Source organism: Flavobacterium difficile (assembly GCF_011392115.1).
GTDB lineage: Bacteria > Bacteroidota > Bacteroidia > Flavobacteriales > Flavobacteriaceae > Flavobacterium > Flavobacterium difficile.
This window is the reverse complement of the sequence record NZ_JAAJBT010000003.1, coordinates 173,015-230,685: the sequence shown is the minus strand read 5'-3', so window position 1 is coordinate 230,685 and position 57,671 is coordinate 173,015. Positions and strand designations below refer to the sequence as shown.

The following is a 57,671-nucleotide window of genomic DNA, read 5'->3' as shown; positions in this document are numbered from 1 at the left end:
CATTTCTTTCACAAAAAAGCGAGTCATTATTTTGTTTCTATTGCCTTTACTAGCTAAATCTTTGTGTGAGGAAAAAGCGCCTTCGGTAATAATTCCGTCTACTTCATTTTGCATTTTTGCTGCTACACATAAAGCTAAATTTCCTCCGTAAGACATTCCATGAATAAATACAGGTTTACCTGAAATATCGGTTCTTGATTTTACATAACGAATCGCATCTTCACCATCCATTAACAATTGATTTCTATTGACTTTTCCTTCTGAAAAACCAAAGCCAGAATAATCAAAAATGAATACTTGATACCCTTTTTTCACTAATGGAATTACAAATTTCATTTGATACAGCAAGTTGCTTCCATTTCCATGAAAATGAATTAAAGTGGCTTTAACTGCTTCTTTTTTTGGTTTTAGCATCCAGCCATTAAGTTGGTAATCTCCAGAAGCCTTAAACATGGTACTTTCTATTGAATACTCTAAAGCTACAGGTTCTAAATTTTTATCCAAAAAAGTAGGTTGATGCTGAGTTCCAGAAAATAAAATGGTCATCGAATCGGTTGCGGTTTTGTTTACTACTAATTTTTGAAGATCTTTTTTAAAGACAATTGGATTTAGAAAACTTTTATTAAAAGCACATGAAGTAGTTAATAAAACTAAAGCTAAAACTGCGAAGAAATGTATATTTTTCATAATGGTTTGAATTTATATTACTATTTTTAAAAATTGATTTATTTGTTAGAATTGTTGTAATGATTTGATTTTGTTATTGACAATTTTGTTTGAAAGTGGGATGATTACTAAACCTGGTAAAATCCATAAGATCCAACTCTGATTCATTTGAACATTTACTACAATAAAAGCAGTAACAGTTGCCACATAAGCTCCAGACATTCTTATGGCGTGTTGTCGCATCCAAAAAAACGTATCGGTATTTTTGATGTAAAATTTCCTTAAATCTTTATATCCTAAGAACAAGGAAACTACACCAAAAAATAAGCACACAAATCCAAAATTATTTTGTTGATTAAACAAGTAAGCAGAAAGAAATAAAATGGCAACTCCTGAAATAATTCCGATGAAAGAAATTAAATAATCAATAAAAGTAGGTGGAAGTTGGTACTTATATATATTTTTTAATTGTAAGATTCTGTAACCCGTACAAGTTAAATAGAAACTGAAAAAACCAACTAATAAAAGAAAGACATTTGGTTTTAGAAAACACATGATGGTACTCGTTAAAAAGACAAAAACCATGGCATAAAAAAATACTTTTCCTACTTTTTTGTGTGTACGAATGTTGTTCGTTTTTAACATGGCAATTGTTCCAGAAACCAAACCTAAAAATCCACTACAGATGTGAAGGATTAAAACGAATGTATAAAATGTTGTTTGCATAATAATTAATTTTTGTTGTGATTAGACAGGACAAAATTGCAACAAAAATGAATTGATTATTTTAAAAAGGGATGAACCGCAAGAAAACAACCTATCTTGTGATGAATGGCACGGATTGGGGCGAAAAACAAATTATTTTGTGACGAATGGTAAAGGAAATTTTACCAATAAAAAGAATTATACAGCTATTTTTTGTTTGATTATGGCATTCAAACTTCTACTTACTGGAACTGTAAATGGAAGGTTTTCAAAATGCAATTTGTAGCCTTGTGCATTTCCTGATAATTGAATAACCTGATTTAAATTCACATAAAAAGATTTATGACAGCGGTAAAAAAAAGCACAATCTTTATTTAACATTTCGATTTTTTTTAAGGTAATTCGAAATAAAATTTTTTTGATTTGATTTTCTTCTAAATAATACAAAGTAGTATAATTTTCATCTGATTCGGCACACAAAAAAGAAGTGGCAGGAATTTCTAATTGCTCTGAAACATTATCGCCAACAAAAACCGCAAGTTGAGAAGTCTCTTTTTGGCTAGCTACTTTTTCGGCACTACCAATAGTTTGGTTAATTACATGTGCTTCATTTTTATATTTTTTTACCAAAATTTGTTGTTTCAACAAAACTGAAAACAAAACAGGAAAAATACCAAAACTAAAAGTATATTTTAATATCGTAAGAAATCCTTGTAAAGAAATAGTGGTCTGGTAAAAAAGTGTAGTGGCCAAATGATTCACAACAGCAATTACAGATATAATTACAATTAAAAAAATAATTTCTTTTAAAACAGTCCACTTTTTCTCTTCAAAAAGAGCAGGAAAAAAAACAGGTAACCCAATAGAAAGAAAAATCGACACAAAAAATGTAACTGTACTATATAAAGCAGCAATTTTGAAAAGCTCTAATGAAGAAACAACCTGTAGATTAAAAGGTTTGAAAAAAACAAAAATAGAGAAAATAATAGCGGCTGCACTAGAACAAACAAGCAAAGCCGTTTTTTTATTACTCTGAAAAGGATAAGGCTGTAAAAATATATTTAACATAAATTGAATACTTCAATAAAAAAAATTACATAGAAGGTTTTTCTCCCAAATAACTTTTCTTTTTATTGAGCACTAAAGTAATAAAATAAAACGTGTTGCTTATAAATTATTTAAAAGGATGACGTTGTTGCCAAACAGTTTCTGGTTCTAACTTTTTAAATATTTTGTCCATAAAACGATTTGCAAGAGGAATTTTATGGTAAATAAAACCCGACATCATAATTGGAGTAGCGCCAATAGAACTTTTTATTTCTAAAGCGGTTCTTCCGAAAATAATTTTTTTAAATTGGTGAGTGATTCCGAATTCGGTCATGTTGTACAACATATTCAAATACAACATTTTTTCTTTTTGCACCTGATCGTCGTAGCCTAGAAAATAGGTTTCTAAAACCGAGTCATTTATTAAAACAGAGTGAAAACCAATTAATTTTTCATCTAAAAAATACCCAAAAATTTTAAAGCCATCGCCACATTGCTTTTTAAAGGTAGAAAAATGATTATCGGCTAAGAAAAAAGTATTGAAAGGTGCATTTTTTGCCACATAATGGTACAATTCATTGATTCGATTTTCATGAAAAAACACCTCATCATAGGTTAATTCTTTCAGCTCGACACCTTCCATTTTTTTGTGAGATCTTTTATATTGGTCTCTATACTTTTTAGAAAAAGCATTGAAATAATCGTCTTTGGATGACCAATTGGAAGGCAATTCAAAAATCATGTTCGGTTGAGTTTTGAATTCATACACTTTAGCAAAAGCATGCTTTTTAAATTCTAAAGCACAATCTTGATAAAAATCTTTAAACGAAACTAAATGAATACTAATATTTTTCTTTTTAAAATAGGCGACTAATTCTTGAGACGCTTGCATTAAAATTTCACTGACTTCTTTAAAACTAATTTCCTTATTAAACACATAACTATTTTGTCCGGTAATCATGTTGTTACCAATAAACAAAGTATGAGAGGCAAAGTTTCTGAAAATAAAATTTCTTATATAGGTTTTGAAACAGTTGTCTCTTTCTCCAAAAGATTCCAATTTATTTAAATCTAAATATTGTGCTAATGAAACACCAATTAATTCGGAATTTTCATAAAATCCGATATAAAAACATTGCATGTTAGTAGGTGCAGAAAGCGCTAACACCTTTAAATAAGGAATTTGCAGAAAATGATTTTCAGTAGCCACTTCGTTCCAATTTTCTGGCAAATCAGAAATTGAATTATATATATGTATCGTAATTTTTTTCAAAAGTTTAAAAAAGACATAAAAAAGTCCTACAAATGTAGGACTTCTATATTATAATAAAATGTTAATTATTTCCATCCACAAATAATGGCCCCCATAATTGTTAATGATACAATCCAGTAACCCGATGTAACTAAGATATATTTAGCTGATTTTTGTTCGAATAACCCATTAATGGCTGTCAATGGCAAAACAAAGAAAACACCTAAAATCGCACCATGTAAAGCCCCATGTTGAAAACTTCTAAACTTTTCACCACAAGCTTCTAAATAAGTTAAATAAGCTGGATCAGTGGCATTGCCTCCATTTAGTTGCATGGCTCCAATTTCATGAATTACCACTCCAGGAAGAGAAAAAGCAATCATAAATGAAAACAAAATAGTTAAAGCAAAAACTTTTACCATGTTACTTTGCTTGGCTTTTTCTTCAGTCATTCCTGTTTCGTTCATCCAAATAGTTCCAAATACTTTTGAATTGTACCAAACAAAACCTACAACAAGTGAAACTAAAGAAGCTGCTAAAATTGCATACACATTCATAATAAATAATTTAGTTGGTTAATATACCAAATATAATAAATTATTTTAACTTTTGTTTATTAATGCGTTTCGTCAGTTCTGTACTTACAACAACCGTGAATTTTATCATATTCTGCATCACTTGCTTTTACGTCTTGAGTATCATGTCCTACTTTTGCAATGGCTTTTTCTACATCTAAAATTTTACATTTCGTTTCATCGATAATCAAATGTAAATCTTGGTGTTCGGCATTCCAAATGGCGCTTTTTACACCTTTTACAGAATAGGCTGCTTTCTCAATACGTTTTTTACACATATCGCAATTTCCATTAACTTCAATTTCTACTTTTTTGTTTTTGTTTGGTTTATCCTGAGCGTTTGCATGGATTCCAACAAATAAGAACACTAGTATGGCTATTAATTTTTTCATGATTTTATATATTTTAATGATTACTATAATTTTCAATTTCTATATTTCTCTGACAACTTCTTTTTTTGTTTTTATTTTAAAACGCAATCCTGCATAAAACATGTTACCAAAAACTGGACCATAAATCATGGTACTGTCAAAAAACGGTCCGTTTGGATTGTCTGATGCGACAATAGCATTTTTTTGTTTGAAATTACCCAAATTTTCTGCACCCAAATACATTTCAAATGTACTTGAAAAAGTTCTGGTTACTTGTGCATTAATCAATTGGTAATTTGGCGAATATGTTGGTAACTGATATTCAATCGGATTGGCTAAAGTATTAGGCAAACGTTGTGCACCAATCCAATTAAAAGTAGCATCAAACTTCCACTGTTGCCCTTTTTCTAAGATATGCGTTTCGTAGGCTATATTGGCAAAAAATCTGTTTTTAGCTTGCAATGGTTTTTCTAATAATCCAGTGGCATAATCGGTTTTTACATTCAAATATTTGTAAGCTGTTCTCAGATTTAAATGTCTCATTAAACTGATATTCCACTCAATTTGAAAAGATTCTGCAAAACTTTTACCCTTTAAATTGGAAAACGTAACTTGTCTCGGATTTTCTAAATCTACTACAATTTGATTGTCAAAATCTGTTTTATAATAATCTACAACAATTTCGTTTTCTTTTCCAAAAATAAAAAATTTCTGAATCAAACTAGCACCATAATTCCATGCAATTTCTGGATTTAATCCGTATAATTTTCCGTTTTCGTCGTTAATAACAATATCTCTTGAACTAGCCAAAACATTGATGTTCTCTACAAACATATTCGAAGCACGTTTTCCTCTTCCTGCTGAAAAACGTAAGGTTGTTTTCTCAAACGGATTGTATTTTACGTGTGCACGTGGTGTAAAAAATAAACCTAGTCGGTTATGATTGTCTGCTCTAGCGCCTAAAACAAAACTAAAATTATTTAAATTATCGTACGAATACTCAAAAAACGAACCAATTGAAGTATCAATTCTATCGTAGTTTTTAGTGAAATTAACTTGTAAATCTTCTTGAAAACTATCATAATTAAAGTTAATACCCGTAATAAACTTATGTTTGGTATTGTTTATAATGGAGTTAAATAATAAATTAGAGAAATAGCTTTTGTGATTTATTTGATGTTCTTTTAAACCGAACTGCGAATTCATTTTATTGTACTGAAACGCCTGTTGAAAACCAATACTTTGAAAAGGCATGTCTGGAAATAGATATCCAAGTTTATTAGATACTTCCATTTTTTCAGTAGTAACATTACTTTTCCAAGATAGTGGATTTACAGCATCTTGATTGAAAGTCCCGCCTGTTTTTTCATCTTTAAAGTATTTGATGTTTAAGAAAGAAACAATGCCTTTTTCCACATCATTATATTGCCAACGATTTAAAACATTGACTTGTTTTCCTAAAGGGTTATCTAAAAATCCATCATCATTCATATCATTTTTCATGTTTCTAGTATTGCCATGAAGTAAAACTAATGAACTTAATTTATCTGAATATTTTTTCGCAAAATGAGTATTTAATTCATATCGCCCATCATTTGAAGCATACACATTAGCAAAAAAAGGATCTTCTTTTTGAGGTTTAAGCAATTCGTAATTAATTTGTCCCGAAATACTTTCATAACCATTCGTTACGCTCCCTGCACCTTTAGTAATTTGAATACTTTCTGCCCAAGTTCCAGGAATAAAATTTAAACCCGTTGCTTGTAAAGCACCTCGAATAGCTGGAATATTTTCTTCACTCATTAAAATATAAGGGCTAGTTAAACCTAACATTTTAATTTGCTTGTTACCTGTTACCGCATCTGAAAAATTTACATCTATAGAAGGATTAGTTTCAAAACTTTCAGATAAATTACAACAAGCTGCCTTTTGCAATTCACCTTGAGTAAGATTTTGAGTATTGGTAACTGCTTTTTGTTTTCTACCTAAAGTACTTAATTTTTTTTCTACTTTAACGACTTCAATTGCGTTTTCAGAATCCATTTTTTGCAATTGAATTGAAAAATCAATAGTACAACTTTGTGAAATTTCTAACTTTTGAAATCCTTCTTTTTCCAAAATAAGTACTAAATTTCTATTCCCTTGAACAAGAGAGAAAAGACCACTTTCATCAGTAGTTAACGTGGTATTTAATTCTGGAATAGTTATTTTAACTTTTGCGATAGGATTGTTTTCCTTATCGGTTATTTTTCCTTGTACGCTAGTTTGCGCCAGAGAAAATATTGGCACTAGCACCAATAATAATAGTTTATACATATAATTATTTAATAAAGTTTATAAATTTAAAATCTAAAAACAATACTAAATTATGCGTAAAAAACTAATTGAGAATAAAGTTTATATAAAGGTGGTGCGTTGGAATCGCAATAGTAATCGGTGATTTTTTGAACTAGTGCATTACCTTCAACAGGAGTGATTGCTGAAGGTGTCTTAATTTCAAAAGGTACAGCTGTAAAATCGAACTGAAAAGCTTTCAAAATAGAATAATCAATTTTTTTATCTACTTTTATTTCTTCGTTAGAACAACAACTTTTTTCTTCAGAAACAACCGCAGTGGCACAACAAGAATCTTCTTCAGCAGTGTCAACTAACTTATTGTCTTGGTATACTAATGAAATATAAGCTATTTGATCATGACAAAAATGCATCACCAAGCTAGCACTACTATTTGCTAATAAAAGAAATAGTGCTAAAAAAAAGCTGATGTGTTTTTTGAAATTCATACTGCAAATTTACACATAATATTAATAACTTACTTATTATTAACACTTTTTTGATAAAAAAGCGCTGGAACAAACAAAATTAAAAATAAGGGTTGAATTAAAAATCTTCTTATGTAAAAAACAAATAAATAATCTGGTTGAGAAGAAAAGTTCAAAATTAGAAACAAAATTCCCATTAAAATTATAAAAAATACGATTAATAAAAAAGTCGTTAATTTTACAATTGAAACTTCTCCAAACAAAAAATAAAGTATTGCAACTGTAAGCATACTATTGATTAAATACCTGAAAAACAATCCAAAAAACAATTTAAAACCTTCATAGTCTGGCAAAGGTTTGTTTTGAATTTCACTCTGAAAAAACGCTATAAAGGGATCATAAAAAAGGCGGCTTTCGAAAGCTCTAATTAAAATTAAAGCCAGGATCAAAACACTAATTACGAGCCATCTCTTTTTGGATTTAATTACGCTTTGCATAGGCTGAAAATTTAATTACCCAAACGATCCACAATATAAAAACGACTCCGTAAATGACTAAAGGAAATACTATATTATGAAAAAATTCTTCATATTCGGGGTAGTAATATAAACCAACTGTTAGTAATGCAATTCTGAAAATATTTAAAATAAAAACTAAAACCGAACCAAATAAAATAAATAGAAAGGTAGTTTTAAAATTCGATGAAAAGGCAAATACAAAGGAAGCAAACAGAATGATTACACTAATTGCATTACAACCTTCAATAATTCTTGCCAAATAAGAATTGTAATAAATCACTTTATAGGAAGCTTGAGTATCATGTTTTACAACTTTACAATCTTTCCCAAAAAATTGTAAGGTATTTTCAGTTTGATGAGCAACAAATTCTGTTATTGCATCCACTTCATTACTTTCTACTTCAAACTGATTCAAATAAAATTTATACAAAAATGTAAAAATCATGTAGAATACTACGAACTTTAGTAAAAAAAGAAAAAATGGTTTGTACTGTTGGATGGTATTTTTCAAAACATTCGATTTTTAACAAAAATATAATTTTTACTAACGTATTAATACATAAATTTGTAAAAAAAATAAAAATGCAATTTGAAGACTTAAAACCTAAAGTAATTTCTATCGTAAACAGTGAAATTACAAGAGATGAAAAACTATTAGAAATTTGTAAATTATTAAATGCATCTATTGAATATTACAATTGGGTAGGCTTTTATTTCGCCAACCATGAAGCCAAAACCTTACATCTTGGTCCGTATGTTGGTGCAGAAACAGATCATACCGTTATTCCGTTTGGAAAAGGAATTTGCGGACAAGTTGCTGAAAGTAATTCCAATTTCGTTGTGCCAGATGTATCAGCTCAAGACAATTATATCGCTTGTAGTTTTACGGTAAAATCGGAAATCGTTGTGCCATTATTTGTAAATGGTGTAAATATTGGTCAGATTGATATTGACAGTCATGTAATCGATCCGTTCACCGAAAAAGACGAACGTTTTTTAGAATTTGTAAACAAACAAATCGCTACACTTTTTTAAAAACTACTGCTTTTACATACTAATCCGTAACTTAATTTTAGGTTACGGATTTTTTTATTTTAAAAACTTCTAATAATTCAAATAAAATTTATAATTTTGTTTAACTTTATTACAATTTAATTAAACAGAAAATGCCAGTTGCTCAAAAAACCGAATTAGACGACATTGCCATTGATAGAATTATCGAAATGGCATGGGAAGACAGAACGCCTTTTGATGCTATTAAATTTCAATTTGGATTAGCAGAAGCAGATGTTAAAGCTTTAATGAAAAAAGAATTAAAATTTTCAAGTTACAAATTGTGGCGTAAACGTGTGGAAAATTGCAAAACCAAACACGCGGCAAAACGCGTAGAAGGTATCGACCGATTCAAATGTAAGATGCAAAGAGCTATTTCTAATAATAAAATATCGAAAAGATAACCTAACATAATGAAAAAAAATATTCCTGATAATATTGTTTATTCTGAAAACGAAGGATACAATGCCAGCTTTTTACCTTATTCTACAAGTGTTGGCGCACCAATTATTAAAGTAGATGATGTAGCAGCCTGGAAAGGTCGTGGCGTAAGAAACGTAAACAAAGAATTTGAAAATAAATTTCAAGAATTGAAGTTAGAATATGATAAACTCATGGAAGAATTTCAATGGAATGAAATCATTTATAATGCTAAGTTTTCATTTGAACCTGTAATAGGCGAAATATACCATTTATATTCACATGAAAAAGGACATAATTTTTTATCATTAATTCCACCACACGAATGGAACAAAGAACATTTAGGAACTTTTCATTTAAACAGCGATAAAAAATGGGTGAAAATAGACTAATAAAAATTTCATTGGCAGAAATAAATGAAATGGAAAAACAACAACGTGTTCATTTTGCCAACAGTTTAGGAGGTTTTAAAAGTGTAGGTTTAATAGGAACTCAAAATAAATCAGCACAAACCAATTTAGCTATAATCGATTCTATTTTACACATTGGAAGCAATCCACCTTTATTTGGAATCATCTTTCGACCTGGAGTTGTGCCGCGTCATACTTTAGAAAATATTTTAGAAACTGGTTTTTATACCATCAATCACATCAACGAAAACATTTACAAACAAGCCCATCAAACTTCTGCGAGATACGACAGAGAAATTTCTGAATTTGAAGTTACCCAATTAACACCCAACTTCAAAAACAATTTTTTCGCTCCTTTTGTTGGAGAAAGCCATTTGCAATTGGCTATGGAATTTAAAGAAAAGATAGAACTCACCATTAACAATACGGTTTTAGTGATTGGTGAGGTGAAAGAAGTTTATTTTCCAGAAGCTTGTTTACAAAATGACGGTTTCTTAGATATTGAAAAAGCTGCAAGCATTACCTGTTCCGGATTAGATAGCTATCATAAAACCACAAGAATAGATCGCTTAAGTTATGCTAAGCCGAATAAAACAATTACATCACTACTATAAATTTTGTCAAAAAAAAAGGTAAATATTGTCTGGTTCAAACGCGACTTACGTATTCTAGATAACGAAGCGTTGTTTCATGCGAATCTATCAGGTTTACCGCTGTTGTTAGTATATATTTTTGAACCCTCAGTAATGAATTATGACGATTCAGATGTGCGACACTGGCGTTTCATTTATCAATCTATTCAAGAATTACAGCAGAAGTTACATACTTCTAACCAAAATTTTTATTTTTTTCATAACGAAGCGGAAGTAGTTTTTTCAGAAATCATTAAAAAATTTGAGGTCCAAACCATTTTTTCTCATCAAGAAATTGGGAATAAAGTAACGTTTGATAGAGACGTCGCCATGCAAGAACTTTTCAAAAAAAACAATATTATTTGGAAAGAATATCAAATGCATGGAGTCATCAGAAAATTAAAGTCGAGACAAAATTGGGACAAACGCTGGGAACAAGTCATGCGTGCCACACCAAAAATACTGAAAGAATCCGATGTAAAGACCGTTGAATTAGAAGCTGATTTTTATGATTCGATCAAAGGTAAAACCTTATCAGAGGAAATTACAACTCCAAATAAAAACTTTCAACTGGGTGGCGAAACACTCGCTTGGCGTTATTTAGACAGTTTTGTAAAAGAGCGTTATGTTAATTACAGTAAACACATTTCTAAACCAGCTTTAAGCAGAAAAGGCTGTAGCCGATTATCGCCGTATTTAACTTACGGAAATATCAGTATGCGAATGGTGTATCAATACACCAACCAGCATTATGAATCGGCAACAAATAAACGTGCGATTTTAAATTTTGTATCGCGATTGCACTGGCATTGTCATTTCATACAAAAATTTGAAGACGAATGCGAAATGGAATTTCAAAATGCGAACCGAGCTTATGATACTTTAATCAAACCAAAAAATGAAGTATACATAAAAGCTTGGCAAGAAGGAAAAACAGGCGTTCCGATTGTAGATGCTTGCATGCGCTGTTTAGTCGCAACAGGTTATATCAATTTTAGAATGCGTGCGATGGTGGTGTCGTTTTTCACGTTTAATTTATGGCAAGATTGGCGCGAATTGCATTTTTTAGCCCGACAATTTTTAGATTACGAACCTGGCATTCATTATCCGCAAATCCAAATGCAATCAGGAACCACCGGAATTAATACGATTCGAATTTACAATCCGATTAAAAACTCGGAAGAACACGATTCGGATGGCGTTTTCATCAAACAATGGATTCCCGAATTAGCAGAAGTTCCCGTTCATTTGCTTCACGAACCTTGGAAAATGAACGAAATGGAACAACAGTTTTACAATTGCAAAATCGGAAAAGACTATCCTGCTCCGATCGTTAACATCGAAGAAACCAGAAAATATGCCAGTGATATCGTTTGGAGTTTCAGAAAAAAAGACGAAGTCAAACAAGAAGGAAAACGCATTTTACAAAAACACGTGAGCAATCCAAATCGGAAAACAAAAAGGAAAACATAAATGGCATTATTTTTAAAAGCAAATTGGGAAGACATCATTATGGCAAATTATGAAATTGATCCAGCAATTTTATTGCCCTTTTTACCCAAAGGAGTGGAGTTAGATTTATTCAACAACAAATGTTACATAAGCTTAGTGGGATTCATGTTCAAAAACACAAAAATTTTTAACATTCCCATTCCGAAATTTGGCACATTTGAAGAAATCAATTTGCGATTTTATGTGAAGAAAACAGAAAATAACACCATTAAAAGAGGTGTAGTTTTTATAAACGAAACCATTCCTTATCCTGTTGTAGCTTGGGTGGCCAATAAATTATATAAAGAACATTATACGGTAGTACCAACGAAACACAAAAAAATAAAAGATAAAGAAAACCAAAGCATCACGTTCGAATGGGAAGTTGAAAAAAAATGGCAAAGCATAGCAGTAACTTCTTTATACCATACTGAAAACATGGAGAATGAAAGTTTAGAACAATTCATTTACGAACATTATTATGGTTATACTAAAGTGAATGAGTACAAAACAGAGGAATACAAACTGCAACATCCTAGCTGGAAAACCAGAAAAGTACTCCAGTATAAAATTGATTGTGATTTTGAAGCGATGTACGGAAAATCATTTGCTGTTTTAAACCACACGGAACCAGAAGCCGTATTCATTGCAGAAGGTTCGGCAGTTGGAATCGAATGGAAAAGAAACAAACTAAAATTTGAATAATGCGTGGAGTTAAAAAAGAAAATCTGCCAAGTAAAATCTGCGTTGTTTGTCAGAAACCATTCACTTGGCGAAAAAAATGGGAAAAAGTTTGGGAAGAAGTGAAATATTGCAGCGACAGATGTAGAACATCTAAGTAATTGGTAAAAGTGAATGACTTTTAAATTTCGATAATTCGCTACAAAAATAAAAATCAAAAAAATGTCAAAAACAATACGATTAATTTTAGGTGATCAATTAAATATTAATCATTCTTGGTTTCAAACCTGCGATGCATCCGTTACTTATGTTTTAATGGAAATTCGTTCTGAAACGGATTATGCTACACATCACATTCAGAAAATTGTAGGTTTCTTTTCTGCCATGCGAAATTTTGCTTCGGAATTACAATCGAAAAACCATCAGGTGATTTATATTCATTTAAACGACACCTCTAATTTACAAGCATTTGATAAAAATATATTGCATCTTATTAATGAAAATAACTTCACCCATTTCGAATACCAACTTCCTGACGAATACCGTGTGGATGAACATTTGAAAAACTTTTGTCAAACACTTGCAATTACTTCTTCTGTTGTGGATTCCGAGCATTTTATGAGTTCTAGAGCAGAATTAGGCACTTTCTTCGAAGGCAAAAAAACCTTTTTGATGGAAAGTTTTTATCACATGATGCGAAAAAAGCACCATGTTTTAATGCAAGGCGACAAACCATTAACAGGAAAATGGAATTACGACGGCGACAACAGAAAAAAATTACCGAAAGACCACAAGCCTACTCCACCACTTGTTTTTAACACCGATGTATCTGATGTGCTCTCAGAAATTCAAAAAAATGACATAAAAACTATTGGAACTATCGATGCGAAAAATTTCGTTTGGCCCACAACAAGAGCACAATCTTTACAATTATTAGATTTTTTTGTTACGGAATGTTTGGCGCTTTTTGGAAGCTATCAAGATGCAATGACACCCAACGAATGGTCGTTATATCATTCTAGGATTTCGTTTTCTATGAATATTAAACTGATTGCTCCTCTAGAAGTTATCAATCGCGCGATTGAAGAATGGAAAAAAAGACCTAATGAAATTGAATACAATCAATTAGAAGGTTTTGTCCGACAAATTATCGGTTGGCGCGAATACATGCGTGGCATCTACTGGAATAAAATGCCAGAATATGCTACAATGAATTATTTCAACCATGAAAATAAATTACCCGATTGGTTTTGGACAGGCCAAACAAAAATGAATTGTTTGAAAGATGCCATCCATCAATCTTTAAATTACGCTTACGCGCATCACATCCAAAGATTAATGGTTACTGGAAATTTTGCCCTTTTAGCAGGAGTACATCCTGATGAAGTAGACGCTTGGTATTTAGGTATTTATATTGATGCTATTGAATGGGTTGAAATAACTAATACTCGCGGCATGAGTCAGTTTGCAGATGGTGGAATTGTTGGCACAAAACCTTATGTAAGTTCCGCTTCGTATATGGATAAAATGAGTCATTATTGTGGCAGTTGTTTTTATAAAAAAGCAATTAAAACTGGTGAAAAAGCATGTCCATTTAACAGTTTATATTGGAATTTTTACGACAAAAACGAAGATAAACTAGGAACAAATCCAAGAATTGGCATGATGTACAACGTGTGGCGAAAAATGAAACCCGATGACAAAGCCGCATTATTACAACAAGCCGATTATTATTTAAAAAACATCAATAAATTATAACCTCAAAGGAGGAATAATTGGATGGAAACTATTAACAATAAAATCCTATTTACCCCTAATAGGAATTCCCCCTTTGGGGGTTAGGGGGCTAACATGATAAAAACAGCATTAGTTTGGTTTAAAACCGATTTACGATTAGAAGACAATGAAAGCTTAGTGAAAGCCATTGCAAACAGCAAAGAAATTGTACCGGTGTATTGTTTTGACGATTCTCATTTTGAAACTACCCCTTATGGTTTTAAAAAAACAGGTGGTTATAGAGCACAATTTTTACTGGAATCGTTACAAGATTTAGATGCGAATTTAAGAAAATTAGGTTCTGGATTACTGATTGTTAAAGGTAAACCAGAAGTGGAGCTTCCTAAAATCGTTCAAGAATACAAAATTCAAAAAGTATATGCAAAACGCGAAGTCGCCTTTGAAGAAAAACGAACTGAGAAAATGGTGCAAGATGAATTATTCAAATTGCGATGCGAACTAGAAACTTGCAGTACAAGTACGTTATATCATGCTGAGGATTTACCGTTTTCAATTAAAAACATTCCAGATGTGTTTACCAATTTCAGAAAGAAAACGGAAAAAGACGCAATCATAAGAAAATCGTTCGAAAAACCAACCGAAATCCATTCTCCGGAAATTCCAGCGTTGCAACTTCCTTCATTAGATGCTTTAGGCTTAAAAAAAGTAACCATCGATAAACGTGCCGCTATTCAATTTAAAGGCGGAGAATCTGAAGCTATTAAAAGATTGAACCATTATTTTTACGAAACAAAATGCTTATCCAAATACAAAGAAACCAGAAACGGAATGGTGGGTGCAGATTATTCGTCTAAATTTTCTGCTTGGTTAGCCATGGGTTGCATCTCGCCACGTTACATTCATACTGAAGTTAAAAAATATGAAAAAGAATTTGGCGCGAATGATTCTACTTATTGGTTAGTTTTCGAATTGCTTTGGAGAGATTTTTTCCGTTTTATGTTTAAAAAACACCAAACTAAATTTTTCTTGTATTCAGGTATTCAATCTGAAAAAGTCAATTCCAAATCATTGAACGAAAAATTGCTATCACAATGGAGTAACGGAGCAACACAATCCGATTTCATCAATGCTAATATGATTGAATTAAAAAATACCGGATTTATGAGTAATCGAGGCCGACAAAATGTAGCCAGTTATTTTTGCAATGAATTGAATATGGATTGGCGTGTAGGAGCTGCTTATTTCGAAGAACAATTAATTGATTATGATGTATGTAGCAATTGGGGCAATTGGGCTTATTTAGCTGGAGTTGGTAATGACCCAAGAGATCACAGATGGTTTAACATAGAAAAACAAGCTAATGATTACGACAAAAAAATGGAGTACCGAAACTTGTGGTTAAAATAAAAAAACAGTAGAAACTTGTAACTTCAGAAATTAATTGTACATTTGCACCCGTATTGAGACAAACTCAATCTACATAATAATCATTTAAATAATATTAGCATGTATTTGACTAAAGAAACAAAAGCAGAAATCTTCGCTAAACACGGAGGAAAAGCAGAAAACACAGGTTCAGCAGAAGGACAAATTGCGTTATTCACATTCAGAATTTCACACTTAACGGAGCACTTGAAAAAAAATCGTCACGATTATAATACTGAAAGATCATTAGTACTTTTAGTAGGTAAAAGAAGAGCTTTACTTGATTACTTAAAAAAGAAAGATATCTTAAGATACCGTGAGATTATTAAAGAATTAGGAATTAGAAAATAATATACTAAAGGGGCTTTGTGCCCCTTTTTGTTTACAAAAAAAGCACAAAAAGTTTGGTTTTTCATTGGGTTAGACACAACTACAACAACTACACAACAACAACACAACTAACCCTTTGTATAACCTTTGAGAATTAAATTTATGATTCCACAATTATTTGTAGAAAAAATCGATTTAGGTGATGGCAGAAGCATCACAATCGAGACAGGTCGTCTAGCCAAACAAGCTGACGGTTCTGTAGTAGTAAGAATGGGTGATACGATGATCCTTGCCACAGCGGTAGCCTCTCGTAACATCAATCCAAGTGTAGATTTTTTACCTTTAACAGTAGATTATCGCGAAAAATTTGCAGCCGCAGGTCGTTTTCCAGGTGGTTTCTTCAAAAGAGAAGCACGTCCAAGTGATAGCGAAGTATTAACAATGAGATTAGTTGACCGTGTTTTACGCCCACTTTTCCCAGATGATTACCACGCGGAAGTACAAGTTATGATTCAATTAATGTCGCACGACGAAGAAGTAATGCCTGATTCATTAGCAGGTTTAGCCGCTTCAGCAGCATTAGCGGTTTCAGACATTCCTTTTCACAACTTAATTTCTGAAGTACGTGTGGCGCGTATCGACGGGAAATTTGTGATCAACCCAAGTAGAGAAGACTTAGCAAAATCTGATATCGACATGATGATTGGAGCTTCAATGGATTCTGTTGCGATGGTTGAAGGAGAAATGAAAGAAATTTCAGAAGCAGAAATGGTAGAAGCTATCAAATTTGCTCATGAAGCTATCAAAGTTCAAATTCAAGCGCAATTGCGTTTACAAGCTGCTTTTGGTAAAAAAGAAATTCGTACTTACGAAGGTGAGAAAGAAAACGAAGAAATTTACAAAAAAGTAAAAGCTGCAGCTTACGATAAAATTTACAATATCGCTAAAGTGGGTTCTGCTAAGCATGAAAGAAGTGCAGCATTCGCTGAAGTAAAAGAAGAAGTAAAAGCTTTATTTACAGAGGAAGAATTAGCAGAAGACGGAGATTTAGTGTCTAAATATTTCTACAAAACAAACAAAGAAGCCGTTCGTAATGTAGTATTAGAATTAGGTGTTCGTTTAGATGGTAGAAAAACAACTGATATCAGACCAATTTGGTGTGAAATTGATTATTTACCAAGAGTTCATGGTTCTTCTTTATTTACACGTGGAGAAACACAAGCTTTAGCTACAGTAACTTTAGGAACTTCAAGAGAAGCAAATCAAATAGATTCTCCATCTGAACAAGGTGAAGAAAAATTCTATTTACATTATAATTTCCCACCTTTCTCAACAGGTGAAGCAAAACCTTTAAGAGGAACTTCAAGAAGAGAAGTAGGTCACGGAAACTTAGCGCAAAGAGCGTTAAAAAACATGATTCCTGCAGATTGTCCTTACACCATTCGTGTTGTGTCTGAAGTATTAGAATCTAACGGTTCTTCTTCAATGGCTACAGTTTGTGCTGGTACGATGGCGTTAATGGATGCTGGAGTTCAAATGGTAAAACCAGTTTCTGGTATTGCAATGGGATTAATTACTGACGGTGAAAAATTCGCAGTATTATCTGATATTTTAGGTGATGAAGATCACTTAGGAGATATGGACTTCAAAGTAACTGGTACTGCTGACGGTATTACTGCCTGTCAAATGGATATTAAAATTGATGGTTTGCGTTACGACATTATGGAGCAAGCTTTAGATCAAGCTCGTGAAGGACGTTTACATATTTTAGGAAAATTAACTGAAACAATAGCTACACCAAGAGCTGATGTTAAGAAACATGCTCCAAAAATTATTACCAGAACGATTCCTGGAAACTTTATTGGTGCATTAATTGGACCTGGTGGAAAAGTAATTCAAGAATTACAAAAAGCTACTGGAACAACAATTGTAATCAACGAAGTGGACGAACAAGGAGTAGTTGAAATCTTAGGAACTGACCCAGACGGAATCGCTACAGTATTAGCTAAAATTGACTCTATTATCTTCAAACCAGCGATGGGTGAAGCTTACGAAGTGAAAGTTATTAAAATGTTAGATTTCGGTGCGGTTGTGGAATATACAGCAGCTCCTGGAAACGAAGTTTTATTACACGTATCTGAATTAGCTTGGGAAAGAACTGAAAATGTGACTGATGTAGTAAACATGGGTGATGTATTTATGGTGAAATACTTAGGTGTTGATCCTAAAACTAAAAAAGAGAAAGTATCTAGAAAAGCTCTTTTACCAAGACCTCCAAGAGAAGAGAAAAAAGACGACGCTCCAAAAGCCTAATCTTTTCAAATTCATATATAAAAAACCCGATAAAATAATTTATCGGGTTTTTTTTGTATAATTACTTAAAATTAAAAATTCCAACTTCCTGAAATTCCGAAATTAATAGATTCTCCGCCAAAATGGTCTTCAATTTTTGAATTAAACAAATCATATGGTGCATACTGATAATTGCAAAACACACCAAAACCACCGTACATAATTTTTAATCCTTGAGAAATAGCCACAGTATTAAGTGTGGGTGATAAATCTATTTCTTTATACTTTTCGTCTTCTGGTTTACTGTAATGCAAATACCTCCAACCTAAACCTGAATTAGATTCAATATGGAAAACTTCATTCTTAGATTGATATAAAAATCGGGTATATCGTAACCCTAATAAAAAAGCAGATTTACTTCCATCTAAAATTACATTTTCTCCATTAAATGTATAATTAATCGCATTCCCTTGCACCACTCCACTTACTTCCAATCCGAAATCTATAAACTGTTTTTTACCAATTTTTGTTCTAAAATATATTCCGGAATTTATAGTGCTTTCATATTTATTAGCTAAATCACCTAAAGGAATTCCGTAACTCACCTCAACAATATTTCTTTTAAAAACATCAATTTTAGGAAAAACAATTGTGTCTTGCGCTTGTAATTTTATAGCAAACAAAACAAAAAATAATACTTTTCTCATCTTAAAGAATTTTAAATCGATATAAATTTTCATAAGAATTACCCGCTCCAAAACACAACATCATTCCTTCATTCACGTTATATTTTTCAATTAACAATTCATTGTTTTCTGAAAGTTGAATTTTAAATCGTTCCATTTGCTTACTCAGTAACAAAACTGGAAAATTTATGGTTTTATAATTGGTATAAAAAACAAACTTCTGTTTATGTAGTTTACCATAAAATTGCAATACAAATTCTTTCTTTTGCGCATCACTGAAATGCAAATACATTTTATTTTCAGTCATTTTTATAGCCATAGGTTTTGTATAATCCACATCATTTTTATCTGTAAATAATTTAACAAAACTTCTGGTTGAAATACTAGCATCATATTGATTTCTAAGGGTATCCAACTTATCATAAAACCTCACATTTAAATTGGGTCCTAAAGACTTATAATAATCTGTGCTCGTTTGATTCTGAACACTACAGGATATTGTGGTTATCAAAACCAAAAAAACTACTATTTTATTTAATTTTAAAAGTCGCATATTTATTTATTTTTAAAAACATATTGTTTATGATCCGAATTTCCTGCGGCAAAAAGTAAAACCATTCCAGAATAATTATAATGTCTGTTAATCACTAATTCTTGGTTTTTCGACAAGCCAATTCGCAATCTGTTGATGTTAGTTTTACAATAAATGGGTGGAAAAAAAATGCGCTTTTTACGCAAATACACTTCAAAATAATTTTTCTTAAACTTTCCCTTAAAAGCAGCCATCTCATTACCGCCTAACACATTTTTGTAATGAATTTCTATTTCCTCATTTTTAGAAATAGTAAGCTTTACTACTTCATCTAAATTTCTAATCTCAAATAATTCTTGAATAGAAATTTGATAGTCTGTTTTCTTCTTTTGATTGGATAAAGACTGAAACTTCCCTAAAGGTTTGGCTGAAATCATTACCAAATCTTTGTCTTTAATTACTTGATAAGATTTGCATGAAAATAAACAGAACAACAACATTATAGCTATTTTTTTCATACAGAAGAATTTACAAACGAAACAAAATGAAGACTATTTTTCATTTGAATTCTATTAATCACTTCCGAATAGTGAACCAAATCTTTAGCCGTAACTTTTTCTAAACTATCGGTAATTTTTGCGATTTTAAGTTTTAATTTTTCCATAATTTTATTTGTTTTAAAATTGTCTTCGATGTGAATTTTTTTGTTTCAACTTGCCACGAATTCACAAATTAAATTTTTAAAATTTCAGATAAAATTTGTTCATCTTAGATGAAAATTCGAATTAAATCGAATATTTACAACCATCAATTAGTGAATTCGTAGCTAAAATTGATGAATTACAAATCTTAATCTAAATTTTAATTACAGTTCAAAAGTATTATACTAATCACAAAATAATTTGCAGTAAATAATAATATGTATCTTTGAATTTGCGAAAATCACAAATATGAACCCTCAAGAAATTCTTTTAAAAGAAATCAGACAAATTATTGGAAATGAAACCTCCATAAACGAAGCCATTTCTACAGTTTTACAAATCAGTTATGACGCAGCACACCGAAGAATTTCGATGAAAAGTAAATTTTCCATTGAAGAAACCGTAACATTGTGCCAAGAATATGGCATTTCCATGGATCAATTGTTTCAACAAAAAGAAAGTTTGATTGTAGAAAAAACAAAAAACATTAAAACACAAGCCGATTTTAAAGCCTATTTCGAAAAATCGAAAGAATTTTTATCCGATTTCCATCCCGCCACAACTACCTTATATTATTCGGCAAAAGACATTCCGATGAATTACGCTGTAGCGGGCACTCTGTTTTCTAAATTTAAGTTTTTCATTTGGTTTCAATTATTAACGAATAAGAAAGCTACGGCCTTTGAAGATTTTATTTTTGATACTAGCATTCTGAACGAAACTTCCGCATTAAAACAATTTTTCGAACATTCTAAACGTGTAGAAATTTGGAACGACACCACTATAAACAGTTCGTTACAACAAATTTATTATTTCTTTGAATCGGGCTTATTACACTATTCAAACGCCAAATTATTATTAGAAGATTTAACAAATATCGTAGCCGATTTAGAATTGAAATGCCAAACCAACACACCCGATTTTCAGTTATATCATAACGAATTACTGATTTTAAACAATTCGGTTTTATTTACTTCAGAACAAAAACTAAAGTTCTTTTTACCTTATAATGCCTTAGGCTATTATGTAACTTCCGACAAAAAAGCCTGTTCAGAACAAAAAGAATACATTGCCAATCAGCTTTCCAATTCCAAATCGTTAAACCAATCAGGCAAAAAAGATCAAAAAATATTTTTCAATAAAATGCGTCAGAAAATTGATTTTTACAAAACGAAAATTGAGAATTATGTGGTGGAGTAAATTATTCTTTATGTACATCTTTAAACTGAATCATATCTAATAGGCGTTCTTCTTTTTCCGGATCGAAACCACAAGTAGAATTAAATTCTTTTGGATTCTCGTAGGTTCCGAACAACATATCCCACCATACGATATCTCCATAATTATTGGTATGTTTGTCGTATTCGTGATGAATTCTGTGCATTTCTGGTCGTTGAAAAATATAGCCAATCCATCGTGGTGTTTTCACATTGGTGTGATAGAAAAATTCTCCTAAAGCTGTAAACAAAGTATACACAGCGCCTGCTTCCATACTTAATCCTAAAGTTGAAAACACTAAAAGACTACCAATTATAGAATTCACAGTCATTTCTAACGGATGTTTGTAAAACGAAGTAATGACTTCCAAACGTTGTGCACTATGGTGAATTTGATGAAAACGCGTCCAAAGAAAATCGAATTGATGACGCCATCTGTGCCACCAATAAAAAATAAATGTGGCAATAAAATACGCAATTAATCCTCCAAAAAACGGATTCACATGCTCTGACACATTAAATAAAGAATACTGAGAAAGCCAAATTTCCCATGTAAAGCCAGCAAGTGTTACCACTCCAAGTTGAATAAAATTTACGGCTAAAACTCTAATAGTCCAAGTTGGGACTTCAGGTAATTTCCAACCTGGAATTAAACGTTCTAGCAAAAAACAAAATCCAAAAACGATAAAAATAATAGTAAGTGTCATTTCAATTTAGTGTTACAATTAATACTAAATCAAAAGTACTAGTAAGCGAAATTAAAATTGATGCACCTAAGTTAACAAATGACTAAACGATTCGTTTTCTAATTCGACTTAACGATTGCGGTTTTACACCTACATAAGAAGCAATTAAATATTGAGGTATGCGTTGCACTAAATCTTTATATTTTTCTAAAAAGTAACGATATCTATCTTCTGGACTGAATTGATGCACGGTTAAAAGTTGATTCACCATGATGATAAAACGATGTTCAATTATTATTCTTTCCAATAAATTGGAGTTTTTAGAAATCTTATATAGCTTTTGTAACTCGTCATAATCAATTACTAAAAATTCACAATCTTCTAATGCTTGAATATTTTGTATGGAAGGTTGTTTCGAAATAAAACTTCCATAATCTGCTACGAACTCTCCTTCTTTGGTGAATTCTAAAGTTGCTTCTTCTTCGTTTTTAAACACAAAATAACGCACCAAACCTTTACACAAAAATCCAAGCTTGGTGTTAACTTCCGTAGCTTGCAAAAAATATTCGTTTTTTTGTAATGAATAGGATTTAAAAGCCTTTTGAAACAATACTTCCTCTTCTTGTTCTAAAGTGGTAATTTGTTGTAAGGTTTGTAATAAAATTTTAAATGAGTTCATATCATTCAATTATATTTCTTTATTATATTTCTCCAAACTCTTCTGTAAAATAGCTTTCATTCGATTTCTCAATCGGGTTGGCTGAAGCACTTCTAAACCATCACCAAAACCTAGCAATAATCTTTCTAACTCATAATTTTCTATCAGAAACAAATGAATTTTTATACTGCCATCTACATAGGTTTCAATTAGTCGCTGCGAACTGTGTAACGGTTTTGTAATGACATATGGCGCGTTGATTTTATCAATCCACAGTTCAATTTTTCTGGGTTGCATTCTAGTATTTACGGTAACGCCTACTACATTTTTATAAAATTTTTCAGAATCAAATTCTTCTTCAATGTAAGGTGTTTGAAAATCGTAATCGATACTAATAATTCTATCTAAAGCTAAATTAGAAACGGGTGCTTGCGATCTTTTTTTTCCTACTAAAAACCATCGGTTATTAAACTCTTTCAGAATAAAAGGATAAAACTGAAACGTATTTTCTTCCTTAGACTTAAAGGATTTATAAGTTATTTTCAATACCACTTTTTTCACAATCGCCTGATAAATTTCATCTAAAAAATGCAACCCTTTTAATTTTTCATTTTTATCCAAATGAATTACAGGTTGTGTGTGCGATTTCTCGGCATAGATTTTATCTTCTAAACGTTGTAAAATATCGGACACATCATTAAACAGCGAAAAATCTTTAAACTGTTTCAACATCGAAACCGTTTCTGTTAATACATTAATATCCGTTTCTGTTAAAGGAATATCTGTGATGGTAAAGTCTTCGTCTTCGTATTTGTAAAATTTTTTATCGTACACTACAATTGGCGCATTATAACCTAACTTTTCACTACGCATCATTTGTATATCCAATTGCAACGTGCGTTTACTAACCGAATTTTCTTTGCCTTCGTATTCAAATAAAGCTTCGCTAACAGCTTCAATCAAATCTTCTAACGTCCATTGACGGTAGTTGTTTTGCAGACATTTATCAATGGTTTTATATCGGATAAGAGCGTTTTTGGTTTGTGCCATATTTTAAGAGTCTTCAGGAAATATAATTTAGAAATCTTAACCTATTTTCATCAAATGTAAAATTTCTTTTTTACTACGCAAAATAATTGCGCACTAGTTTTGAAATCTTTGTAAAGAAATAAAAACCAACCTGATGGCTTCAGCGGAAAGGCATCAGGTTCACGAAAGAAAAAAATTATGAAAACACCCATAAACGGAAACGACTTAAAAGAACTTGGTTATCCAGAAGGAACTTTAGTTGGCATAGCCTTACGAATTAACAAAAAAAGAAACGGATACAACAGAGAGGAAATGTTTATGCATTATGCAGCGGTTTTAGCACATCCAGAAAAGTATATTGACGATACAATATTCGGTAAACTAGCCCGTGCTATTATTGAAAAAGCCAATGAAAAACCAGATGATTTTATTCAATTAAACGAAAATCCAAATGCGTTTTCTGCGTATGGATTGGAACACATTGAGGAAGGTGCTAGAAAGCAGATGGAAGTAGCCATGCAATTGCCGGTTACGGTTGCTGGCGCCTTAATGCCCGATGCACATCAAGGTTATGGTTTGCCGATTGGTGGAGTTTTAGCCACAAAAAATGCCGTAATTCCTTATGGAGTTGGAGTGGATATTGGTTGCAGAATGGCCTTATCGGTGTACGATATTCCTGAATTCTTCTATTACGAAAACGAAGACAAATTTAAAAGAGAATTACTTGCGCATTCGAAATTTGGAGCGGGACATGGATTTACAGGACAACAAAAAAGTGATCACCCCGTTTTAGAAAGCAACGTGTTTAACGAAAATGCGTTTGTGAAAAATTTAAAAGACAAAGCTTGGTCGCAATTGGGTTCGTCAGGTGGTGGAAATCACTTTGTGGAATTCGGAATTATGGAATTTGAACAAGACGATACCATTTTAACCATTCCAAAAGGAAAATATGTGGCACTTTTGACACACTCGGGTTCCAGAGGAATGGGCGCTACAATTGCTGGACATTATACCAAGTTGGCAAAAGACACTTGTAAATTACCTGAAGTAGCAAAAAACTTAGCGTATTTAGATATGAACTCGCAATTGGGTCAAGAATATTGGCTAGCCATGAACTTGTCGGGTGATTATGCTTCGGCTTGTCATGAAATTATTCATACCAAAATGGAAAAAGCATTAGGCGCTACGGTTTTAGCGAAAGTGGAAAACCATCATAATTTTGCTTGGAAAGAAATGCATAATAACGAAGAAGTAATTGTGCATAGAAAAGGTGCGACACCAGCAGGAAAAGGCGTGATGGGAATTATACCAGGAAGTATGACCGCACCCGGATTTTTAGTGAGAGGAAAAGGCGAAGCCAACGCCATTAACTCGGCATCACACGGTGCAGGGCGACAAATGAGCCGAACGCAAGCTATTAAATCCATTACAAAAACCGACATGCAAACGCTATTAAATGACCACGGCGTGACGTTAATTGGTGCAGGTTTAGACGAAGCTCCAATGGCGTACAAAGACATCCATCAAGTGATGGCCGCACAACAAGATTTAGTAGATGTTGTAGCAAAGTTTACTCCAAAAATGGTACGAATGGCAGAAGATGGTAGTCGTGAGGATTAAAAACCAATTTTCAAACCTGACAGGTATATAAATATTTTTGCCACGAATTATCGAATGAAACAGATTTACTATTCGAATTCATTCGTCCCGATATATCGGGATAATTTTAAGGAGCTAAATTTAATGTTAGTTTTTAAAATTCGAGAATTCGTGGCAAACCTGTCAGGTTTATTCATAAACCCAACCCATTCAAAACATGTGATTTTTTTTTAATCTCAATTAAAAAATCTCAGAATCTGAAACAAAAAATATTTTTAAAAATTTGTCGGATTCACAATTCATAAAATAACTTCAATTTTTTTCTAAATTTGTCAAAAAACCAACCAAATGAAATTCATCACCAATCGTACTATAATTATAAAATCTATTCTTGCCGCCTTACTTATTTTAAGCATCAAGAATTTCATTTTCAAACACTTGTCGTTATACGGTCAAGATTTTCACGATTTGATTGAATTGTCTGATATTACTATCATTTTTACAGGTGCGTTTTTTGTTTTCGGATTGTTATTAGCCGCAACGATGTCTGATTTTAAAGAAAGCGAACGTATTCCTGGTGAAGTAGCTTCCAATTTAGAAGCCATAAAAGATTGGATTTACTTAGCCCTAAGAGCACCAAGAACCGGTACAACCGATTTATGTAAAGAAGCATTAAACCAGCCCAAATTAAGAAATGAATTACTTGAAATTACGGACGGAATTATCGCATGGATTTATTCTAAAGAAAAAGATTCAAACGTTATTTTTCCTTTAATTCGAAATTCTAACGAAATTGCCTATTACTTTGCAGAACGTGGTGTGGATAAAGAAGCTATAAAAGGTATTCAAGAAAATACGAATGCGATGCGAAAACAACTCACTCGCGCCTACTCTATTTCCAGAAATAACTTTATCAAACCTGCCTATATTTTATTAAAAAGCATTTTGTTTATTGTAATGTCGCTTTTGTTAATTACCAAATTTAAATCGAACCCAGCTGATTATTTTGTAACAGCTGCAATTACCTTTTTGTTTTGCTATTTGTATTTATTAATTCGAGGTTTAGATGATCCATTTGACATTTCAAACGATGAAATTGATGTCGATTTAAAACCAATTGACCGATTCAGACAACGATTAGATACTGATTTTTTGGTGTGATTTTTAGAACTTTTAATAGAAATAAAATGAGTCCGAAAATACATCGGACTCATTCATTTCTTCAATTTTGTAAAAGTTTTGAGTGGTTTTCTAAATACTATTTTACTAATTTTTATTCCGATCCTCAACAATTGCCATAGCTGAATTTGGAGCAGGCAATCCTCTTAACAAAGCATTAAACACATGACTTAAATCGCCCGGTTTCAGTCCTTTATTATTAGAATGACAAGAAAAACAGGTTCCATATGTATTGTATTGGTCACCATTCTGCGCATACGTTTCCATGGTAGAATTCGCCAATTGACTGGTTCCAATGGCAACACCCGCAACTTTTAAAGAATCTACAGTAGAATTATAACTGTATCCGTTTGGTCCGGCTCCATTCGCCGTCCATGTAGCTCCTATAAAAATATAATTTTTACGCACATCTTTTCCTTTTAACTTAGAAATTACAGCATTGTTTATGGCAATAATTTCACTGTTAGCAGCAGCTGGAGAAGCATCTTCTGCATTTGGTGTTACATCTACAGCACTTCCCCAAGGTTTAGTTCTTAGTGTATTACTCGGAGAAATTTCACACAACTCTTTAGCCACAATGGAATCTCCTGAAAAAGTCATGTGCGATTGATTATTTATGCCTCTTGGTTCATTATTTAACAACCAGTCTTTTTCTCCATCAGCTAAAACGGTTTCTGTAATTCCATCTTTGTTTACAAATTGATACGCTTGATTTGGAGCATTACGTTGGTGCTCAAATGTGGCCCAAATCATTTCTGGATGGCCGCTTGTACTTCCAACAATATGCATCCCAACTAATGCTAATTTTATTTTACGTTCGCCATTTATGACCCATAATTTGTTGCTTTTTTTCTTGTAAACGGGAACTGTTGCATCAATAGTTACAAATTCGTTCACATTTTTTAAAGAAGTAGCATCTACCCAAGACGTTTTAATTTCAATTGCTAATGCATTTGGATTTTTTAAAACCACACCGTTTTGTTGAGCAAAAGTAAAAATGCTATCTTTTTCAGCTTTTGTAGTAGGAAATTTATTTCCAGACATTTTCTTTTGATTTACGGCATTTAAAAATTCAGCATACACATCATTTACCATTGAAATGTAATACACTAAATTTCCATTAGCATCCATCAACACATCATCTGTGGCTTGACCTTCTTCACTTACAATTTTTCCAGTTTTGTCTACATTAGCCATAGCTCTTAATAGTTGTCCTGGTTTATTCTGAATTAAATCTCGGTGTCCATCTGTTTTCGGAGAAACCGTATAGAATTCTGGAGATTCAAACACCACATCGTCACCAATATTACTTTTAGAAGTCATCCAAAGAAACATGCGCTCCGACCATTTGTAAAAATCACAATTGTTTTCATGCTTAAAATCGACACTATTTGCTGGAGTCACTTCTCCGTTTTCTGTTACCTCACCAGTTTTAAACCAAGTAGCAAAATCCTTATCTGACAAATCACATAAGGGTTTAACATTTTGAGGTAGTTTTCCGTTTTCAACAACACAAGAAACCATTAGTGCTCCTATAATTGTTACAGAAAACATTTTACTAAAAATACTTTTTTTCATATTTCAAATATTAAATTATCAAGATATCAGTAGAACTATTAAAGAGGTGTCTGAAAAAACAACCCCTTTAACTAGCTTTTCATAACCAAAAGCAATTAGATATTGACCTTTATAATTAACTTTTGGATGAACTATTTTACTTTTCTGCTACTACTGGAACATTTTCAACATGTGTATTCGCGTAAGCAAATCCTCCAGTTCCATTCCATGACCCGTCAAGTGCTAAATGTGCCTCAAATGGAATTTCAATTGGAGTAACTCTATCTGAATGAACATTTCCTCTTAACGAGACAACTTGGGTAGTTGTACCAAAACCAGTTGCGAAAATTTTACCAGAAACTTGTCCTTGATAATTACCATTCTGAGTAGCTTGTGTAATTTGTACTGCTCCATTCACTGAGTTTTGAGAAGGCACTACAACTAATGAAAAATGTACAATTTGCGCACCAGGCATTCCTACATTTCCGATTGTTCCTTTTGCTAAATAAGCACCTGCTAAATTAGATTGTGTTGACATAATTTTTAGTTTTTAGTTTTTTTTCCTACTCTATTGGCTTTTCGGTTCCGCCTTAATTTGAATAAAGAATTGTAGTAATTAATTCTGATGTGAAATTAATAGGAATTGAAAAACGAAATTTAAATATTGTGACGAAATGGGTTTTTTAATGTATGAACTAAGGTTTTATTGGTAATAAATTGTAATTAAAAACATATAAATATTCTTTTTTTTTGCAATCTTAAAATAGAACAACACCTGCTATGTAAGAACATCATAGATTTTTTTTGAAAGTTTTGTAACTTTTTTGAAACATGTTACGTATAACTAATAGAACTTTTAAAGTCAGGAGAAAACCCCATGAGACAACTTAAAATCACCAAGCAGGTTACTAACCGTGAAACTGCATCCCTAGACAAATATTTACAAGAAATTGGTAAAGTAGATTTAATTACTGCCGATGAAGAAGTTGAATTAGCACAACGAATTAAAGCCGGAGACCAACGTGCCTTAGAAAAATTAACCAAAGCGAATTTACGTTTCGTAGTTTCGGTAGCGAAACAATATCAAAACCAAGGTTTAACTTTACCCGATTTAATTAATGAAGGAAATTTAGGTTTGATTAAAGCGGCACAACGTTTTGATGAAACACGTGGTTTCAAATTCATTTCTTACGCGGTTTGGTGGATTCGTCAATCGATTCTTCAAGCATTAGCGGAACAATCTCGTATTGTACGTTTACCTTTAAACAAAATTGGCTCTATCAATAAAATCAACAAGATGTACGCTTTATTAGAGCAATCTAACGAACGTCCACCAAGTGCTGAGGAAATTGCCAAAGAACTAGACATGACGGTAAATGATGTAAAAGAGTCTATGAAAAACTCTGGTCGTCACTTATCAATGGATGCGCCTTTAGTAGAAGGTGAAGATTCTAACTTATACGATGTATTGCGTTCAGGTGAATCTCCAAATCCAGACAGAGAATTAATCCACGAATCACTACAAACAGAAATTGAAAGAGCGTTAGAAACATTAACTCCAAGAGAAGCAGATGTAGTGCGTTTATACTTCGGATTAAGCGACCAACACCCAATGACATTAGAAGAAATTGGAGAAACTTTCGATTTAACTCGTGAGCGTGTGCGTCAAATTAAAGAAAAAGCCATTAGAAGATTGAAACACACTTCTAGAAGTAAAATATTAAAAACTTACTTAGGATAAGTTTTAAATTCCAATAAAAAAATTCCAAATCTCAATTTAGACTTTATCCGTCAATATTGGAATTTGGAATTTGGAATTTTACGATGAACAACCGAGCAATCGGTTCGTTTTTTGATTGATGATTGAAACTCCGGCTGATTACCGGAGTTTTGTTTTTAAGCCCCCAACCCAAAAGGGGAGTTTATTACAATAAATTACTTTGCGAACTTTGCGAAAAACCTTGCGAACTTTGCGGTTAAATTTTACCTTTGCCCAACAACATAACTACAATATAACAACATGACTAAAAACACACTTATTGCTCCATCAGTTTTAGCTGCTGATTTTGCCAACTTACAACGCGACATCGAAATGATTAACAACAGTGAAGCCGATTGGTTTCATATTGATATTATGGATGGCGTTTTTGTTCCTAATATTTCATTTGGAATGCCTGTTTTACAAGCTATATCAAAACATGCCACTAAAACAATCGACGTACATTTAATGATTGTGGATCCTGACAGATACATTTCAACTTTCGCACAATTAGGGGCAAATATTTTAACCGTGCATTATGAAGCTTGCAACCATTTACACAGAACATTACAAGCGATCAAAGCTGAAGGCATGAAAGCAGGTGTAGCAATCAATCCACATACCAATGTTAGAGTTTTAGAAGACATCATTCAAGATATCGACTTAGTTTGTATCATGAGTGTGAATCCAGGTTTTGGTGGACAAAGTTTTATTGAAAAAACGTACGACAAAGTTTTTCAATTGAAAGAAATGATCCAAAGATGCAAATCAAACACTTTGATTGAAATTGATGGCGGTGTTACCAATAAAAATGCCAAACAGTTAGCAGATGCTGGCGCCGATGTATTAGTTGCAGGAAGCTATGTTTTTGGAGCAGAAAACCCAACTGCAACTATTTCAGATTTAAAAAAGATTACGCAATAAAAATCGCTTCATTATAATTCAACATTTCCTTCACTTTTTTATAAATTGAAGGAAATTTTTGTTTTAATTCTTCAGGAGATTCGAAAAAATGTTCCAATAAAACCGCAACGAATTCATATTGATTTTCAAAAGCATAGGTTCTTAAGTAACCAGAATTTAACACCTCATTCCTTAAGTCTACATTAGAAAATGAAGAAAATAAATTTTGTAAAGATTCTCTAAATAATACATGAGCAGATTTATTGCTCTTTAAAGTTTGAAAATGCAAAGCATGGGTAAATTCATGTAATCCTAAATTTAAATTGTCATTTTTAATGTCGATTCCACTTTTAAAATCAGACCAAGAAAAAACAATTGTTTTCATTTTCGGATTAAATTCTCCTTTATAATATTCATTTGTGTGTGTTGATAAATAAATATCAGGATAAATAATAATTCGTTGAATGAGTGTATTTAAATAGTTTTTCATTCCAAAAGTCAACTGAATATAAACCGCTGCAATCGATAATTTTATTTCCGAACTTAAAGGAATATCACGAGTAGAAAATTCTGTTTTCCCTATAAAAACAGCTACACGATGTTCAAAATAACTTTTATATTTTGGTTTTAACTTTTGATAAAAATGATTGTTTTCACGTAAAATACTTTTATCAGATTCCGATAATTTTTTATTGAAAAAATGATTGAAAACAACTAATGGTTTTTTAAAATTTCGTTGATAAATGATTTCAACAACATAAAAAATAAAATAACAATAAGCTATGACTATTGGAAAAACCAAAATAAACATAGCAAAAAATTCAGCAAAAGTATATTCTCTTTCAGGCATAAAGTTCATTGATTCACAAAGAAACTCTTTACAAAGAATTTCTCAAAATTAATTGACTTTTATTTTCGATGTTTTCTTTAGAATTTGTCAAAATCATCTGTGCCAAAAGTTGTCCCATTTCACTAAAATCAGTAGAAATGGTTGTAATTCCGTTGGCGACAACTTTTTTTAATGGGGTATCATTATAAGAAATTAGCCCAATGTCTTTTCCAATATGAAACTGAAAATCAGAAGCACTTTCAATAATCTGAACTAAATCTCTATCATTTGGCAAAACATAAACATTCCCTTTTTGAAAAGTATTCGTATCAAATTCGGAATTTATTTCAAATTCGAAATGATACGTTTTACAAAAATTTTCAAATCCGATTACCATTCCAATGGGTTCTTTTTTTCCTGGGAAAATTAAAAACAGTTTTTGGTACTTTTTTAACCGATCTAAACCTTTTTCTAATGCCGAAAACATGTCTTTAATAAAATTCTGATAGACAGCAGGATATTTTTTTAAATCCTCTCGAGTTTGATCTAAAATATAGGTTTCTTGCGTTGGTAATTTAGAAATTGTTTCCGTAGTTTTCTCTAAATTAGAAGGCATAACTATGTATTTAGAATAATTTCCCAAACTGTCATCTATTAACTTTGTAAACATTTCTCTGTTGAAATGATGAAAGAAAATATCAACATGTGCTTTATCTTTTATAGTTTCTAAAAACGAATTTAAAATATCTTCTTTAAATGAATTCAGTTCATCAAACAACAAGAATATGCGTTGTTCATAATTAAAAGCAATACTTTTTACAAAATAACCTTTACCTAAAATAGCATATATAACACCTCTTTTCTTCAATTCATTATACGCCAACATTACTGTATCTCTCGACAACTGATGGCGCATGCAAATCCTATTGATGGAAGGCAATTTTTCGTTTTTTACCAATTTATTTTCAACAATTGCTTTTTCAATAGCTGTTATCAATTGTTTATATTTCGGCACAGAAGACTGATTATCAATAGAAATCATAAAATTTTGAATTTAAACTGGTAGTAAATATATAACAAACTGGTGGGTACTGGTATGATTTTGTACAGAAAAAAATATAAATTTGAATTATAATCAAAAATCTACGATAAAAATTGTCAAATATCCAAAAAGATACCGCTAAAATTACTTCATTCGGATTCACTCCTGAAGGTAGAGAGTCTTTTGCTTATACGTTGCAAAACAAAAATAAAATGGAAGTCAATATAATTGATTTTGGCGCAACTATCAACGCCATAAAAATTCCAATAGAAAACAATGAATTTGCAGATGTAGTTTTAGGATTTGATTCGGTTTCAGATTATATGAATTCATTCAATATTCCAGGAGCTCCTTTCATGGGTGCCGTTGTAGGAAGATATGCGGGTAGAATTAAAAATGGAACTTTCAAATTAAATAATGAAGTGCATCAGTTGCATAAAAACCTTGGCGAACAACACTTGCACGGCGGCATTTCTAATTTTAGCAATAATTTTTGGAAAGTGATTTCGCTTTCAGAAAACAGCATTATATTAGAATATATTTCCAAAGATTTAGAAGAAAATTTTCCTGGTGAAGTAACCGTTCAAGTAACTTATACGCTAACTGAAGAAAATGAATTAGAAATCACTTATTCCGCAAAAACCACAAAAGATACAATTATCAATTTAACTCAACACAGTTATTTCAATTTAGAGGGTCATGAAAGTTCTATTCAAAATCAGGAGTTACAAGTGGTTAGTACCAAACTCTTAGATACAGATGGAAATAATGTCCCAACTGGTTATTTTTTAAATGTGGCTAATTTGCCTTTCGATTTTACGACTTTCAAAAAATGTCCAGAAAAAATAGATAATTCTTTCGTAATTCAAGACCATTCCAAAGCAGTAGCCACTTTGAAAAGTACAAAAAACAAGATACAAATGCAGGTATTTACCAATCAACCTTCTGTACATGTTTATGTGGGTGGCAATTGTTCTGATCTAATACAAGGAAAAAACAAAACAAATTATCATCGATTAAGTGGCATTTGTTTCGAAACGCAAAATTTCCCAGATGCGCCTAATCACAGTCATTTTCCCAACGCAATTTTAAGAAAAAACGAAACCTACAATCAAAAAACTAGTTTTAAATTTGAAAATATATAACTTATGAAATCACTTATCAGATTAGCCATGATAGTAGCGGGATTATTTTTGTTTTCATGTTCATCCAATGAACCTGAAGCAACTCCTACTCCAACGCCAACAAATCCAGTACCAGATAATTTCATTCGTGCTGCAGATATGTCTTACTTACCGTTAATTGAAAGCGAAGGCACGATTTACAAGAAAAATGGTGTAGCAGAAAATGCCTTAACCACACTAAAAAACGCAGGTTGCAACACAATTAGAATTAGAATTTGGAGAAATCCGTCGACAGCTAGTTCTGGTTTAGCCGAAGTAAAAGCATTCGCACAACGAGTAAAACAAGCTGGTATGAAAGTTTGGTTAACGGTTCATTATTCGGATACTTGGGCAGATCCTGCGCATCAAACCACGCCTTCAGATTGGACAAGTTTATCTTTTACAGCTTTAAAAACGGCTGTGAGTAACTACACAACGTTGTTAATGACAGAAATTCAACCTGAAATTATTCAAATTGGAAATGAAATCAATAGCGGATTACTTTGGCCACAAGGTCATTTAATCAATAATGAATCGCAATGCATCCAATTATTAGCTGCAGCAAGTACGGCTGTAAGAAACGCATCTTCTACCACCAAAATAATGCTCCATCATGCAGGAATTGGAACAGACGCTACTTGGTTTTTCAATAAAATGACAAGCATTGATTACGATTACATTGGCTTATCGTACTATCCTATTTGGCATGGAAAAAATTTAAATGACGTAAGCGCAACGATAAATTCACTTGGACAAACACACAACAAAAAAGTCTTAATTGCAGAAACAGCTTATCCGTTTACTTTGGGATATAACGATTATACCAACAATATTATCGGACTAAACAATCAAATTATTCCAACGTATGCAGCTTCAAATCAAGGTCAGAAAGACTTTCTTTTAGCTATTAAAAATTTGGTTAAACAAGCACCACAAGGAATTGGGTTTTGTTATTGGGGAGCAGAATGGGTCGCTTTTAGAGGCCCAACCTCTTCCAATGGTTCCTCATGGGAAAATCAAGCTTTATGGGATTTCAACAATAATGCACTTCCTGTAATGGATGCTTTTAGTCAAAATTAAAATGAAGAAAATTTTCAAAATACTAGCCATTTCCGTTTTATTAGCTTCATGTACATCTTCCAAAAATAGTTTTGTTAAAGGAGCGGATGTGGGTTGGTTGCCACAAATGGAAGCAACAGGTTATAAATTTTATGACCAAGATGGCACCGAAAAAGAATGCTTGCAATTGTTAAAAGACAGAGGCATGAATTCCATTCGATTAAGAGTTTGGGTGAATCCGAATAACGACAAGGCAAGCGGACATTGCAGCAAAGAAGAAACTGTAGCCATGGCTTTACGTGCTCAAAAAATGGGCATGCGAATTATGATTAATTTCCATTATTCTGATTCTTGGGCGGATCCTGCAAAACAGTATAAACCAAAAGCTTGGGAAAACCATTCGTTTCCAGAATTATTAAATGATGTATACAACCATACTTTTGAGGTACTTTCAGCCTTAAAAACAGCTGGTGTAACTCCGGAATGGGTTCAGGTTGGAAATGAAATTCCAGGCGGGATGCTTTGGCCTGAAGGCAGTACTGATAATTGGGTACAACTGGGGCAACTTTTAAACAAAGGCTACGAGGCCACAAAAGCGGTTGATAAAAAAATAAAAGTGATTGTGCATGTGGATGAAGGAAATAACAACGTCAAATTCAGAAATTTCTTTGATAATGCAACGGCTCAAAAAGTGAAATACGACATTATTGGATTGTCTTATTATCCATTTTGGATTAAAAAAGACTATTCTGAAACGATTACCGATTTGGAATTCAACCTAAATGATATGGTAAAACGCTATAATAAAGATGTAATGATTGTGGAAGTTGGTGGTGAAGATGATAAAGTACAAAACACCTACGAACTACTAAAAGCTACGATTGAAGCTGTAAAAAAAGTCCCTAACAATAGAGGTTTAGGCGTAATGTATTGGGAACCACAAGGTGAAAAATCGTGGAGTGGCTATAGTTTAAGTGCTTGGCAAGCTGATGGAAAACCTTCACCAGCATTAGATGCTTTTAAAGAAAATTAAAATGATGAAAAACCTAATTTCAAATAAAATCTGTAAAGTTACAGTACTAATTTCTACATTATTTTTAAATTTTTCAACCGTAAAAGGTCAAGAAAAGATTAGTTTAGACGAAGATTGGAAATTTCATTTCGGTCATGCTGCCAATCCCGACAAAGATTTCGATTACAGTAAAACCGCTTTATTACACAAGTCGAATGTATTTGCCACAACAGTTGTGAATCCGAAATTTGTGGATACGACTTGGAAAAAAATCAACATTCCACACGATTGGGTGGTGGAACTTCCTTTTGTGAAATCGGAACAAGTGGAAATGGACAGTCATGGTTACAAACCTGTAGGTGGTGCCTATCCAGAAACGAGTATTGGCTGGTATCGCAAGCATTTTAACGTAGATAAATCTAAAAGCAACAAACGTTTCGAATTACAATTTGATGGTATTTACAGAAATGCTGAAATTTGGTTAAATGGTTTTTATGTTGGTACCAATTTTAGCGGTTATGTGGGAAATGCTTATGATGTTTCAGATTATATCAATTTTGATGGCGATAATGTAATTGTGATTCGAGTAGATGCTACACAATACGAAGGCTGGTTTTATGAAGGTGCCGGAATTTACAGACACGCTTGGTTGAACATCACGGATAAAATTTTCATTCCTAACGATGGGATTTTCGTACATTCCGAAGTAAAAGGAAAAAATGCAACGGTTACCGTTGAAACTACCGTTCAAAATAACAATTTAAAAAATGCTAACTGCTCAGTTCTTTCCTACATTACAGATAGAAATGGAAAAATTTTAGCTACAACTTCAGAGCAAAAAATAGCTTTAGGTATTCGAAAAGATATCACGGTAAAACAGAAAGTAAACATCAATAACGCCCAACTTTGGTCGTTGGAAAACCCCTATTTATATAAAGTTGTCTCTGTTGTAAAATTTGGAAATCAAATTATACATCAAACCAAAACCCGTTTCGGAATTAAAACGGTAAAATTTGATGGCAAAGAAGGATTTTTCTTAAACGGAAAGTCGATTAAAATTCAGGGCACCAACAACCATCAAGATCACGCCGGAGTTGGAAGCGCCTTACCCGATTACTTACAATATTACCGTATCAAACTCTTAAAAGAAATGGGTTCGAATGCGTACAGAGCCAGTCATAATGCACCAACACCAGAGCTTTTAGAAGCTTGTGACAGTTTAGGCATGTTAGTTTTAGACGAACAGCGTTTGTTAAATAGTAGTCCAGAATACATCGACCAATTTAAAAGATTGCTGAAACGCGATAGAAATCATGCTTCCGTTTTTTTATGGTCGATTGGAAATGAAGAACAAAATATTCAAGGTAACGAATATGGAAAACGAATTGCACAAACACTTTTAGCCATTCAAGAAGATTTAGATCCTACAAGAACCAGCACCTATGCGGCAGATATGGCCAACGATTTTAAAGGTGTGAACGAAGTCATTCCTATTCGTGGTTTCAACTACAGAGAATATGCGGTAGCCGATTACCATCGCGATCATCCGAATCAACCTTTATTAGGAACTGAAATGGGAAGTACCGTTACCACACGTGGTATTTACGAAAAAGATGCCATTAGAGCCTATGTTCCCGACCAAGATATTACACATCCGTGGTGGGCGAGCAAAGCAGAAACTTGGTGGAAATTAGCCGCAGAAAACAAATTTTGGTTAGGCGGTTTTGTCTGGACAGGTTTCGATTATCGCGGAGAACCCACACCATATAAATGGCCGAATATCAGCTCACATTTCGGAATTTTAGACGTTTGCGGTTTCCCGAAAAACATTTACTACTACTATAAAAGTTGGTGGACGAATGAAGATATTTTACATATTTCTCCACATTGGAATTGGCCTGAAAAAGTTGGACAACCTATTGATGTTTGGGTGAATTCTAATGCGGATGAAGTAGAACTTTTCTTAAATGGAAAAAGTTTAGGAAAGAAAACCATGGAAAGAAACAGTCATTTGCAATGGAATGTCAATTATGAAGTTGGAACGTTAGAAGCCATCGGATACAAAAAAGGAAAAAAATTGACTTCAAAAGTAGAAACCACTGGAACACCTTATAAAGTGGTACTTTCTCCAGATAAAACGATTTTAACTGCTGATGGAAAAGATGCTACGGTAATCAATATTTCTATTACTGACGAAAAAGGAAGAGAAGTTCCTGTAGCGGATAACATGGTGAAGTTTTACCTTTCAGGAGATGCGAAAATAATCGGCGTAGGAAATGGCGATCCAAGTTCACACGAACCCGATCAATGCGCTGACGGTGCTTGGCAAAGAAGTGCGTTCAACGGAAAATGTCAGGTAATTCTTCAAGCTGGAAAATCTTCAGGAACAATACAATTCGAAGCCAAAGCCAACGGATTACAATCGGCAACTTTAAATTTAAAACTTATCCAATAAATTAAAATACAGAATCAAAAAAAAGACACTGAAAAGAATTCAGTGTGAATAAGATCTGAAACCAGTTCAGCAAAAAATGAAAAAAAAACTAATTCAAAATACTTCGGAACATTTTGAAAAATTATTTCAAAAAAAACCAGAACATATTTTTCTTTCACCCGGAAGAATTAACATTATTGGCGAACACGTAGATTATAACGACGGCTTTGTCTTGCCAGCTGCTATCAATAAATACATTTGTTTTGCCATTTCTAAAAATGAAAATTCGGAATGTGCACTTGTGGCAAAAGATTTAAATGAAGTGTACCAATTCGACTTAAAAGATACGTTACAACCCATAGATAAAATGTGGGTCAATTATATTTTAGGCGTATTGCAGCAGTTGAAAGAAAAAGGATTAAAGTTGAATGGTTTTACTATCGTTTTTAGTAGCACGATTCCCATGGGAGCCGGACTTTCCTCTTCTGCCGCATTAGAATGTGGAATAGCGTATGCGATGAACAATATGTTCGATTTAAATTTATCAAAAGAAGAAATCGCACTTATCGGACAAAAAGCGGAACATACTTTTGCAGGGGTTAACTGCGGCATCATGGATCAATTTGCCTCAGTTTTTGGTAAAAAAAATAAAGTCATAAAATTAGATTGTACGACTTTAGCCTACGAATATCATAAAGCTAATTTTAAAGAATATCAATTGGTTTTGTTCGATAGTTGTGTGAAACATACGCATTTAACTTCGGGCTATAACGACAGAAGAAATGAAGTAGAACAAGGTTTAGCGATCATAAAAGCTACTTATCCTGAAGTTACTTCTTTTAGAAATTGTACCGAAAAAATGGTCCTTTCTTTAAAAGATAAACTGGGAGAAATTATTTTTAATAGATGTTTATTTGTAGTACACGAAATTGAAAGAGTGGAATTAGCCGTGAAAGCTTTATCGGAAGGAAATATTGAACAATTAGGCAATTTGATGACCAAAACGCATTACGGCTTATCAGAATTGTACGAAGTAAGTTGTCCTGAAATGGATTTTCTAGTTCAAGAAACGAATAATTTTTCAGCTATTATTGGCGCTCGAATGATGGGCGGCGGTTTCGGTGGTTGCACCATAAATTTAGTCAAAAAAGACAATGTGAATGCGGTGATTGAGAAAATGACACAAGCGTACAAAACCAAATACAACATCGAACTAAAATCATACAAAATTAAAATAGCCAAAGGCACAACCGAATATGCAATTTAATATCAACGAACATCCACACAGAAGATACAATCCGTTATTAGACGAATGGATTTTAGTTTCTCCGCATCGTGCAAAAAGACCTTGGCAGGGGCAAAAAGAAACCGTAACTACTGAGACTTTACCAGAACACGATGCTACTTGTTATTTATGTGCGGGTAATTTACGTTCGAACAGAGAAAAAAATCCAGATTATGAAGCCTGTTATGTCTTTGATAACGATTTCCCTGCCTTGTTGCAAAATGACATTGAATTTGAAAATAACAACAGTACTTTATTTCAATTAAAACCCGAAAAAGGTCTAAATAAAGTCATTTGCTTTTCACCGAAACACAACGTGACTTTAGCAGAAATGGAAGTTTCAGAAATTGAAAATGTAATTAAAACTTGGAAAGAAGAATATATCGATTTAGGCAGTAAAGACTACATCAATTACGTACAAATTTTTGAAAACAAAGGAAGTGTAATGGGTTGTAGCAATCCACATCCGCACGGACAAATTTGGGCGCAATCGTCTCTTCCTACTCAAATAGAAAAAACACAAAAAAGTTTACAAGCTTATTTTGAAAAACACAATAAAAGTTTGTTAGAAGATTATGTCAATCAAGAATTACAATTGAAAGAACGCATCGTAATTGAAAACGAACATTTTGTTGTTTTAGTCCCATTTTGGGCAACTTGGCCTTTTGAAACGATGCTTGTAAGTAAAAGACATTTCGGAAATTTAATTGGCTTAACCTCGAAAGAAAGTCTTGCTTTTGCCGAAGCCATCAAAGGGATTACCGTTAAATACGACAACTTATTTGAGACTTCATTTCCTTATTCTGCCGGAATTCATCAAGCACCAACCGACAGAATTTCGCATCCAGAATGGCATTTACACATGCATTTTTATCCGCCTTTATTACGAAGTGCTTCTGTAAAAAAATTTATGGTAGGCTACGAAATGTTAGGTGAAGCACAAAGAGATATTTCTCCAGAAAAAAGTGCCGAAATGCTAAGAAACTTACCGAACACACATTACAAACTAACCAAACCAAACGAATAATATGCAAACATTAGCCAACTTAGACTACTTAGTATTCTTCATTTATTTCATTATAATTGTAGGATACGGACTTTGGGTCTACAACAAAAAGAAAAAAGCGCAAGCTAGCAGTAACGATTATTTTTTAGCCGAAGGTTCGTTGACTTGGTGGGCCATTGGTGCCTCATTAATTGCCAGTAATATTAGTGCCGAACAATTTATTGGCATGAGCGGAAGCGGTTTCAAAATGGGATTAGCCATCGCCACTTACGAATGGATGGCTGCTGCGACTTTAATTATCGTTGCAGTGTTTTTCATGCCTGTGTATCTGAAAAATAAAATTTTCACGATGCCGCAATATTTAGAAAAAAGATACAACAGCAACGTAGCAATGATCATGGCCGTTTTTTGGTTGCTTTTGTATGTGTTAGTCAACCTAACGTCTATTTTATATTTGGGTGCGTTGGCAATTAGTAGCATTTCTGGATTGAACTTAACCTTTTGTATGGTTGGATTGGCCTTTTTCGCTTTAATGATTACACTTGGCGGCATGAAAGTAATTGGTTATACCGATGTAATTCAGGTTTTTTTCTTGATTTTAGGTGGATTAGTAACTACTTATTTAGCTTTAAATTTAGTTTCAGAATCTTTTGGAACTACAGGAATTTTGAACGGTTTCAACTTGATGACCGAAAAAGCTAACGATCACTTTCACATGATATTTGAAAAATCAAATCCGAATTATATGGATTTACCTGGACTTTCTGTGCTAATTGGTGGGATGTTAATTATCAATTTAAATTATTGGGGTTGTAACCAATACATCACACAACGTGCTTTGGGTGCCGATTTACAAACGGCGCGTTCTGGAATTTTGTTTGCCGCTTTCTTGAAAATATTAATGCCAATCATTGTGGTTTTACCCGGAATTGCGGCTTATGTTTTATATCAAAATGGTGGTTTTCAATCCGAAATGCTACAAGATGGAAGTGTGAATCCGGACCGAGCGTATCCGGTTTTACTAAACTTATTACCAGTAGGTTTAAAAGGCTTGTCTTTTGCAGCGTTAACAGCGGCAATTGTAGCTTCATTAGCAGGAAAAGCAAATAGTATTGCTACGATTTTTACTTTAGATGTGTATAAAAATAAAATCAACACCGATGCATCAGAAAAACAATTGATTTTTATTGGAAAAATTACAATTGCAGTAGCTTTGATAGTTGCGGTATTAGTAGCACCCTTTTTAGGCATTGATAAAAAAGGAGGTTTTCAATACATTCAGGAATATACTGGATTTGTGAGTCCTGGTGTTTTTGCGATGTTTATTTTAGGTTTCTTTTGGAAAAAAACCACTTCAAATGCGGCTTTATTTGCGATAATTGGAGGTTTCTTACTTTCTATTTTATTTAAATTTATGCCTGGTTTTGTCGATTTATCTTTCTTAAACGGCGTTGGATTTTCAGTTCCGAATGCAGAAGGCATTTACGAAATACCGTTTGTAGACCGAATGGGATTTGTGTTTTTAATTTGCGTAATTGTCATGTATTTCATCAGCATGTACGAAACTAAAAACGGCGTAGTAACGAATGGTTTAGAAATAGAAAAATCGATGTTTAAAATGTCGCCAGGTTTTACAGTTGGCGCGATACTTATTACAGGAATTTTAGTAGCTTTATATACCGTTTTCTGGTAATAGCTATAGCAACATTAATTAAAAAGGAAAACCTTTGTCAGCTGTACTTTGACAAAGGTTTTTTTTATTGATAAAAGTGACCTCGGCAGGGTTCGAACCTGCAACCAACGGAGCCGAAATCCGTCATTCTATCCAGTTGAACTACGAAGCCATTTTAAGTACGAAGTTAAAAGTTAGAAATTGGAAGTTTCTACTCGGTACTTCGTACTTCGTATTTTTAAACTAAAAGTTTTTTAACGATAGTAGAAATGGTTTTCCCTTCTGCTTGTCCGCCAATTTGTGCTGAAGCTAAGCCCATTACTTTTCCCATTGAAGCGATTCCAGATGCACCTGTTTCTGCAATAATTTTAGCTACGATAGCTTCTACTTCAGCTTCAGATAATTGTGCTGGTAAGAATTTTTCGATAACGGCGATTTGTGCTAATTCTGGTTCTGCTAAATCTGGACGGTTTTGAGTGGTGAAAATTTCAGCACTGTCTTTACGCATTTTTACTAATTTTTGTAAAATTTTTATCTCGTCTGCTTCTGATATTTCTTCTTTTGAACCTGAAGCGGTTTGCGCAAGTAACAACTCCGATTTAATGGCACGTAAAGCTTCCAAAGCCACAGTATCTTTGGCCTTCATAGCTTCTTTCATCGTATCCATAATTTGTGTAGATAAACTCATATATTTTAATTTTAGTATTTATTAATGTAATGTGATTTGAAATTCAGGCTTCACCCCAGATAGCAGCGGCATCTCCCGATTTTTCTTCGGGAATATAGCGGATAGCTGGAACAGGTGCTAAAAAATTCGAAACAAAAGTAATAAAAAATCCCGATTCGTTTATAACAAGTCGGGAATATAAGTTTAATAGATTTAGAATTTACTTTCTATCTAAATACTTCATGGTTTTTTTATATAACTTAACAATAAAATATAGAATTGCAATTAACAAAACAAACAAAAGTGTTTGAAAAAAGAACAATCCAAAACTGAAATTTTCCATAATTTTTTCCATATTATTTTTTGAAGATCTATTTAAAAATTAAATACAAAACACCAATAAGTAACGCAAAACTAATATATTTATTTGTACGGAAATTAATCTTGTAAAAGTAATTAGTATTAAAAACATATGCTATTTTTTTACTAAAGTAACAAAAAATCCCGACTTGTTAGTTACATGCCGGGATTTAAAGTATTGGTTAATTTATTTTATTTTAATCTACGTTGTCGTGTAAAAAAGAATTGTTAGAACGCAATTGAATGTCGTCGTTACTATCGATTCCTAATGACAGGCGCGATTGATTATTTTGGTTAGGCATACTCGTTACATCTAATCCTTGGCGACGAAAAGCTGGTTCTTTTTCCAAATCGTCAATTCTGCTTGGATTATTGAACTTGTGATTGAAACTTTTTAATTTGTTTTTTCTTTCTTCTGCTCTAGCTCTTAAAATTTCTTCAATAGACATTTCAACTGGTGAAGCAGCGTCAAAACTAAAGTTATTTTCAGAAGTTTCTTCTGCTGTAACTGTTTGTTTTACGGTAAAATTAATTTCTTCATCTATTGGTTCTGCAGCAAATTGAATCGTAGCAGCTGGTTCAAAAGTTTCTTCAATTTCTTCTTCCAAAGTATATTTAATAATGCCTTCTTGACTTAATTCTGTCACAGGGAAAAACTGAACGGCTTCGTTAACTTTGATGTCTTTTGTTTCTTCGCTTAATTCAAAAACAATTGTATTTTGTTTGCTTTCCGCTTTCGTTTCGAATAAATCTAACGAAAAGTTGAAATCATCATTTGCTACTACAAATTCTGGTTCAATAACTTCAATTTCTCTAACTGAATTAGAAATGATTTCAAATTCTTGAACTGGTGGAGCAACTTGTGCCACTGGTTCAATGTTTTGAATCGTTTGTACTGGAATTTCTACTTTAAAAGCAGGTTGTTCTACTACTGCAACTGGTTGTTGAAATTCTGCAGAAACGTTTTCAAAAAACACATCTAAATTTTTAATATAATCAGATGTTGGAATTAAATCTGAAACATGTGCTTGAACTGTTTGTGGTTGTTCCACTTCGAAATCATTTAATTCAAAAACAATTTTTTGCGCTGTTTCAGTCGTTACTTCCTTTGGTGTTTCTACTTCAAAAGTTACGTTATTGGCAATAGGCTCATTTACAGAAACAACTGGAGTTGACACTGCATTTGGCGTTAAATTATGTTGTAATTTTTGCTCACCGTCTAAAGAATGAATGATTTTTTGAGGTTCTGCATTGATAATTTCTTTTTGTTGTTCGATGTTAAAACCAGTAGCAATAACAGTAACTGAAATAGAATCTTCTAATTTTTCATCTTCACCGATACCCATAATGATGTTGGCGTTATGGCCTGCTTCATTTTGAATATATTCGTTAATTTCACTAATTTCATCGATAGTAATTTCATCAGAACCAAACGTGATAAGCAACAATACGTTTTTGGCACCTGTAATTTTATTATCATTTAATAATGGAGAATCTAATGCAGATTGAATAGCAATTTTAGCTCTATCCGAACCTGAAGCAACATAAGATCCCATAATAGCTGTTCCACTATCACTTAATACTGTTTTCGCGTCTTTAAGGTCGATATTCATGGTTAAGTGATTGGTAATCACTTCCGCAATACCTTTTGAAGCTGTAGCTAATACTTCATCGGCCTTAGAGAAACCTGCTTTGAAACCAAGATTTCCGTATACTTCTCTTAATTTATTATTATTGATAACAATTAAAGAATCTACTTGTTTTCTTAATCTTTCCACACCTTCCATAGCTTGTTCAGAACGATTTTTACCTTCGAACTGGAATGGAATCGTAACAATACCAACCGTTAAAATTCCTCTTTCTTTAGCTAATTGAGCAATTACTGGCGCAGCACCTGTTCCTGTACCACCACCCATTCCGGCAGTAATAAAGACCATTTTAGTGTTGGCATCCAACATTTTTTCAATCTCCTCAATACTTTCTAAAGCCGCTTGTTGTCCGATTTCTGGTTTTGCTCCTGCTCCTAAACCTTCCGTTAAATTCACACCTAACTGAATTTTATTTGGCACAGGGCTAGTTTGCAAGGCCTGAGAATCAGTATTACAAACCACGAAATCTACTCCAATAATTCCTTGTCTAAACATGTGGTTGATGGCATTGCTTCCGCCGCCTCCAACTCCAATAACTTTTATTACGTTTGATTGATTTTTTGGTAAATCAAAAGTAATGTTTCCAAATTCGTTGTTGCTCTCCATATATTTGGCTTTTTTTATTTTTTGTTATTTGCTACTAATAACATTATTCTACATTATCTAAAAACTCTTTAATTTTTCCTAACAGATTATTAAAGTCGTATTTCTTTTTTCTTTCTTGCGTTTCTTTTGAAGCTACTGGCGTTGGTGGTTTTACTTCTTCCACAACTACTTCAATAACCTTTTCTGTTACAACAGGTTCTGGAGCGATTACTGCAACAGGTTCAGGAGTCTTCATTTCAACAAATGGCGTGGCGCTATTCGTTTGATTGCGTAAACTTTCCATCACCAAACCTACAGAAGTAGCATATAATGGACTTGACAATTCTTCACTAGAATTTCCAGCTAAATGCTCGTTAGGAAAACCTATTCTAGTATCCATTCCTGTAATATATTCTACTAGTTGCTTGATATGTTGTAATTGTGAACCACCACCTGTTAAAACAATACCTGCGATTAATTTCTTCTTTGGCTCATCATGACCGTATAATTTAATTTCAGCATATACTTGTTCGATGATTTCCACTACTCTAGCGTGAATAATTTTCGATAAGTTTTTTAACGAAATTTCTTTGGGTTCACGACCTCTTAATCCAGGAATAGAAACAATTTCATTGTCTTTATTTTCACCTGGCCAAGCCGATCCGAAACGTGTTTTTAATAATTCAGCTTGTTTCTCAATGATAGAACATCCTTCTTTTATATCTTCCGTAATTACATTTCCTCCAAAAGGTATTACTGCAGTATGACGAATCACTCCATTTTTGAAAACGGCTAAATCTGTTGTTCCACCACCGATATCGATAAGTGCTACTCCAGCTTCTTTTTCTTCTTCACTTAAAACTGCATCTGAAGATGCTAAAGGCTCAAGTGTTAATCCTGTTAATTCTAATCCAGCATTTTTCACACAACGTCCTAAATTTCTTATCGACGCCGCTTGCCCAACTACAATATGAAAACTAGATTCAACTCTAGCGCCATACATACCAATTGGTTCTAAAATTTCTGATTGTCCGTCGATTTTAAATTCTTGTGGTAAAGCATGAATAATTTCTTCACCTGGAAGCATAGATAAATTTTGAACTTGGCAAGTTAATTGTTCAATATCATATTCTCCAATTACTTCTTCTGGATTTTTTCTACTGATGTAATCGCTGTGTTGAATGCTGCGAATGTGTTGTCCGGCAATACCAACTACTACATCATTTATTTTATAACCTGAATTATTTTCTGCTTCTAAAATTGCTTGTTGAATAGATTGAATAGTTTGCGTAATATTATTTACTACGCCTCTATGCACGCCCAAACTCTTAGATTTCCCTACACCTAGGATTTCTAATTTTCCGTACTCATTTTTCTTACCGATCATTGCTACAATCTTTGTGGTACCAATGTCTAATCCTACTCCAATACTTTCTTTGTTCATCATCTATTCCTTATTTTGAACACACTACTTGCTGTGTGAAAATTAAATTTATCGATTTGTACTTCCCAATTAACGAATCTTTCGATGCGTATTGATAAAAGGCTTTGTAATTTTTAAACTTTTTATCAATTGAAACGGGTTTGCCAAAATTTATTTCGTAATCATATTCCCTTGAAAGCATCGTCATACTTCCGTTTTTCTGAATTGTGATTCCGATGATATTCTTTTTTAAAAAATCATCTTTTTCAATAGCGCTAAAAGTTTCGATGAAACCCTTTTTGAATTCTCCCTCAATATTTCCTTGAACAATAGGAACTCTTGATGAAAAATTGTTTGACAATTGAAAAATACTACCCTTTTTATCCACGTAAAAAGTACGGTTTCCGTTAACAACTCTCGCTACAGGGGTCTTTTGTAAAACTTTAGTTATTAACACACCGTCTTCAGAGGTAAAAACCTCCGCGTTTTCGATAAATGGTTGCTTCTTTAAGGCACTTTCCAAATCTTTCAAATCTACTTTATCTTTTTGGATTGAAGAAGTACCTCCTAAATTTTGTATTAACAAGTTATTAACCATTTCATTTGTTAAAAACATTTTGTTATCGCCCTGAAATTCAACTTGCACCTTGCTTATCTTTCTGTTTTGGTTTCTAATCTGTGTAAAAGAATACAAAAACACTACCAAGAAAAGCATCAATACGAGGCGAATATTTTGCCAATTAAACCTTTTCATTTAATACCTTTTTTACATCCTTAACCATTTCTCCAATATCGCCTGCACCTATTGTTACATATACTGTTGCATCTGAATTTTTGAAACTTATTAACAACTCTTCTTTAGTAATCAAACGCTTATTTTCATTTTTTATTTTGCTTAACAACCAACTCGAATTTACACCTTCCATTGGTAATTCTCTAGCAGGGTAAATTTCTAATAAAAGTAACTCATCAAATTGCGCTAAACTTTCAGCAAAACCATCTATAAAATCTTTTGTTCTACTAAATAAATGAGGTTGAAAACAAGCAATAATTTTCTTGTTCGGATACAATTCTCGAACTGCTTGATGTACCGCATTAATTTCTGTTGGATGATGTGCATAATCATCAATATAAACTAAATTTTCCTCTCTAATTTGGAAGGAAAATCTTCTTCGAACTCCTTTGAAAGAAGCCAAGGCACTTTTTATTTTTTCCACCTCTACACCATACGATTTCGCCATTGCAAAAGCCAATAAAGCATTCGTTAAATTATGATGTCCGGGTAAGCCAAATTTTACATTTTCGATAACTCCCTCTTTAGTTTTTACATCAAAAACATAAAAACCGTTTTCAATTCTGATATTTTGAGCTGTGTAATCGGCACCTACATTCACTGCAATAGTATTTCCTTCTAAAGGCAAACCTTTGATAACAAACAAATTATCTGCAGGAACTTTATGAGCGAATTCTCTAAACGATTCTTCAATTGCTGCCACATCACCATAAATATCTAAATGATCTGCATCCATTGAAGTCACGCAAGATAAATCCGGATGTAAATGCAAGAAAGATCTGTCAAATTCGTCGGCTTCTACTACCGTAACGGTTTTCCCCGAACCGATTAAATTCGTATTATACCCTTCAACAATTCCGCCTAAAAACGCCGTAACATCCACTCCACTTTCATACAAAACATGTCCTAAAATACTTGAGGTTGTAGTTTTTCCATGCGTTCCAGCCACTGCAAAACAAAAGGTATCTTTGGTGATAATTCCTAATACTTCCGCACGTTTTTTAACTGTGAAATTATTCGCTAAAAAGTAATTCCATTCTGTATGATTTTTCGGGACTGCTGGAGTAATTACTACTAAAGTATTTTCTGTATTTTTAAAACTATCGTCAATTAAATTCACATCATCTTCAAAATGAATTTTGATACCATTTTCTTCTAATTCGGCAGTTAATTGTGTTTGTGTTTTGTCGTAACCCGCAACGTTTTTTCCGATAAATTGAAAATAACGCGCCAAAGCACTCATTCCGATACCACCGATACCAATAAAATAGACGTTATGTATTTGATTTAGATTCATGTTTTAAGTCACTATTTGTTTCGCCACGAAGCCACGAAGTCGCTAAGGCAGTTTATTTTTATTAGTTTTTAATTAATTTCTTAATTTCTTCAACTATATCTTTTGTTGCGTTGGGCAAAGCTAATTTTTTGATATTTTCAGTTAAGCTTTCGAGTTTACTTTTATCGTTTACTAAAGTTTCAAATACGGATTCGAATTGCGTTTCTAATTCCGATTCTTTAAGTAAAATCGCACCACCTTTTTCCACAATTGCTTTCGCGTTTTTAGTTTGATGATCTTCAGCTACATTTGGAGATGGAATAAAAATAGTTGGTTTTCCTGCGATACATAATTCAGATACCGACGATGCGCCAGAACGGGAAATAACAACATCTGCCGCGGCATAAACCAAGTCCATTCTATCAATGAAAGCTGTAACTTGAACGTTCTCGTTTTCGTTATATTTCGAATAATCGTCGACATAAACCTTACCACATTGCCAAAGGATTTGAAACCCTAACTGCCCAAAAAAATCTAACTCTTTTTCAATTAATTGGTTGATTCTTCTCGCACCTAAACTTCCACCTAAAATTAAAAGAGTTTTTTTATTCGCATCTAATTTAAAATGCTTGATTGCTTCTTCTCTTTTACTTGCCACTTCCATTAGATCTTGACGTACAGGATTTCCTGTTAAGACCATTTTATTTTTTGGAAAAAAACGATCTAAGTTATCATAGGCTACACAAATGGCGTTGGCTTTTTGGGCTAATAATTTATTAGTAATACCTGGAAAAGAATTTTGCTCCTGAATAACTGTTGGAATACCTAACATAGAAGCTACTTTAAGCACAGCACCACTAGCAAAACCGCCTGTTCCTATAACCACATCTGGTTTAAATTTTCTTAAAATAAAAAAAGATTTCAGTAAACTTGATGTCAATTTTAAAGGAAACATTGCGTTTTGAAGCGTTAGTTTACGTTGTAAACCTGCAATCCAAAGCCCTTCAATTTTATAACCTGCTTGCGGCACTTTTTGCATTTCCATTTTATCTTTGGCGCCTACAAATAAAAATTCTGCATCAGGAAATTGCGCTTTTAATTCGTTTGCAATAGCAACAGCTGGATAAATATGTCCGCCTGTTCCGCCTCCGCTAATAATAAATCTTTTTCCCATTACTTTTTATTTAAAACTGCATGCATTGGGTTTTGCCCATTTACTAAACTATCGCCTTCATTATCCAATTCGTTTTCTTGTTTTAAAGATTCACGAATAGCATATTTCATATCATTAACTTTCTTTTCTTCCTCTGAAATTGAAGTGGATGAACTTTCATCATTCATTACAGAAACTTCTCTATCTATAATTCTTTGTAAAGCCGCTTCTCTATCTTGTAAATCTTTCAAGTCGGCAGCAATTTCATCTTCTTTTTTTGTCACACTCAAGATAATCCCTAACGACAAACAAGTCATCCAAATTGACGTTCCACCAGAACTAATTAAAGGTAATGGTTGCCCAGTTACCGGTAACAATTCTACTGCAACACCCATATTTATTAATGCTTGAATGATAATTGGAAATCCTAAACCTATGATTAATAATTTCCCGAATAAATTATTCGTTTTATTGGCTCTGATTAAAAATCTAAAGAACAATAACATGTAGAAAAACACTAATGTAAATCCACCAATTAATCCGTATTCTTCGACAATAATGGCGAAAATAAAATCGGAAGACGATTGCGGTAAAAAGTTTTTCTGAATACTTTTACCTGGTCCGACTCCATTGATTTTTCCAACTGCAATGGCAATTTTTGCATTCTCTATTTGGTATTTATCTTCATCTGGTTTATCTGTGGTGAAATTTTCAATTCTTTTTTCCCAAGTAGCCACACGATTAAATAATTTATGACCAGGAAATGCCTTCGATAACAAAAACACCAACATTAAAAGCGCGATACCAGATGCAATAATAACTCCTAAATATTTTAAAGGATATTGACCGATAAAAAGCAACATACATACCATAGCAAACATTAAAGCTGTGGTGGAAAAGTTAGACGGTAAAATACAAATTAAAACCGCACTAACTGGTAACCAAATTTTAACAACAGAATCTTGAAACGTATACGAAGCTTCTTTTAATTTGGTTAAAGTCCTTGCTACATAAACCATCAAAACCGTAAAGGCAAGAGTTGACGTTTGAAAAGACATTCCTATGAAAGGAATATTGATCCATCTACTGGCATTGGCACCACCAATCACTTTACCTTGTAATTGCGTGTAAACCAAAAGAGGAATTACAATTAACATTCCGAAAATGGAATATTTTTTAAATTTTTCGAAGTGTAATTTATGCACCCAAAAAACAATTCCTAACCCAATTCCAAGATGTACAAAATGCTTCAAAATAATACCAAAAGTCGTACCACCATTTCCGACCGTATAAACCAAGTTAGTACTGGCACTGTATACAGGTAAAAAGGAAACGATAGCCAGTAATACTATTACCGCCCAAATGGTTTTATCGCCTTTAAGTTCGCTTACTATTTTGTTCATCTGATATCAAATTGCATTTTTAAAAAAACGCTAGAAATATTTGACTCTGTTGGAGTCATGTTTTATGCTATATATGTTTGAATCCACTAGATTCAATAGTACTATCCTTATAGGTTTTGTACTGCTTGTTTGAATTGGCGACCTCTGTCTTCGTAGTTTTCAAACAAATCGAAACTGGCACAAGCTGGTGAAAGTAGAACTGTATCTCCTTTTTCAGCCATTTTGTTTGCAATTTTTACTGCTTCAGACATTGAAGTAGTTTCTACAAACATATCTACTAAACCTTCGAATTTATCAGCTAACTTTTTGTTATCAACTCCTAAACAAATAATTCCTTTTACTTTTTCACGAACTAAGGCCATTAATTCGTCGTAGTCGTTTCCTTTATCCACACCACCTACAATCCAAACCGTAGGCGTAATCATACTGTCTAGAGCAAAAAAAGTAGCATTTACATTGGTTGCTTTCGAATCGTTAATATATTGAACATTGTTTATTTTTAATACTTTTTCTAATCTATGTTCGGCACCTTGAAAATTAGTTAAGCTTTCTCTGATGGTTGCTTTTCTAATGTTCATTAATTGGGCAACTGTCGTTGCAGCCATAGTGTTTTTAACATTATGTTTTCCTTCTAAAGCAAGTTTGTTGATTGGCATAATAAAATTATCTTCGTTTAGTTTGATATTGATTTCGTTGTTTTCTGTGACACTTCCGCCTTCATCTATCTGATTTACTAGTGAGAAAGGCACTTTGTTTGCTTTTATTTGATGATTGGCTAACCAATTTGAAATAGTTGCATCATCTTGATCATAAATAAAATAATCATCTGCTGTTTGATTCATTGTAATCCTGAACTTGGAATCGATATATAAATTGTAATCGTAATTGTAACGGTCTAAGTGATCAGGACTTATATTTAATAAAACCGCTATATCTGGCTTGTAATTAATAATTCCGTCTAGTTGAAAACTACTCAATTCTAATACGTAACAATCGTGTTTGTTTTCGGCTACTTGCCAAGCAAAACTTTTTCCGATATTACCCGCTAATCCAACATTTAATCCACCTTGTTTTAGCAAATGATACGTTAACAAAGTAGTTGTTGTTTTTCCATTACTTCCTGTAATTCCTATTGTTGTAGCCGTTGTAAAAGGCGCTGCAAATTCAATTTCAGAAATCACTGGAATGTTCTTTTCTACCAACTTTTTTACAATGGGAGATTTTTCTGGAATTCCGGGACTCTTCATGACTACATCGGCATTCAGAATTAATTCTTCTGTATGCTTTTCATCTTCCCAAGCTATTTTATTTATCGTAAGAACTTCTTTATAATTTTCTTTAATTTTTCCGAAATCAGAGACAAAAACATCGTATCCCTTTTTCTTTCCAAGAATTGCGGTTCCCACACCACTTTCTCCACCGCCTAATATTACTAACCTCATTTTCTATTTACGATTTACGATTAATGATTTACGAATGCTGCTGATATCCATTAACGTAACTTTAGTGATACTAGTGAGAAAATAGCCAAGATGATAGCTACAATCCAGAATCGCGTTACGATTTTACTTTCGTGATACCCTTTTTTCTGATAATGATGATGTAACGGCGACATCAAGAAAATACGACGACCTTCTCCGAATTTCTTCTTGGTATATTTAAAATATGCCACTTGCAAAACCACTGAGAAGTTTTCTGCTAAGAAAATACCACATAAAACTGGAATCATTAATTCTTTACGAACTGCGATGGCAATTACAGCAATAATACCACCAATAGTTAAACTACCTGTATCGCCCATAAAAACCGTAGCTGGATACGTATTGTACCATAAGAAACCAATTAATGCTCCTACAAAAGCTGCTATGTAAATGGTCATTTCACCCGAATTTGGAATGTACATGATATTCAAATAGTTTGAAAAAATGATATTTCCCGATACGAATGTAAAAATCCCTAAAACTAAAACTGAAATAGCTGAAGTTCCAGCAGCTAAACCATCAATTCCATCCGTTAAATTGGCGCCATTTGAAACGGCCGTAATGATAAAAATTACGATTGGAATAAAAATTAACCAAGCCCATTTTTGGTAATCATCACCCATAAATGATAATACTTCGGCATAATCAAACGTGTTATTTTTTAAAAACGGAATCGTAGTTTCCATAGATTTTACCTCAGGAGATGTCGATTTTACAACCGTTTCTATCCCTTGTTTTTTTAGCACTACATCTTCTTTAATAGTTACACCTGGATGAAAATATAAAGTAGCACCTACAATAATTCCTAAACCTACTTGTCCGATAACTTTAAATCTTCCCTTCAAACCATCTTTGTCCTTTTTGAAAATTTTGATGTAATCGTCTAAAAAACCAATACTTCCCATCCAAACAGTGGTAATCAAGAGCAAAATGATATAAATATTATCTAACTTCGCTAATAACAATACCGGAACTAAAGTGGCTAAAATAATAATCAATCCACCCATAGTTGGCGTTCCTGCTTTTTGCACTTGACCATCTAAACCTAACTCACGAACCGTTTCACCTACTTGTTTGTTTCTTAAATAACCAATAATTCTTTTTCCATAAATGGTTGAAATAAGCAACGATAAAATTACCGCCATTCCTGAACGGAAAGTAATGTATTGAAACAAACCAGCACCAGGTAAATTATAGGCTTCGTCTAGGTAATTAAAGATGTAGTATAACATAATTTTTGAGTTTAAAAGGTTAAAAGTTTTTGAGTTAAAAAGGTTTGAATAAGTTTACTCACATCAATTACACTCCTTACTATTCACACTTTACTATTTACTATTTACTATTTTTCTAATTGTTTTAATAATTCTTGTACGATTTGCATGTCGTCAAAATCGTGACGTACGCCATTGATTTCTTGATAGGTTTCATGACCTTTACCTGCGATTAAAATAATATCACCAGGATTTGCCATTTGACAAGCTGTTTTTATGGCTTGTTTTCTATCTAAAATAGATACCGTTTTTTTGAAATTCTGACCTTCCACACCAGCTTCCATTTCCTCAATAATAGTTTGTGGATTTTCGGTTCGTGGATTATCGGCAGTGAAAATCGCTTTATCACTTAACATTGCGGCGATGTTAGCCATAATTGGTCTTTTGGTCTTGTCTCGATCGCCACCACAACCTACAATTGTAATCAATTGTTCGTTTTTGGTACGAATGTCCTCTATTGTTTTCAATACATTTTCTAAAGCATCTGGTGTGTGTGCATAATCTACAATAGCTGTGATTTTTGATTCAGAAATAATAAATTGAAAACGTCCTGAAACACTTTCTAATTCTGACAATAAGCGTAAAGCTTCATTACTTTCTATTCCTAATTCTAATGCTACACCATAAATGGCCAATAAATTATAAGCGTTGAAAGAACCAATTAATTTCGTCCAAACCTCATCATTATTAATTTTTAAAACTAAACCTGATAATTGATTTTCTAAAATTTGAGCTTTAAAATCGGCATACGTTTTTAAGGCATATGTTCTTTTTCTGGCCACTGTATTTTGAAACATTACTGCTCCATTTTTGTCATCAACATTTGTAATAGCAAAAGCTGATTTTGGTAAATTATCGAAAAACGATTTTTTTACATCTCGGTATTCTGCAAACGTATCGTGATAATCTAAATGATCGTGGGATAAATTGGTAAACACGCCACCTTCAAAATGTAAAGATTCCGTTCTTTTTTGATGAATTCCGTGAGAAGAAACTTCCATAAAACAGAATTCACAACCAACTTCCACCATTTCATCTAAATACTGATTTATGGTAAGAGAATCTGGAGTAGTATGAGTCGCTTTATATTCTGTTTCATCAACCATAATTTTTACAGTCGATAACAAACCAACTTTATAACCTGCTTTTTTAAACATTTGGTACAATAACGAAGCAATTGTTGTTTTTCCATTTGTACCCGTAATTCCAACTAATTTTAATTTTCGCGATGGATTATTGTAATAATTTGCCGCTAAATACGACAAAGCCTGATTTGAATTTTGAACTTTTACGTAAGTAATATTTTCTAATAAAGGTGTTGGTAAATCTTCGCAAACTACTACAGAAGCACCTAACGAAATTGCTTTATCAATAAATTGATGGCCATCTGACAGTGAACCTTTAATCGCTACAAAAACATCGTTATTAGAGACTTTTCTGGAATCAAACTCGATTTTTTCAATAGATAAGTCCGTTGAACCGTGAACCGCTTCAATCGTAACTTTGTATAATATGTCTTTTAAAATGCTCACGATAATTCTATAGTTATAGTTTGATTTTTCTTGAAAACTTCCCCAGGATTGATGGATTGTTTTTTCACTTTTCCCACACCAATAAACTTCACTTTCAATCCTAAATTTTCTAATAAGGAAACCGCATCCATTCCAGCCATTCCTTTTACGTTTGGAATTTTATTTGTAGTTCCTTGTGATTTTTTTTCATATTCTGCATACAAAACGTCTTGCTTGGCATTTTTTAATTTGATGCTTTTAAACTTGTTTGTATTTGGCACATCTGTAAATATTTTTTGAGCGATTCTTTTGAAAACTGGTCCAGCCACATCTGCTCCGTAATAATTATTTAAAGACGTATTGGGTTTGTGCACCACAATAATGCATGAATATTTAGGGTTATCCGCTGGAAAATAGCCTACGAATGAAGAAGCATAATACATGTTTTCTTTTCCTTTACTATAATTTACTTGAGCTGTTCCTGTTTTACCAGCCATTGAAAAATCAGAAGAATACAATTTACTTCCCGTTCCTTTTTTAACCACATTTGCCAAAATTGCTTTCACTTTAGCTAAGGTTTCATCTGAACACATTTTCTCATTAATGACTTCTGCTTCATATTTTTTTATAGTTTTATTCCATTCTTTAATTTCTTTAACGAAAATCGGTTTAATCATTTTTCCGTTATTGGCAATTCCGTTATATAAAGTCAATGTTTGCAAAGGCGTCATGGAAACTCCATAACCGAAAGCCATCCAAGGTAAAGAAGTTGCATTCCAATCGTCCGTTCCTGGTTGTGGAATGTATGATTTTGCTTCTCCTAAAAGCTGAATTCCAATTGGCTTGTTTAATCCGTAACTACTTAATCTGTCTGTAAATTGTTTTGGATTACTTTTATAATTCTGATATACGGCTTGTACTAAAACAGTGTTAGAAGACACTTCAAAACCTCTTGCTAACGAAATACTTCCGTAACCGCCATCGTGCGAATCTTTTACTTTTCTGTTTCTGATAGTGATAATTCCACCATTTGTATTGTACACTTTTGAAGTATCTACTTTTTTATCATCAAGAAGTGCGATTAAATCTAATAATTTGAATGTCGAACCAGGCTCGTGAGACTCGGCAACTGCATAATTTTGTGTTTCGAAATACGAACCATCTTCTGCTCTTCCTAAGTTTGAAATGGCTTTTACTTCACCTGTTTTGGTTTCCATAACTACTACACAACCGTGATCTGCCTCGTACAATTCTAATTGTTTTAGCAAAGCATGATGGGCAATATCTTGAATGAAAACATCGATAGTAGAAATGATATCATACCCATCAACAGGATCTAACTCATTGACATCAGAAATGGGTTTCCACTGGTTTTTGGCGATTTTCTGCATCAAACGGTGTCCGTTTTTACCATTTAAGTATTCGCGAAACGCGTATTCTAAACCTTTTCCTTGATTACCATCACGTTCATAACCAATAGTTCTGTTGGCAATTAATCCGACAGGATGTTTACGAACTGTTTTTTGTTCAACGATAATTCCGCCTTTGTTTGCACCTAACTTGAATAATGGAAATTTTTTTATTCGCATATATTCTGTGAAACTTAATTTTCTGGCTACTAAAAAATATCTGTTTTTGGTGTTTTTAGCTTTTCTTAATTCTCTCTGAAATTCGCCCGAAGATTTTCCCAAAAGTAATGACAAGGAATCTGAAAGCTCTTTGTA

The 57,671-nt window shown here is 32.9% G+C and carries 55 protein-coding genes and 1 tRNA gene (2 of these 56 running past the window's edge); 23 read left to right on the top strand and 33 right to left on the bottom strand.

The features are described from left to right. The 10 genes from G4D72_RS07135 to xrtF all read right to left on the bottom strand — a co-directional run. Positions 1-687, bottom strand: the 5' portion of a protein-coding gene (locus G4D72_RS07135; RefSeq protein ID WP_166076965.1) for an alpha/beta hydrolase family protein. Its footprint begins 216 nt before the window's first position; the window shows 687 of its 903 coding nt (coding positions 1-687); the start codon lies at positions 685-687; its stop codon lies beyond the left edge, outside the window. 45 nt (positions 688-732) lie between these two features. After that, entirely contained in the window at positions 733-1,392 is a 660-nt protein-coding gene (locus tag G4D72_RS07130) for a hypothetical protein (protein ID WP_166076964.1), read from the bottom strand. A 177-nt stretch (positions 1,393-1,569) separates the two neighbouring features. Then, complete coding sequence (locus tag G4D72_RS07125; RefSeq protein WP_166076963.1) at positions 1,570-2,439, bottom strand: LytTR family DNA-binding domain-containing protein; 870 nt, start codon at positions 2,437-2,439, stop codon at positions 1,570-1,572. A gap of 106 nt (positions 2,440-2,545) precedes the next feature. Then, positions 2,546-3,691, bottom strand: coding sequence for an 8-amino-7-oxononanoate synthase (locus G4D72_RS07120; protein WP_166076962.1), 1,146 nt, complete (start codon positions 3,689-3,691; stop codon positions 2,546-2,548). A 65-nt stretch (positions 3,692-3,756) separates the two neighbouring features. Next, positions 3,757-4,227 carry a DUF1761 domain-containing protein gene (locus tag G4D72_RS07115; protein WP_166076961.1) on the bottom strand — a complete coding sequence of 157 codons (471 nt, stop codon included), beginning with the start codon at positions 4,225-4,227 and terminating at the stop codon, positions 3,757-3,759. Positions 4,228-4,286: 59 nt separating this feature from the next. After that, positions 4,287-4,637, bottom strand: a complete 351-nt coding sequence (locus G4D72_RS07110) for a heavy-metal-associated domain-containing protein (protein ID WP_166076960.1) — start codon at positions 4,635-4,637, stop codon at positions 4,287-4,289. A gap of 39 nt (positions 4,638-4,676) precedes the next feature. Beyond that, on the bottom strand, positions 4,677-6,932 hold the full coding sequence (locus G4D72_RS07105; RefSeq protein ID WP_166076959.1) for a TonB-dependent receptor: 2,256 nt from the start codon (positions 6,930-6,932) through the stop codon (positions 4,677-4,679). Positions 6,933-6,982: 50 nt separating this feature from the next. Continuing rightward, positions 6,983-7,399, bottom strand: coding sequence for an HYC_CC_PP family protein (locus tag G4D72_RS07100; protein ID WP_166076958.1), 417 nt, complete (start codon positions 7,397-7,399; stop codon positions 6,983-6,985). Positions 7,400-7,428: 29 nt separating this feature from the next. Continuing rightward, positions 7,429-7,875 carry an exosortase F system-associated membrane protein gene (locus tag G4D72_RS13580; protein ID WP_166076957.1) on the bottom strand — a complete coding sequence of 149 codons (447 nt, stop codon included), beginning with the start codon at positions 7,873-7,875 and terminating at the stop codon, positions 7,429-7,431. Beyond that, positions 7,859-8,407, bottom strand: a complete 549-nt coding sequence (xrtF, locus tag G4D72_RS07090; RefSeq protein WP_166076956.1) for an exosortase family protein XrtF — start codon at positions 8,405-8,407, stop codon at positions 7,859-7,861. The genes G4D72_RS13580 and xrtF overlap by 17 nt, the downstream gene beginning before the upstream one ends. A gap of 71 nt (positions 8,408-8,478) precedes the next feature. Here xrtF and G4D72_RS07085 point away from each other — a divergent pair, with 71 nt between their 5' ends. The 11 genes from G4D72_RS07085 to G4D72_RS07035 all read left to right on the top strand — a co-directional run bounded on the left by G4D72_RS07085 (position 8,479) and on the right by G4D72_RS07035 (position 18,388). Beyond that, on the top strand, positions 8,479-8,931 hold the full coding sequence (locus G4D72_RS07085) for a GAF domain-containing protein (RefSeq protein WP_166076955.1): 453 nt from the start codon (positions 8,479-8,481) through the stop codon (positions 8,929-8,931). A 131-nt stretch (positions 8,932-9,062) separates the two neighbouring features. Beyond that, on the top strand, positions 9,063-9,353 hold the full coding sequence (locus tag G4D72_RS07080) for a TIGR03643 family protein (RefSeq protein WP_166076954.1): 291 nt from the start codon (positions 9,063-9,065) through the stop codon (positions 9,351-9,353). A 9-nt stretch (positions 9,354-9,362) separates the two neighbouring features. Next, positions 9,363-9,761 carry a DUF2452 domain-containing protein gene (locus G4D72_RS07075; protein ID WP_166076953.1) on the top strand — a complete coding sequence of 133 codons (399 nt, stop codon included), beginning with the start codon at positions 9,363-9,365 and terminating at the stop codon, positions 9,759-9,761. Then, positions 9,743-10,393, top strand: a complete 651-nt coding sequence (locus G4D72_RS07070; RefSeq protein WP_166076951.1) for a flavin reductase family protein — start codon at positions 9,743-9,745, stop codon at positions 10,391-10,393. Before G4D72_RS07075 ends, G4D72_RS07070 begins: the two co-directional genes overlap by 19 nt. A gap of 3 nt (positions 10,394-10,396) precedes the next feature. Further along, positions 10,397-11,884, top strand: coding sequence for a cryptochrome/deoxyribodipyrimidine photo-lyase family protein (locus G4D72_RS07065; RefSeq protein WP_166076950.1), 1,488 nt, complete (start codon positions 10,397-10,399; stop codon positions 11,882-11,884). Continuing rightward, positions 11,885-12,607, top strand: coding sequence for a YqjF family protein (locus tag G4D72_RS07060; protein ID WP_166076949.1), 723 nt, complete (start codon positions 11,885-11,887; stop codon positions 12,605-12,607). Continuing rightward, entirely contained in the window at positions 12,607-12,744 is a 138-nt protein-coding gene (locus tag G4D72_RS07055) for a DUF2256 domain-containing protein (RefSeq protein WP_166076948.1), read from the top strand. Before G4D72_RS07060 ends, G4D72_RS07055 begins: the two co-directional genes overlap by 1 nt. A 61-nt stretch (positions 12,745-12,805) precedes the next feature. Further along, entirely contained in the window at positions 12,806-14,341 is a 1,536-nt protein-coding gene (locus tag G4D72_RS07050; protein ID WP_166076947.1) for a cryptochrome/photolyase family protein, read from the top strand. 93 nt (positions 14,342-14,434) lie between these two features. Beyond that, positions 14,435-15,727 (top strand): DASH family cryptochrome, encoded by a 1,293-nt coding sequence (locus G4D72_RS07045; protein WP_207784879.1) that lies wholly within the window; start codon positions 14,435-14,437, stop codon positions 15,725-15,727. A 99-nt stretch (positions 15,728-15,826) separates the two neighbouring features. Beyond that, a complete protein-coding gene (gene rpsO, locus G4D72_RS07040; protein ID WP_166076945.1) occupies positions 15,827-16,096 on the top strand; it encodes a 30S ribosomal protein S15 in 270 nt (89 codons plus the stop codon). A gap of 141 nt (positions 16,097-16,237) precedes the next feature. Next, entirely contained in the window at positions 16,238-18,388 is a 2,151-nt protein-coding gene (locus G4D72_RS07035) for a polyribonucleotide nucleotidyltransferase (RefSeq protein ID WP_166076944.1), read from the top strand. 71 nt (positions 18,389-18,459) lie between these two features. On the opposite strand, the gene G4D72_RS07030 is transcribed toward G4D72_RS07035, so the two are convergent. Genes G4D72_RS07030 through G4D72_RS07015 form a run of 4 tightly spaced genes read right to left on the bottom strand, consistent with a single transcriptional unit; the run spans position 18,460 to position 20,249 of the window. Next, positions 18,460-19,074 carry a hypothetical protein gene (locus G4D72_RS07030; RefSeq protein WP_166076943.1) on the bottom strand — a complete coding sequence of 205 codons (615 nt, stop codon included), beginning with the start codon at positions 19,072-19,074 and terminating at the stop codon, positions 18,460-18,462. A gap of 1 nt (position 19,075) precedes the next feature. Then, complete coding sequence (locus G4D72_RS07025) at positions 19,076-19,606, bottom strand: hypothetical protein (RefSeq protein ID WP_166076942.1); 531 nt, start codon at positions 19,604-19,606, stop codon at positions 19,076-19,078. Positions 19,607-19,608: 2 nt separating this feature from the next. Next, positions 19,609-20,103 (bottom strand): hypothetical protein, encoded by a 495-nt coding sequence (locus G4D72_RS07020; protein ID WP_166076941.1) that lies wholly within the window; start codon positions 20,101-20,103, stop codon positions 19,609-19,611. After that, a complete protein-coding gene (locus G4D72_RS07015; protein ID WP_166076940.1) occupies positions 20,100-20,249 on the bottom strand; it encodes a hypothetical protein in 150 nt (49 codons plus the stop codon). Before G4D72_RS07015 ends, G4D72_RS07020 begins: the two co-directional genes overlap by 4 nt. A gap of 286 nt (positions 20,250-20,535) precedes the next feature. On the opposite strand from G4D72_RS07015, the gene G4D72_RS07010 reads away from it, so the two are divergent. Next, positions 20,536-21,486 carry a hypothetical protein gene (locus G4D72_RS07010; RefSeq protein ID WP_207784878.1) on the top strand — a complete coding sequence of 317 codons (951 nt, stop codon included), beginning with the start codon at positions 20,536-20,538 and terminating at the stop codon, positions 21,484-21,486. A gap of 1 nt (position 21,487) precedes the next feature. On the opposite strand, the gene G4D72_RS07005 is transcribed toward G4D72_RS07010, so the two are convergent. From G4D72_RS07005 to G4D72_RS06995, 3 genes are all read right to left on the bottom strand, one after another. Continuing rightward, positions 21,488-22,210: a sterol desaturase family protein gene (locus tag G4D72_RS07005; protein ID WP_166076939.1), complete on the bottom strand. Its 723-nt coding sequence runs from the start codon at positions 22,208-22,210 to the stop codon at positions 21,488-21,490. Positions 22,211-22,292: 82 nt separating this feature from the next. Next, positions 22,293-22,868 carry a Crp/Fnr family transcriptional regulator gene (locus G4D72_RS07000; protein ID WP_166076938.1) on the bottom strand — a complete coding sequence of 192 codons (576 nt, stop codon included), beginning with the start codon at positions 22,866-22,868 and terminating at the stop codon, positions 22,293-22,295. A 9-nt stretch (positions 22,869-22,877) separates the two neighbouring features. Then, positions 22,878-23,897: a helix-turn-helix transcriptional regulator gene (locus tag G4D72_RS06995; RefSeq protein ID WP_166076936.1), complete on the bottom strand. Its 1,020-nt coding sequence runs from the start codon at positions 23,895-23,897 to the stop codon at positions 22,878-22,880. Positions 23,898-24,074: 177 nt separating this feature from the next. Between G4D72_RS06995 and G4D72_RS06990 the strand changes: the two genes are divergently transcribed. Both G4D72_RS06990 and G4D72_RS06985 read left to right on the top strand, forming a co-directional pair. Then, positions 24,075-25,496 carry an RtcB family protein gene (locus G4D72_RS06990; protein WP_166076935.1) on the top strand — a complete coding sequence of 474 codons (1,422 nt, stop codon included), beginning with the start codon at positions 24,075-24,077 and terminating at the stop codon, positions 25,494-25,496. Positions 25,497-25,823: 327 nt separating this feature from the next. After that, the gene (locus tag G4D72_RS06985) at positions 25,824-26,636 is read left to right on the top strand and encodes a hypothetical protein (protein WP_166076934.1); all 813 of its coding nucleotides are present in this window, start codon (positions 25,824-25,826) and stop codon (positions 26,634-26,636) included. A gap of 105 nt (positions 26,637-26,741) precedes the next feature. On the opposite strand, the gene G4D72_RS06980 is transcribed toward G4D72_RS06985, so the two are convergent. Both G4D72_RS06980 and G4D72_RS06975 read right to left on the bottom strand, forming a co-directional pair. Beyond that, entirely contained in the window at positions 26,742-28,232 is a 1,491-nt protein-coding gene (locus G4D72_RS06980; protein ID WP_166076933.1) for a hypothetical protein, read from the bottom strand. Between the two features lie 136 nt (positions 28,233-28,368). Next, entirely contained in the window at positions 28,369-28,749 is a 381-nt protein-coding gene (locus G4D72_RS06975) for a DUF1842 domain-containing protein (RefSeq protein ID WP_166076932.1), read from the bottom strand. A gap of 339 nt (positions 28,750-29,088) precedes the next feature. Here G4D72_RS06975 and G4D72_RS06970 point away from each other — a divergent pair, with 339 nt between their 5' ends. Beyond that, the gene (locus tag G4D72_RS06970; protein ID WP_026718320.1) at positions 29,089-29,952 is read left to right on the top strand and encodes a sigma-70 family RNA polymerase sigma factor; all 864 of its coding nucleotides are present in this window, start codon (positions 29,089-29,091) and stop codon (positions 29,950-29,952) included. Positions 29,953-30,231: 279 nt separating this feature from the next. Continuing rightward, positions 30,232-30,894, top strand: coding sequence for a ribulose-phosphate 3-epimerase (gene rpe, locus G4D72_RS06965; protein WP_166076931.1), 663 nt, complete (start codon positions 30,232-30,234; stop codon positions 30,892-30,894). Here rpe and G4D72_RS06960 read toward each other — a convergent pair. Further along, entirely contained in the window at positions 30,884-31,732 is an 849-nt protein-coding gene (locus G4D72_RS06960; protein ID WP_166076930.1) for a zinc-dependent peptidase, read from the bottom strand. The two genes, rpe and G4D72_RS06960, sit on opposite strands and share 11 nt — an antisense overlap. Before the next feature lie 19 nt (positions 31,733-31,751). Beyond that, positions 31,752-32,744, bottom strand: coding sequence for a GntR family transcriptional regulator (locus G4D72_RS06955; protein WP_166076929.1), 993 nt, complete (start codon positions 32,742-32,744; stop codon positions 31,752-31,754). Between the two features lie 113 nt (positions 32,745-32,857). Between G4D72_RS06955 and G4D72_RS06950 the strand changes: the two genes are divergently transcribed. The 7 genes from G4D72_RS06950 (at position 32,858) to G4D72_RS06920 (ending at position 42,396) form a co-directional block, all read left to right on the top strand. After that, a complete protein-coding gene (locus G4D72_RS06950; protein ID WP_166076928.1) occupies positions 32,858-33,889 on the top strand; it encodes an aldose epimerase family protein in 1,032 nt (343 codons plus the stop codon). 3 nt (positions 33,890-33,892) lie between these two features. Then, the gene (locus tag G4D72_RS06945) at positions 33,893-34,987 is read left to right on the top strand and encodes a glycoside hydrolase family 53 protein (protein WP_166076927.1); all 1,095 of its coding nucleotides are present in this window, start codon (positions 33,893-33,895) and stop codon (positions 34,985-34,987) included. A gap of 1 nt (position 34,988) precedes the next feature. Continuing rightward, positions 34,989-35,999, top strand: coding sequence for a glycoside hydrolase family 53 protein (locus G4D72_RS06940; protein WP_166076926.1), 1,011 nt, complete (start codon positions 34,989-34,991; stop codon positions 35,997-35,999). 1 nt (position 36,000) lies between these two features. Next, complete coding sequence (gene galA / locus G4D72_RS06935; RefSeq protein ID WP_235922468.1) at positions 36,001-38,433, top strand: beta-galactosidase GalA; 2,433 nt, start codon at positions 36,001-36,003, stop codon at positions 38,431-38,433. A 76-nt stretch (positions 38,434-38,509) separates the two neighbouring features. Next, positions 38,510-39,679 (top strand): galactokinase, encoded by a 1,170-nt coding sequence (gene galK / locus G4D72_RS06930; protein ID WP_166076925.1) that lies wholly within the window; start codon positions 38,510-38,512, stop codon positions 39,677-39,679. After that, positions 39,669-40,724: a UDP-glucose--hexose-1-phosphate uridylyltransferase gene (locus G4D72_RS06925; RefSeq protein WP_166076924.1), complete on the top strand. Its 1,056-nt coding sequence runs from the start codon at positions 39,669-39,671 to the stop codon at positions 40,722-40,724. Before galK ends, G4D72_RS06925 begins: the two co-directional genes overlap by 11 nt. A 1-nt stretch (position 40,725) precedes the next feature. Further along, complete coding sequence (locus G4D72_RS06920; protein ID WP_166076923.1) at positions 40,726-42,396, top strand: sodium/sugar symporter; 1,671 nt, start codon at positions 40,726-40,728, stop codon at positions 42,394-42,396. 77 nt (positions 42,397-42,473) lie between these two features. On the opposite strand, the gene G4D72_RS06915 is transcribed toward G4D72_RS06920, so the two are convergent. The 12 genes from G4D72_RS06915 to G4D72_RS06860 form a co-directional block, all read right to left on the bottom strand. Further along, positions 42,474-42,547, bottom strand: a tRNA-Arg gene (locus G4D72_RS06915). 66 nt (positions 42,548-42,613) lie between these two features. Continuing rightward, positions 42,614-43,063, bottom strand: a complete 450-nt coding sequence (locus G4D72_RS06910; RefSeq protein WP_166076922.1) for a GatB/YqeY domain-containing protein — start codon at positions 43,061-43,063, stop codon at positions 42,614-42,616. Between the two features lie 536 nt (positions 43,064-43,599). Further along, positions 43,600-45,657, bottom strand: a complete 2,058-nt coding sequence (gene ftsZ / locus G4D72_RS06905; protein ID WP_166076921.1) for a cell division protein FtsZ — start codon at positions 45,655-45,657, stop codon at positions 43,600-43,602. A 43-nt stretch (positions 45,658-45,700) separates the two neighbouring features. Next, positions 45,701-47,080, bottom strand: a complete 1,380-nt coding sequence (gene ftsA / locus G4D72_RS06900; protein WP_166077054.1) for a cell division protein FtsA — start codon at positions 47,078-47,080, stop codon at positions 45,701-45,703. A gap of 10 nt (positions 47,081-47,090) precedes the next feature. Next, entirely contained in the window at positions 47,091-47,813 is a 723-nt protein-coding gene (locus G4D72_RS06895; RefSeq protein ID WP_166076920.1) for a cell division protein FtsQ/DivIB, read from the bottom strand. After that, the gene (gene murC / locus G4D72_RS06890; protein ID WP_166076919.1) at positions 47,800-49,149 is read right to left on the bottom strand and encodes a UDP-N-acetylmuramate--L-alanine ligase; all 1,350 of its coding nucleotides are present in this window, start codon (positions 49,147-49,149) and stop codon (positions 47,800-47,802) included. The genes G4D72_RS06895 and murC overlap by 14 nt, the downstream gene beginning before the upstream one ends. A 61-nt stretch (positions 49,150-49,210) precedes the next feature. Next, the gene (murG, locus tag G4D72_RS06885) at positions 49,211-50,302 is read right to left on the bottom strand and encodes an undecaprenyldiphospho-muramoylpentapeptide beta-N-acetylglucosaminyltransferase (RefSeq protein WP_166076918.1); all 1,092 of its coding nucleotides are present in this window, start codon (positions 50,300-50,302) and stop codon (positions 49,211-49,213) included. Continuing rightward, on the bottom strand, positions 50,302-51,684 hold the full coding sequence (locus tag G4D72_RS06880) for an FtsW/RodA/SpoVE family cell cycle protein (protein WP_166076917.1): 1,383 nt from the start codon (positions 51,682-51,684) through the stop codon (positions 50,302-50,304). Before G4D72_RS06880 ends, murG begins: the two co-directional genes overlap by 1 nt. Positions 51,685-51,791: 107 nt before the next feature. Beyond that, positions 51,792-53,126: a UDP-N-acetylmuramoyl-L-alanine--D-glutamate ligase gene (gene murD / locus G4D72_RS06875; protein ID WP_166076916.1), complete on the bottom strand. Its 1,335-nt coding sequence runs from the start codon at positions 53,124-53,126 to the stop codon at positions 51,792-51,794. A 50-nt stretch (positions 53,127-53,176) separates the two neighbouring features. Continuing rightward, the gene (gene mraY / locus G4D72_RS06870) at positions 53,177-54,397 is read right to left on the bottom strand and encodes a phospho-N-acetylmuramoyl-pentapeptide-transferase (RefSeq protein ID WP_166076915.1); all 1,221 of its coding nucleotides are present in this window, start codon (positions 54,395-54,397) and stop codon (positions 53,177-53,179) included. A gap of 107 nt (positions 54,398-54,504) precedes the next feature. Further along, positions 54,505-55,968, bottom strand: a complete 1,464-nt coding sequence (locus G4D72_RS06865) for a UDP-N-acetylmuramoyl-L-alanyl-D-glutamate--2,6-diaminopimelate ligase (protein ID WP_166076914.1) — start codon at positions 55,966-55,968, stop codon at positions 54,505-54,507. Next, a protein-coding gene (locus tag G4D72_RS06860; protein WP_166076913.1) for a penicillin-binding protein crosses the window boundary here: on the bottom strand, positions 55,965-57,671 show its 3' portion. 285 nt of this gene lie beyond the right edge of the window; only the last 1,707 of its 1,992 coding nucleotides appear in the window; the start codon falls outside the window, past its right edge — the gene reads right to left on this strand; its stop codon occupies positions 55,965-55,967. Before G4D72_RS06860 ends, G4D72_RS06865 begins: the two co-directional genes overlap by 4 nt.

Bases quoted from the DNA above. Each gene is read 5' to 3' on its own strand.
- G4D72_RS06980 (WP_166076933.1), bottom strand. From the start codon at position 28,232: ATGAAAAAAAGTATTTTTAGTAAAATGTTTTCTGTAACAATTATAGGA.
- G4D72_RS06895 (WP_166076920.1), bottom strand. From the start codon at position 47,813: ATGAAAAGGTTTAATTGGCAAAATATTCGCCTCGTATTGATGCTTTTC.
- G4D72_RS06925 (WP_166076924.1), top strand. From the start codon at position 39,669: ATGCAATTTAATATCAACGAACATCCACACAGAAGATACAATCCGTTA.
- G4D72_RS07125 (WP_166076963.1), bottom strand. From the start codon at position 2,439: ATGTTAAATATATTTTTACAGCCTTATCCTTTTCAGAGTAATAAAAAA.
- G4D72_RS07015 (WP_166076940.1), bottom strand. From the start codon at position 20,249: ATGGAAAAATTAAAACTTAAAATCGCAAAAATTACCGATAGTTTAGAA.
- G4D72_RS07070 (WP_166076951.1), top strand. From the start codon at position 9,743: ATGGGTGAAAATAGACTAATAAAAATTTCATTGGCAGAAATAAATGAA.
- galK (WP_166076925.1), top strand. From the start codon at position 38,510: ATGAAAAAAAAACTAATTCAAAATACTTCGGAACATTTTGAAAAATTA.
- G4D72_RS07005 (WP_166076939.1), bottom strand. From the start codon at position 22,210: ATGACACTTACTATTATTTTTATCGTTTTTGGATTTTGTTTTTTGCTA.
- G4D72_RS06960 (WP_166076930.1), bottom strand. From the start codon at position 31,732: ATGAACTTTATGCCTGAAAGAGAATATACTTTTGCTGAATTTTTTGCT.
- G4D72_RS06970 (WP_026718320.1), top strand. From the start codon at position 29,089: ATGAGACAACTTAAAATCACCAAGCAGGTTACTAACCGTGAAACTGCA.
- G4D72_RS07020 (WP_166076941.1), bottom strand. From the start codon at position 20,103: ATGAAAAAAATAGCTATAATGTTGTTGTTCTGTTTATTTTCATGCAAA.
- G4D72_RS07115 (WP_166076961.1), bottom strand. From the start codon at position 4,227: ATGAATGTGTATGCAATTTTAGCAGCTTCTTTAGTTTCACTTGTTGTA.
- G4D72_RS06995 (WP_166076936.1), bottom strand. From the start codon at position 23,897: ATGGCACAAACCAAAAACGCTCTTATCCGATATAAAACCATTGATAAA.
- G4D72_RS13580 (WP_166076957.1), bottom strand. From the start codon at position 7,875: ATGCAAAGCGTAATTAAATCCAAAAAGAGATGGCTCGTAATTAGTGTT.
- G4D72_RS06990 (WP_166076935.1), top strand. From the start codon at position 24,075: ATGAAAACACCCATAAACGGAAACGACTTAAAAGAACTTGGTTATCCA.
- G4D72_RS07100 (WP_166076958.1), bottom strand. From the start codon at position 7,399: ATGAATTTCAAAAAACACATCAGCTTTTTTTTAGCACTATTTCTTTTA.
- G4D72_RS06910 (WP_166076922.1), bottom strand. From the start codon at position 43,063: ATGAGTTTATCTACACAAATTATGGATACGATGAAAGAAGCTATGAAG.
- G4D72_RS06955 (WP_166076929.1), bottom strand. From the start codon at position 32,744: ATGATTTCTATTGATAATCAGTCTTCTGTGCCGAAATATAAACAATTG.
- rpe (WP_166076931.1), top strand. From the start codon at position 30,232: ATGACTAAAAACACACTTATTGCTCCATCAGTTTTAGCTGCTGATTTT.
- G4D72_RS07110 (WP_166076960.1), bottom strand. From the start codon at position 4,637: ATGAAAAAATTAATAGCCATACTAGTGTTCTTATTTGTTGGAATCCAT.
- G4D72_RS07010 (WP_207784878.1), top strand. From the start codon at position 20,536: ATGAACCCTCAAGAAATTCTTTTAAAAGAAATCAGACAAATTATTGGA.
- murD (WP_166076916.1), bottom strand. From the start codon at position 53,126: ATGAGGTTAGTAATATTAGGCGGTGGAGAAAGTGGTGTGGGAACCGCA.
- G4D72_RS07025 (WP_166076942.1), bottom strand. From the start codon at position 19,606: ATGCGACTTTTAAAATTAAATAAAATAGTAGTTTTTTTGGTTTTGATA.
- G4D72_RS07055 (WP_166076948.1), top strand. From the start codon at position 12,607: ATGCGTGGAGTTAAAAAAGAAAATCTGCCAAGTAAAATCTGCGTTGTT.
- G4D72_RS07045 (WP_207784879.1), top strand. From the start codon at position 14,435: ATGATAAAAACAGCATTAGTTTGGTTTAAAACCGATTTACGATTAGAA.
- G4D72_RS07030 (WP_166076943.1), bottom strand. From the start codon at position 19,074: ATGAGAAAAGTATTATTTTTTGTTTTGTTTGCTATAAAATTACAAGCG.
- rpsO (WP_166076945.1), top strand. From the start codon at position 15,827: ATGTATTTGACTAAAGAAACAAAAGCAGAAATCTTCGCTAAACACGGA.
- G4D72_RS06940 (WP_166076926.1), top strand. From the start codon at position 34,989: ATGAAGAAAATTTTCAAAATACTAGCCATTTCCGTTTTATTAGCTTCA.
- murG (WP_166076918.1), bottom strand. From the start codon at position 50,302: ATGGGAAAAAGATTTATTATTAGCGGAGGCGGAACAGGCGGACATATT.
- mraY (WP_166076915.1), bottom strand. From the start codon at position 54,397: ATGTTATACTACATCTTTAATTACCTAGACGAAGCCTATAATTTACCT.
- G4D72_RS07105 (WP_166076959.1), bottom strand. From the start codon at position 6,932: ATGTATAAACTATTATTATTGGTGCTAGTGCCAATATTTTCTCTGGCG.
- G4D72_RS06880 (WP_166076917.1), bottom strand. From the start codon at position 51,684: ATGAACAAAATAGTAAGCGAACTTAAAGGCGATAAAACCATTTGGGCG.
- G4D72_RS06920 (WP_166076923.1), top strand. From the start codon at position 40,726: ATGCAAACATTAGCCAACTTAGACTACTTAGTATTCTTCATTTATTTC.
- G4D72_RS07050 (WP_166076947.1), top strand. From the start codon at position 12,806: ATGTCAAAAACAATACGATTAATTTTAGGTGATCAATTAAATATTAAT.
- G4D72_RS07060 (WP_166076949.1), top strand. From the start codon at position 11,885: ATGGCATTATTTTTAAAAGCAAATTGGGAAGACATCATTATGGCAAAT.
- G4D72_RS06975 (WP_166076932.1), bottom strand. From the start codon at position 28,749: ATGTCAACACAATCTAATTTAGCAGGTGCTTATTTAGCAAAAGGAACA.
- G4D72_RS07080 (WP_166076954.1), top strand. From the start codon at position 9,063: ATGCCAGTTGCTCAAAAAACCGAATTAGACGACATTGCCATTGATAGA.
- ftsZ (WP_166076921.1), bottom strand. From the start codon at position 45,657: ATGGAGAGCAACAACGAATTTGGAAACATTACTTTTGATTTACCAAAA.
- G4D72_RS07085 (WP_166076955.1), top strand. From the start codon at position 8,479: ATGCAATTTGAAGACTTAAAACCTAAAGTAATTTCTATCGTAAACAGT.
- galA (WP_235922468.1), top strand. From the start codon at position 36,001: ATGATGAAAAACCTAATTTCAAATAAAATCTGTAAAGTTACAGTACTA.
- G4D72_RS07075 (WP_166076953.1), top strand. From the start codon at position 9,363: ATGAAAAAAAATATTCCTGATAATATTGTTTATTCTGAAAACGAAGGA.
- G4D72_RS07000 (WP_166076938.1), bottom strand. From the start codon at position 22,868: ATGAACTCATTTAAAATTTTATTACAAACCTTACAACAAATTACCACT.
- G4D72_RS07035 (WP_166076944.1), top strand. From the start codon at position 16,238: ATGATTCCACAATTATTTGTAGAAAAAATCGATTTAGGTGATGGCAGA.
- G4D72_RS06945 (WP_166076927.1), top strand. From the start codon at position 33,893: ATGAAATCACTTATCAGATTAGCCATGATAGTAGCGGGATTATTTTTG.
- G4D72_RS06985 (WP_166076934.1), top strand. From the start codon at position 25,824: ATGAAATTCATCACCAATCGTACTATAATTATAAAATCTATTCTTGCC.
- ftsA (WP_166077054.1), bottom strand. From the start codon at position 47,080: ATGAACAAAGAAAGTATTGGAGTAGGATTAGACATTGGTACCACAAAG.
- G4D72_RS07130 (WP_166076964.1), bottom strand. From the start codon at position 1,392: ATGCAAACAACATTTTATACATTCGTTTTAATCCTTCACATCTGTAGT.
- murC (WP_166076919.1), bottom strand. From the start codon at position 49,149: ATGAATCTAAATCAAATACATAACGTCTATTTTATTGGTATCGGTGGT.